This window comes from Stenotrophomonas sp. GSD10 (assembly GCF_056172695.1).
Window position 1 is genome coordinate 3,545,914 of the sequence record NZ_JAOCMC010000002.1, and the last position, 56,372, is coordinate 3,602,285.

Sequence of the window (56,372 nt, forward strand, 5' to 3'; positions counted from 1 at the left end):
CCCTGCACGCAGTCAGCGGGCGTGGACGCAACGCCCAGCGCGGGCACCAGCAACAGCGCCACCCCCATCAGCCTGCCACGCACGCTCAACCCTGGTCCGTGGCCGCCGGTGCGGGTTCAGGGGCCGGCGGTGGTGGTGGTGGTGGTGGTTTGCCGGATTCTGCTGGCAGGTACTGTTGCAGGCGCTGGAAGAAGCGTCGATAGAACTCGGCATCGGTGACCGTGCTGCTGGCCACCTTCACCAGCGAGTCGTCATTGCTGCCGAACGGCAGCGATACCGAGCCCAGCGCACCGACGCCGACACTGGCCGAGGTCGGGCTCTTCTTCAGCGCATAGCGGTCCTGCACGGCACTGACGAACACCAGCGCCTGGCTGCCGCGCGGCGCGCAGGAGATGCGCAGCACCAGCTGCTCGTGATCATCTTCGCGTGGCTGGAAATTCTTGTTCCCTTCCACCTGGGTGTCGTCAGCGCGGGCGATGGCATAGCCCTGGCTGAGCAGGGTACGGCGTGCCGCCTCGCAGGCCTCGCCGGGGCGACCCTCGACCGTGCGCGAGAAGGTATCGCCCGAATCAAAGGACTCGCGCAGTACGGTGCTGTCGGCGGCACGACCACCACAGGCCGACAGGATCAAGGCGCTGGACAGCGCCACGACAACGCTGGAAAGACGGGAGGCCCGCATGGGTACTCCTGCGAGGACGGTACCCCCAAGCGTAGCCCTGCCCCCGTGTGCGGCAGGTCGAAACCGGCGCCCACGTTGGTCCCGGTTCATCCGCCGGGCACGGCCCGCCGCTACCGGGATGGAGCCCCCAGACGACGAAGGGCCGGCAATGCCGGCCCTTCGGGTCCCTCACCCGCTGAGCCGCTCAGTCGGCCCAGCGACCCGCACCGGTGGACTGCGGCAGCACCTGTGCCGACAGCGGGCGATCAGCTTCCAGCAGGTTCACTGCATCGGCCAGGATCGAGGCCGATTCACGCAGCAGCGGGTCCGGACGCTTCTCGGCGGCCTTCTCGCGCGCGGCATCCTTGACGATGTCGCGCTCGTTGCCGGTCAGGCCGTCATCGCTGCTGTCATCGGCCAGCGGGTCCAGGGCCAGGCCCAGTTCCTTGCGCTGCAGCTGGCGCTCCTTGCGCTGGGTGTCCTGGCGCTCACGCTCGGCGCGGCGGGTGGCTTCGTTCAACGAGATGTACTTCTTCGCCGCTTCAGTGCGGAACTGCTCCACGTCCTCGTTCCACCACTGGAATTCCTTGTCGGTGGCGATACGCGCGTCGTGGCGGGTTTCCAGCTTCGGCAGCAGCGGTGCGAAGTTGCCGTACTGGGTATGCGGCACGGCGGCGATGCGGGTCCACGGCAGCGCGTTGTCGTAGGTGCTTTCGCCGAACTCGGTGGCATCGACGCTGGCCGGGAAGGCCAGGTCCGGCACCACGCCCTTGTGCTGGGTGCTGCTGCCGCTGATACGGAAGAACTGGGCGATGGTCAGCTTCACCTGCCCAAAGCGCTGGGTCTCGCCACTCGGCCAACGGTCGAGGTCGACGATGTTCTGCACGGTGCCCTTGCCGAAGCTGGTCTCACCGATCACCAGGCCACGGCCGTAGTCCTGGATGGCGCCGGCGAAGATTTCCGAGGCCGAGGCCGAACCCCGGTTGATCAGCACGGCCAGCGGGCCGTCCCACGCCACGCCCTGGTTGCGGTCGCTGTTGACGGTGACGCGGCCACCGGACTCGCGCACCTGCACCACCGGGCCCTGCTCGATGAACAGGCCGGTCAGTTCGATCGCCTCATCCAGCGAACCGCCGCCGTTGTTGCGCAGGTCCAGCACCACGCCATCCAGCTTGTCGTTCTTGAAGCCGGCCAGCAGCTTGGCCACGTCGCGGGTGGCCGAGGCGTAGTCGGCGGCATTGCGGCGACGGCCTTCGAAGTCCTGGTAGAAGGTCGGCAGCTTGATCACGCCGACCTTGCGCGCCGGTTCGCCATTGGCGGCCGGAATGGTCATGGTCTCGCCCTTGGCGGCCTGTTCGGCCAGGCGCACCTTCTGCCGGGTCAGCACCAGCGTGTGGTGCTTGCCGTCGGCGCCTTCGGCGGCCGGAATGAATTCCAGCTTGACCTGGGTGTCCTTGGCGCCGCGGATCTTGGCCACGACGTCATCGATGCGCCAGCCGATCACATCCTCGACCTGGCCGGACTTGCCCTGGCCGACGCCGACGATGCGGTCACCCGGCTTCAGCGTGCCGTCCACCGCGGCCGGGCCGCCGGCGATGATCTCGCGGATCACCACCACATCGTCCTGGCGCTGCAGCTGCGCACCGATGCCTTCCAGCGACAGCGACATCGCCTGGTTGAAGTTCTCGGCGGTACGCGGGGTGAAGTAATCGGTGTGCGGGTCGACCGCGCTGGTATAGGCGTTCATGAAGAACTGGAAGACGTCCTCGCCCTTCAGTTCATTGACCGACTTCTCCAGCGTCGCGTAGCGCTTGTCCAGCGTCTTGCGGATATCATCGGGCTTCTTGCCGGCCAGCTTCAGGCGCAGCCAATCGTTCTTGACCGACTTGCGCCACAGCTCGTCCAGCTCGGCACTGCTGGCCGCCCACGGCACCTTCTTGCGGTCGTACTCGAAGCGCTCGTCGGTGGTGAAGTCCGGCTCCTGCTTGAGCAGCTTGCGCGCATAGGCCACACGCTCGCCGACGCGCTGCTTGTAGACGGCAAACACCTGGAACGACGGTTCCAGCTCGCCACCGCGGATGGCCGAGGCGATGTTGGCTTCAAACGGTGCGAAACGGGCCACGTCGGCCTGGGTGAAGTACTGCTTGCCACCGTCCAGCGTCTCCAGGTAGCGCTTGAACACGTCCTTGGAGGTGGCCTCGTCCAGCGCGCGCGGGCGGTAGGCGTAGCGGCTGTCGGACAGCAGGCCGTACACCAGCTTGGAGGTGGTGACCTGATCGGCGGTCGCCGCCGCAGGCAACGCGGGCGAGTCGGCCTTGGCCGCCAACGCCAGCGGCGCAACCAGCGCCAGGGCCAACAGGAATGCGGGGGCTTTGAATTTCATTGACGTGCTCGAAGGCGCCTTGCCAAGGGGGAGACTGCAGGGTGTTCAGACACCACGACAGTGCCGAAAGTTGCCGGGTTTGTCATCCGGCCACGATCGGTGGAAAACCAGCCTAGCCGGGCCGGTGTAGCAAATTGTGAATGCAGGCGGTAGCGCCGGGCCGTGCCCGGCGAGCGTGTGCGGACCAACGGTCCGCACCCACCGGTTCCGCACCTACCCTCAGGAAACGCCGGCGCCCTTGGCCTGCACGTCGGCGTGGTACGACGAGCGCACCATCGGGCCGGAGGCCACGTGGCTGAAGCCCAGCTCGTAGCCGTAGTCTTCCAGCGCCTTGTAGTCGTCCGGGGTCCAGTACTTCAGCACCGGGTGGTGGTGCGCGGTCGGCTGCAGGTACTGGCCAATGGTGATCATGTCCACGTCATGCGCGCGCAGATCACGCATGGTGGCCTTGATCTGTTCGAAGTCTTCGCCCAGGCCCAGCATGATGCCGCTCTTGGTCGGTACCTCCGGGTGCTGCGCCTTGAAGTTCTTCAGCAGGTTCAGCGACCACTGGTAGTCCGCGCCCGGGCGCACGTTGCGGTACAGGTCCGGTACGGTTTCGATGTTGTGGTTGAACACATCCGGCGGGTTCTGCGCCAGGATCTCCAGCGCGCGCTCCATGCGGCCCTTGCCGCGGAAGTCCGGGGTCAGCACTTCGATGCGGGTGCCCGGCGACTTCTCGCGGATGGCGGTGATGCAGTCGACGAAGTGCTGGGCACCGCCGTCGCGCAGGTCATCGCGGTCGACGCTGGTCACCACCACGTACTTCAGGCCCATGTCGGCCACGGTCTGGCCGAGGCTGGCCGGCTCGTTGGCATCGGGCGGCTTCGGGCGGCCGTGGGCCACGTCGCAGAACGAGCAGCGGCGGGTGCAGACTTCGCCCAGGATCATGAAAGTGGCGGTGCCGTGGCCGAAGCACTCGTGGATGTTCGGGCAGCTGGCTTCCTCGCACACGGTCACCAGGCGGTTCTCGCGCAGCTTGGCCTTCAGGTTCTGCACCGCATTGCCGGAGGGAATGCGCACGCGGATCCAGGACGGCTTGCGCAGCACCGGCGCGTCGGCGAACTGCACCGGCGAGCGGTTGATCTTGTCACCGCCCAGCTGCTTGACCCCGGCCTGCAACGGCGCGGCGGACGGAGAGTCGCCCTGCACGATCTGCAGGGGAATGGAACGGGCGGTGGTTTCAGTCATGGCAGTTCCGGGGGCGGTCAGGCGGCCGCAGAAAGATCAGGCAGTTCCGGCGTGTGCTGCAGCAGCAGGCCGAACTGGCGGGCCAGGTGGTCCAGCAGCACCGGCTTGACGGCATCCATCCCGGAGGGGCCGCCCAAGTCTACCACCGAGGTCACCTGCAACCCCTGGTAGCCACAGGGATTGATGCGGTGGAAGGGTTCCAGGTCCATCGACACATTGAAGGCCAGGCCGTGGAAGGTGCAGCCGCGGCGCACGCGGATGCCGAGCGCAGCGATCTTGGCGCCACCGACATAGACGCCCGGGGCGCCCTCGCGGCGTTCGGCGCCGATGTTCCACTCGCCCAGGGTATCGATGAGGGCCTGTTCGATGCGGCACACGTAGTCGCGCACACCGATGCCCAGTCGCGGCAGGCGCAGCAGCGGGTAGACCACGAGCTGGCCGGGGCCGTGATAGGTCACCTGGCCACCCCGGTCCACATGCAGCACCGGGATATCGCCCGGCGCCAGCACGTGTTCGTCCTTGCCGGCCTGGCCCAGGGTGAACACCGGGTCGTGCTCGACCACCCACAGCTCGTCGGCATCGGCGTCGCTGCGCTGGTCGGTGAAGCGCTGCATGGCGCGCCACACCGGCTCGTACGGCTGGCGGCCGAGGTCGCGGGCCACCGCCGGTCGCGGCGCGCGGTCTTCCGGGGCGGCGGCGGCCGGGCAGCTGTCGGCTACAGCGTCCACTTCACTTCCGGGTGGTCGCGCAGCGCCTGGTGGGCCAGGTCGTACTGTTCGCGGCTCTCGGCCTTGAACACGATGCGGACGGACACGTACTTGCCGTTGGACGAATGCTTCCAGCTGATGCGTTCATTGACGACATCAATGCCGGCGGCCAGCAGCAGGCGGGGAGCTCATGTTCCAGGCCGCGGTTGGCCGGGCCCATGGCGCTGAGCTCGAACTGGCCGGGGAACTGGAAGCCGTGGTCGGGGTTGTCGGACTTGATTTCCATGGCCCCATTATCGGGCCGCAGGGCAACAAACCCAAGAGTATTCATCAAAGTCAAAGGCGGCACCTGCGGGCTGCTGCGTTGCAGGCAGCGGCGGCGCCCGCCGGCCACCCCAACGCCAGCTGACTGGCACCGGCATGGCGCAGGGCGGCCCGGCCCGTGGCTTGGCCGGGCACCTGTAACGGATTGTGTCGTCCGGACAATGTTGTTTTCGGAACAGACAAGTGAGCGGAAAGCGCTCGTTCCGTCACAGGCGCACGAGTACCGTGTCGTTGCAGAAAACGACAAACCCGTGCCCCCTTCCCCATGAGCATTCCATCCATGCGTAGCGTCGCAGCCCTCGGGCTGTCCGGCCTGTTGGCCGCCGCCCTCCCCTTGCCGCCCAGGCCGCTGAACAATGCGGCCCGGACGCGATGCGCGACCACCCGCCCCAGGTCAACTTCCGCGTCGACAACGACCTGTTCGGTGGCCGCCACCAGGACCAGGGCTATACCAACGGCGCGCAGCTGACCCTGGTTTCGCCCAATCTGGTCGACTACACCGATGACCCCTGCCTGCCGCGCATGGCGCGCTGGGTGAACCAGTACCTGGAAGGGCTGCATCCGGGCAGGTTCGAACAGCAGAACATGATCTTCAGCATCGGCCAGGGCATCTTCACCCCGACCGACCCGGCCCGGCGCGATCTGATCGAGGAAGATCGCCCGTACGCCGGCGTGCTGCTGGCCAGCTTCGGTTTCAACGCGCGCAGCGGCGACCGCCTGCAGACCACCCAGCTGGCGCTGGGCGTGGTCGGGCCGTGGGCGCAGGGCAAGCAGGTGCAGGATGCGGTGCACAGCCTGCTGGGTGACAAGAAGTTCGAGGGCTGGGACAACCAGCTGCACAACGAACCGGTGTTCATGCTGACCCACGAGCGCATGCGGCGCTGGCCGGCCGATGCCAGCATCAACGCCGGCGGCTGGGGCTGGGATGCGATCAGCCACTACGGCGGCTCGATCGGCAACCTGGAAACCAAGGCCAATGCCGGCGGCGAAGTGCGCTTCGGCTGGAAGCTGCCCGACGACTTCGGCAGCACGCCGCTGCGCCCGGCCGGTGAGAACACCGCGCCCACGCGCGGTGGCCGTCCCAGCGGCTGGTCCTGGCACCTGTTCGCCACCACCGATGCGGCGTGGGTGATCCGCGATATCACGCTGGACGGCAACACCTTCCGCAGCAGCCACAGCGTGGACAAGCGCCACGTGGTCGCCCAGGCCGGCTACGGCATCGCCGTGATGCGTGGACGCTGGAAGTTCGCGATGGCGCGCTACCACAGCACCCGCGAGTTCAACGGCCAGCGCCAGTCACCGGTGTTCGGCAGCTTCACCATCAGCCGCTCGCTGTAGGTGAGCGGCTGATGGTGAAGTGGTAGGTGCCGACCGTTGGTCGGCACACCGGTTTGAATCGCTCGCTGTAGGCGAGCGGCTGATGGGTAGTGCCGGCCGCTGGCCGGCTGTGGCACATCCGGATGGGTTCATGAGGAGCCGGCCAGCGGCCGGCACTACCCGCATCCGCCACCGCCACCGCCATTCCGAAACGAAAAAGGCCGGCATTCGCCGGCCTTTTCCTTCACCACGCCGGGGCGTGGATCATTCTGATTCCCACCACATCCAGAAGCTGTCCCACAGGCGCTTGAAGAAGCCGGCCTGCTCGACGGCAGCCACCGCCACCAGCGGTGCTTCGGCAACGACCTTGCCATCCAGGGTCACCTTCACGGTGCCGATCTGCTGGCCGGCGGTGAACGGCGCTTCCAGCGTCTTGGGCACGTCGATGCTCGGCTTCAGGTCGTTGTAGCGGCCGCGCGGCACGCTCACCAGCATCGGCTGGGCCACGCCCAGCTGCACCTTGTCGGTGGTGCCCTTCCAGACCTTGTGCTCGGCCACGGCCTTGCCCGGCTCATACAGGCGGTGGGTCTCGAAGAAGCGGAAGCCCCAGTTCAGCAGGGCCAGGCTGTCATCGGCACGCTGCTTCTCCGACGCCCCCCAGCACCACCGCGATCAGGCGCTGATCGCCGCGCTGGGCCGAGCTCATCAGGCAGTAGCCCGCCTCGGAGGTGTGGCCGGTCTTGATGCCGTCCACGCTGCCATCGCGCCACAGCAGCAGGTTGCGGTTGGGCTGCTTGATGTTGCCGACCTGGAATTCCTTGATCTTGTTGTACGCGTAGGTTTCCGGGTAGTCGCGCACCATCGCCCGGCCCAGCAGCGCCAGGTCGTAGGCGGTGCTGTGGTGGCCTTGCGCGGTCAGACCATGGGCGTTGACGAAGTGCGAATCCTTCATGCCGATCTTGGCCGCGTAGCTGTTCATCAGCGAGGCGAAGGCCTCTTCGCTGCCGGCCACGTGTTCGGCCAGGGCGATCGCGGCATCGTTGCCGGACTGGATCGCCATGCCCTTTTCCATGTCTTCCAGGCGCGCGGTCTGGTTGACCGGGAAGCCGCTGTAGCTGCCGTCGGTGCCGGCGCCGCCTTCGCGCCAGGCGCGCTCGCTCATCATCACCTGGTCATCCGCACGGACCTTGCCGTTCTTGACCTCGGCGGCGATCACGTAGGACGTCATCACCTTGGTGATGCTGGCCGGGGCCAGCTGCTCGTGGACGTTTTCGCCGGCCAGTACCTGGCCGGTGGCGTAATCCATCAGCACCCAGGCCTTGGACACGCTCGGCGCCGGGGCCGGCGGAGTGGCAACGGTGGCCGGGGCGGCAGCGGCAGCGGCGGGCGCCGGCGTGGCCGGAGTCGGCAGCGGCGTCTGGGCGGAAGCCAGGCCCACCACCAGGGTGGCGGCCAGGGCGGTGGCGGCGGAACGGAAATTCATTGGACAGCAGGCTCCAGGGGACGGCCGGGAATGGAGGGTGGAACGTAACGGCCATTGTAAGGCCGGGGAGCGTGGGCCGGCAGCACCGGCCCGGGCGGATCAATCCTTGACGATCTGCGGCGAACCCAGGCCCAGACCGGCGATGCGGCCGACAAGTTCCGCGGCACTGGCATGGTCGTTGGCGGGAACACGCAGACGGAACAGGGTACGGCCACCGGCGGCGATGTCGCTGATGGTCGCACCGACGATGCCGGCAGCGTTGAGCTGGCCCATCGCGCGGTTGGCGTTGTCGCGGCTGGAGAAGCTGGCGACCTGCACCATCACCGCGCCGACCACCTGTTGCGACAGGCTGGGCGTGGCCGGAGTGGTACGCACCGGTGCCGGTGCCACCGTACGCGGCGCAGTGCTGGCCACGACGGCCGGCGCAGGTACCGTGCTGCGCACCGGCGGTGCGCTCGGCGGCAGGCTGCTGACCGCCACGTCCGGCGCGGTACTGGCCACGCCCTGGGTGGTGGCCGGCTGGCCGCGCGACGGTGCACCGTCGGTCGGCAGGCGGTTGACCAGGCGGTCGATGTCGCTGTCGGCGGGCGCACGTGCGGCCGGTGCCGAGCGCGTGCTGGCCATGGCGGTGGCCGCAGCTGCTTCGGCGGCACGACGCTCACGGCGCGAGGGTTTCTGCGCCAGCAGGTTGCTCTCGCCCGGCTGCAGCGCACGCACTTCCACATTGCCGGTGCCGCGTTGGGTGATCCCCAGGCGCACCGCGGCGGCGTAGCTGAGATCGACCACGCGGCCATCGTGGAACGGGCCACGGTCGTTGACGCGCACGATCACCGATTCGCCGTTGTCCAGGTTGGTCACGCGGGCGAAGCTGGGCAGCGGCAGCGTCTTGTGCGCGGCGGTGAACTGGTACATGTCGTAGACCTCGCGGTTGGAGGTCAGGCGGCCATGGAACTTGGCGCCGTAGTAGGAGGCGGTGCCGCGCTCGACGTAATCATGGGTGTCGTCGAGCACCTTGTACGACTTGCCCAGCACCACGTACGGCGACTTGTTGCCGATCGCCGAGCGCTCTTCGGCGGTCACTTCCGGCTCGGGAATGCAGGCCACGTTGGGAATGTAGGTGGGCGTGCTGTCCTTCACCCCGGGCTTGTACAGGCCACCGGCGGTGTAGTTGCCGCGGGTACTCAGGTCTTCCTTGGCCGCCGCGTAGGGCGAGCCTTCCGGGCAGTGCGCCGGACGCGAACCGCGGCCCTGCACCAGCGTTCCGCTGGACTTGCCACCATGGCCGGCGGTGGCCGGCTTCTTCGGCGCGCTGCTGCACGCTGCCAGCGCGAGGACGATCAAGCTCGGGACCAGCCATCTGATGTTCATGCCGGGGCAGCTCCTGTCCGGCGATGGCCTGGGACAACTGGAACACGGCCATCGCGTACATCTTCGAGAGGTTGTAGCGGGTGATCGCGTAGTAGTTCTGGAAGCCCAGCCAGTACTGCTTGCCGGTGCTGCCTTCCAGGGTGATCGGGGTGGCGGTGGCGCCCGGCTGCACCGGCGCGCTGGGCTGGTAGCCGCGCTGTGCCAGGTCGGCCAGCGACCAGGTGGGCATCCACTCGGTGGGGTTGAACTCCTCGCGGCCCGGCGCCAGCGTGGCCGGCACGGCCACCTGGCCACCGCGCACCCAGCCGCCCTTCTTCACGAAGTAATTGGCGATGGACGAGAACACGTCGTCGTAGCTGTTGAACAGGTCGCGGCGGCCATCGCCGTTGCCGTCCACCGCGTAATCGAGGTAGCTGGACGGCATGAACTGGCCCATGCCCATCGCGCCGGCATAGCTGCCCTTGAGCGTGGTGATGTCGAGCTTTTCTTCGCGACCCAGCTCGAACAGCTTGGCCAGCTCATCGCGGAAGAACAGCTCGCGGCGCACTTCGCGCTCCAGCTTGGCCGGATCGCCGCTGCGCGGGTAATAGAAGGCCAGCGTGTACAGCGCATCGAGCACGCGATGGCTGCCGGCATTCTTGCCGTAGCTGGTTTCCACGCCGATGATCGCCACGATCACTTCGGCCGGCACGCCGGTGCGTTGCTGCACGCGATCCAGTTCGGCGCGGTGTTCGGCCAGGAACGCGCGGCCACCGTCGATACGTGCCTTGCTGATGAACATCGGCCGGTATTCGTTCCACGGCTTGACCCGCTCGGCCGGGCGCGACATTGCGGCGATGATCGGCTGGCGCACCTGCGCCTGGTCGAGCACGCTGCGGATCTGCTCCGGCTTCAGGCCATAGCGCTTGGCGGTATCGGCAATGAAACGGGCCCGCGCAACCTCGAACGGCACCGGGGTGAGATCGACCGGCGGCGCGCTGGCGGCGGTGGCTTCGGGTGCGGCCTCGGCCGGACCGTGGGCCTTGGCGGCGGGCTGGCGCGGCGTACTGCTGGCCTGGGGCGAAGACGGTGGGGACTTCGGCTGGGTCGCGCAGGCGACCAGGCCGAGGGTGAGCATGCAGGCCAGAGTGCGTCGAATCATCGTCGCAGGTTAGCAGGTCATGGATGAATTAAAACCCCTAACACCATGAATCACAACGATTTGCCCGCGTTCAGCGGGAAATGTGAAGGCGTCGTGATCACCCTCCCCATTCAGTGAGAGGTGGCCGGTTGCGTCCCCATCCCCGCAGACGCAACCGGCGACCGGATCCGGTCGGTACCTGCGCGGCTGCCGCTCCCCAGTGGCAGTGCTCCGCGCTCCCTGTACCTGTTGGATCAGTACTGCTCCCGCCCGACGCCCCCTCGCGCTGCAACGATTGACGGCGCGCCGTGCCGAACGGGCCGCCATTGTGCAGGCCGATTACGACAAGTCCATTGATCAGGATCAACGCGGCGTAAAAATGTGAACCGCTTAACAATTTTTCTGGGCTTTGGTCAGTGGGCGGGCCTCCACGCGTTGTTGTGAGAACGATTCCACAACAGGCGTTGCGCAGGCGGTAGAGTCGACTGTCAGTCGACTGCTCCTGCTTCGGTGGTGAAAATTCCGCGCTGCGCGCGATAGTCGACTGACAGTCGACTCTACCTCCCGGCCCGCTATCCGCCGTGCACGGGACGGTGCCCCCGCACCGCCATCACCAACCCGATACCGGCCAGAAGCGACACCGCCGAGGTCCCGCCGTAGCTGATCAACGGCATTGGAATGCCTACCACCGGCAGCAGGCCGGAAATCATCCCGCCATTGACCAGTACATAGACGAAGAACGCCAAGCCCAGGCTGCCGGCCAGCAACCGCGCGTGCGTGTCGCGCGCATGCACCGCGATCCACAGGCAGCGCCCGACCACGAACAGGTACAGCGCGAACACGCTGGCCACGCCGATCCAGCCGAACTCCTCAGCCAGCACCGAGAACGCAAAGTCCGTGGTGTACTCGGGCAGGAAATCCAGGGTGGCCTGGGTGCCCTGCCCCCAGCCGCGCCCGTCCCAGCCACCGGAACCGATCGCGATGCGCGACTGCAGGATGTTCCAGCCGGTGCCGAGTGGATCGGCCGCCGGGTCGAGGAAGGTCAGCACGCGGTCCTTCTGGTATTGCCGCAACAGGCCGAACCAGGCGAGCGGTGCGGCCACGGCCAGGCCCGTCGCGCCGGTCGCCACCCAGCCCCAGTGCAACCCGGCCAGCAGCAGCGCGAACACGCCGCTGGCGGTGACCAACGTGGCGGTGCCGAGGTTGGGCTGCAGCAGGATCAACACGGCCGGTACGCCGATCAGCACGGCAGCGGTCAGCACCGTGCGCGGCGACGGGGGCAGCGGCTGGCGGTGCAGGTACCAGGCCATCATCAGCGGCAGGCTGAGCTTGAGCAGCTCGGACGGCTGCAGGTAGAACACGCCCAGGTTAAGCCAGCGCTGCCCGTACTTGCCGGTGCCGATCATGTACACCGCCATCAGCGGCAGCATCGACAGTGCGTAGATCGTCGGCGTCCACGCGCGCAGGCGCAGCAGCGGGACGCGCGACAACAGCCACATCGCGACCAGGCCAGCGGCGAAGCGCGCCGCCTGCCCGACCACCGGCCCGGACACGCTGTGCAGCACTGCCAGGCCGGCGCCCATCAGGATCAACAGCGCGGCCAGCAACGGCAGGTCTATCGTGCGCACCGCCTCACGGCAGAGGCCAAGCAGTCGTTTCCATTCCACGCGGGCACGGTAGCAATGCGTGCTTGCGTGAAGCTGTCAGGGCGGTGCCGCATTTGTAGAGTCGAGCTTGCTCGACTTGGGGCGTGCGTGCGCTTTACGAAGGGCAGCCGAGCACGGCTTGGCTCTACAAAAATCAGGAGCCGTCGAGCAAGCTCGACGCTACGGAAGCGCGGCCGCTAGCCGTAACCGCCGTGCACCGGGTTGTGGCTGCGTACCGCCATCACCAGGCCGAAGCCGGCCAAAAGCGACACAGCCGAGGTGCCGCCGTAACTGATCAGCGGCATCGGCACGCCCACCACCGGCAGCAGGCCGGAAATCATGCCGCCGTTCACCAGCACGTAGACGAAGAACGCCAGCCCGGTGGCACCGGCCAGCAGGCGCGAATAGGAATCGCGCGACTGGCTGGCGATCCACAGGCAGCGCCCGATCACCACCAGGTACAGCGCCAGCACGGTGGCCACGCCGATCCAGCCGAATTCCTCGCTCAGCACCGAGAACGCGAAGTCGGTGGTCTGCTCGGGAATGAAGTTCAGGTGTGACTGCGAGCCTTCGCCCCAGCCCTTGCCATCGAAGCCGCCGGAACCGATCGCGATCTTCGACTGGATGATGTTCCAGCCCGCACCCAGCGCGTCCATCTCCGGGTCCAGGAACATCATGATGCGGTCCTTCTGGTACGGCCGCAGCAGCCAGAACCAGGCCAACGGCGCGACCGCGGCCACGCCGCCCACGCCCAGCCCCACCCACCACCACGGCAGGCCAGCCAGCAGCAGCACGAACACGCCGCTGGCGGCAATCAACACGCCGGTGCCGAAGTCCGGTTGCAGCATCACCAGCCCGGTCGGCACGCCGATGATGACCAGCGCGGTCAACACGGTGCTCAAGCGCGGCGGAAGCGGCATCTTGTGCAGGTACCAGGCCACCATCATCGGCAGGCTGACTTTCAGCAGTTCGGCCGGCTGCAGGTAGAAGAACTTCAGGTCCAGCCACTGCCGGCCGTATTTGCCGGTGCCGAGCACGAACACCGCCAGCAGCGGGATCATCGAGATCGCATAGATCATCGGCGTGGCTGAGCGGATGCGCAGGATCGGCACGCGCGAGATGCCCCACAGCGCCGCCATGCCCACCGCGAAACGTGCGCCCTGGGCCATCACCAGGCTGTCGCCCCCGCGCTCTTCAAGGTGGCCAGGCCGATCACCATCAGCGCGCCCAAAGCAACGCACAGCACCCAGTCCAGCGTGCTGAAGAAGCGGCGCAGCATGTCGACGGCCCAGCGCAGGAACACCTTCATCGTGCGGGCTCCGTGGCGGTCGGGCGCGGCGTGGCCGGCAGTGCGGCGGCAGCCGGTGTGGTCGGCGCAGGTGCCGGTGCGGGCGTCGGCACCCCCACCTGCACCGGGTGTTCGCCCAGCTGCGCGGCGCCCAGATCTCCGGCCTGGCGCGCGCCGGCGTCTTCATTGTCGAACGCGGTGGCACCGATGGCGGTGGTGCCACGCTCGCTGTCCAGCGGCTGCATGCCCTCGGGCATCTTGCCCAGCAGGTAGGCGTCGAACACCTTGCGGGCGATCGGCGCGGCGGCCGAACCACCGTAACCGCCGCCTTCCACCGCCACCGCGATCGCGATCACCGGGTTTTCGACCGGCGCGAAGCCGACGAACAGCGCGCGGTGGCGCAGGTGCATCGGCAGGCTCTTCGGGTTCACCGCGGCAGTGCCCTTACGGCTGATGACCTGCGCGGTACCGGTCTTGCCGGCCATCACGTACGGCGCACCGACCGCCACGCGCCAGCCGCTGCCGCCGGGCCGCATGGTCGCCATCATGCCCTCGCGCACCGCCTGCACGTTGTTGGGGTTGGGGCTGACCGGCTTGCTCTGCCCCGGTGGTGTCGCCGTCCAGTCGCTGTCGAAGCCGTCGCGCTGCTGGATCACCAGGTGCGGGGTGCGCAGCTGGCCGTCGGCCAGGCCGCTGACGCCGCGCGCCAGCTGCAGCGGGGTGACCTTCCAGTCGCCCTGGCCGATGCTGATGTTGACCGTATCACCGGGGTACCAGGCTTCCTTGCGGCTCTTCCGCTTGTAGGCCGGCGACGGCAGGATGCCGCCGATCTCGCCGGTCAGGTCGATGCCGGTCGGCTGGCCGAAGCCGTAGTACTCCATGTAATGGTCGAAGCGCTCGATGCCCAGATCCAGCGCCAACCGGTAGTAATAGGTGTTGACCGACTCGGCGATGGACTTGCGCAGGTCGGTCCAGCCGTGGCCGCCGCGATGCGCATCACCCCAGCCACGGCTGGTGCCGGGCAGGTAGAACATGCCGGTGGACAGCACCTTGTCTTCCGGGCGGCGCACGCCCGAATCCAGGCCGGCCAGGCCGATCAGCGGCTTCAACGTGGAACCCGGGGCGACACCACCGAGCACCAGACGGTTGAACTGCGGCCGCGACGGGTTTTCATTCAGCGCCTTGAAGTCGGCATGGGAAATGCCGTTGACGAACAGATTGGGGTCATAGGACGGCAGGCTGACCATCGCCAGCACCTCGCCGGTACGCGGGTCCATCGCCACCGCCGAGCCTTCCTGGTCGCCGAAGGCGGCCACCATGGCGCGCTGCAGATCGGCATCGATCGACAGCCGCAGGTCGGCGCCGGACTGCGCAGCGACACGGCCGATGGTACGGATCGCACGGCCCTGCACATTGGTCTCGACCTGCTCGTAGCCGACCTTGCCGCGCAGCTGCTGCTCGTAATAGCGTTCCAGGCCGGACTTGCCGATGTGGGTCAGTGCGGCATTGCCTTCGCCGAGGATCTCCAGATCCTTGTCGTCGACGCGGCCGACGTAGCCGATGATGTGCGCGAACAGATCGCCGTACGGGTAGCGCCGGGTCAGGTAAGGCTCCAGCTCGACGCCGGGGAAGCGCCAACGGTCGACAGCGAAGCGGGCCATCTCCTCGTCGCTCATGCGCAGCTTCAGCGTAACCGGCAGGAACTTGCGGCGCGCCTTGCGCGACTTGTTGAACGCTTCCAGCTCTTCCGGGCTGATGCTGATGATCTTCGCCAGCCCTTCCAGGGTGGCATCCATGTCCTTGACCTTGTCCGGGGTCACGTCCAGGCGGAACGCCGGCACGTTCTCGGCCAGCAGGCGGCCGTTGCGGTCGTAGATCATGCCGCGCCCGGGCACCACCGGCCGCGGCTTGATGCGGTTGGCTTCCGAGCGCGTGGCGTAGACATCGTGGTCCAGCACCTGCAGCTTGAAGTACCAGCCGCCCAGGCCCAGCAGGCAGACCAGCACGCCCAGGAACCCCAGCGCCGCACGGCGGCGGAACTGTTCGGCTTCGGCGTGCGGGTTCTTGACCTGGCGGCGCGGGATCATGGCTCAGCGCCCGCGCTTGCCGAAGCGCACCGCGTCCAGCAGCACGAACACCAGCGGCCACAGGCCCATGCCCAGCAGCGGCGCCCACCAGTACGACCAGGGCAGGGTCGGCTCATCCACCACGATGTGGACCAGCGCGCTGACGATGCGGTCGTTGAACAGCAGGCCGCCGATGGCCAGCATCTGCTGCGACATCGGGAAGAAGCGGATGCGCGCGCGGAAACGCTGCAGGATGAAAGCCAGCATCACCAGCCGCAGCGCCTGTTCACCGAGCACGCCGCCGTACAGCAGGTCGGCTACCACGCCACTGGCGAAGGCGATGCCGAGGCCGACGCGTTCGGGCGTCTCGATGACCCAGTAGGCCAGCACCAGCGCCAGCCAGTACGGGCGCAGCGGTTGCAGCAGCGCAGGCAGCGGCAGCAGGCCCAGCAGCAGCGCGATCACCAGGCTGGCCGGCAGCACCCACGGGTTGTCACGCAGGCGGCTCATCGCTGGGCCTCCGGAATGACCGGGGTCGGTTCCACCGGTTGTGGTGCGTGCGGTTCCGCCGACGGATCCGGCGCCGCTGGCGTTGCCGCCGGTGCGGTCGCCGCCGGCCGGCGCAGAGGAGCCGCTGCCGGGGTTGCAGGAGCCGTTGCCGGGGAGGTGGATGCAGCCGGGGCCGGGGCCGAGGCCGCCGGCGCAGTGGCGGACTGCGCCGGCAGCGTCGCGCCATCGGCGGGCCCACCTGGAGCGGGCGCTTCCAGCTGCAGGCGCAGCTCCGGCGGAATCCGGATCGCCGCACCCGGGCGCAGCAGCAGCACGTCGCGGCCGCGGTCGAGCTGGGCCGCCGGCTTCAGTTCGCCGACCAGGAAGGCATGGGTATCGTCCGGGCGCAGGCCGGTGATGGTGCCGACCGGGAAGCCGGCCGGGAAGCGGCCGCCGAGGCCGGAGGTGACGATCTCATCGCCCACTTCCACCCCCGCGCTGAGCGGGATGTCGCGCAGCTCCAGCGTATCGCCGCGGCCATAGACGATCAGGCGCACGCCGTTGCGGGCCACGGTCACCGGCACGGCGTGGTCGGGGTCGGTCAGCAGCAGCACGGTGGAGGTGCCGCCGGTGACGCTGATCACCTGGCCCATCAGGCCACCGGCATCGATCACCGCCTGGCCGACGTGCACGCCTTCGCGGCTGCCGGCGTCGAGCACCAGGCGCTGCTTCACCGGGTCCAGGTCGATGTCCAGGATCGGTGCCAACTGCACGTCCAGGCCACTGCGCTCGGCCACGTTCAGCAGTTCGCGCAGCTGGGCGTTGTCCAGCGCAGCGGTCTGCAGGCGGGTCAGGCGGGCGTTGGCCAGCAGCAGCTGGTTGCGCAGTTCACGGTTCTCGGTGACCAGCTGGGTGTGGCTGGCGGCGGAATCCTTGACCTGGTTACCGAGCTTGCCGGGCAGGCCGGCCAGCGCCCATACCGGCTGCACCAGGCTGTTGGCCTGCTCGCGCAGGCGCGCCAGCCAGCCGGCCTGGTCATCGAGCACGATCAGGGTGATGGCCAGCGCGAGGTAGGCCAGCAAGCGCAGGGGGCTGGCGGCATCACCGGATCGGGAGGCAACGGGAGGACCGGCGTAGGGCGGCACGGCAACGATTCAACTGGCAGGAGGCGGAGGGGAAACACGCGGACGCCCCGCCGGTGCCGGCCCGCCATGACGGCGGGCCGCACCCCGGAAGGGCGCGGCGGGCAGGAACGGCCGGGACGGCTTATTCCGGCGCAAAGAACTCGTTGCCGTGCATGTCCACCAGTTCCAGCGCACGACCGCCACCGCGGGCCACGCAGGTCAGCGGATCGTCGGCCACCTGCACGTGCAGGCCGGTTTCCTCGGAGATCAGGCGGTCCAGGTCACGCAGCAGGGCGCCGCCACCGGTCAGCACGATGCCGCGCTCGGCGACGTCGGCGCACAGTTCCGGCGGGGTCTGCTCCAGCGCCAGCTTGACCGCGCTGACGATGCCCGACAGCGGTTCGTGCAGGGCTTCGAGCACCTCGTTGGAGCTGATCTTGATCATCTTCGGCACGCCCTCGGCGAGGTTGCGGCCAGAGATTTCCAGTTCCTGCACTTCGGCCTGCGGGTAGGCACAGCCCAGTTCGACCTTGATGCGCTCGGCGGTGGCTTCACCGATCAGCATGCCGTGGTTGCGGCGCACGTAGTTGGTGATCGACTCGTCGAAGCGGTCGCCGCCGATGCGGACCGAGGCCGAATAGACGATGCCGTTGAGCGAGATCACCGCCACTTCGGTGGTGCCGCCGCCGATGTCGATGACCATCGAACCGCGGGCTTCGGTGACCGGCATGCCGGCGCCGATCGCGGCGGCCATCGGCTCTTCGATCAGGTACACGTCACGGGCACCGGCTTCCTCGGCCGATTCCTTGATCGCGCGGCGCTCGACCTGGGTCGAACCGGCCGGCACGCAGACCAGCACGCGCGGGCTCGGGCGCAGCACGCGCGACTTGTGCACCTTCTTGATGAAGTGCTTGAGCATCGCCTCGGTGTAGGTGAAGTCGGCGATGACGCCGTCCTTCATCGGGCGGATGGTGGTGATGTGGCCCGGGGTACGGCCGAGCATCTGCTTGGCTTCGGCGCCTACGGCTGCCACCGAGCGGGTGCCACCGATGGCACGGTCCTGGCGCACGGCCACGACCGACGGCTCGTTCAGCACGATCCCCTGCCCGCGCACGTAGATGAGGGTGTTGGCCGTGCCCAGGTCGATGGACAGGTCGTTGGAGAACATGCCACGGAGTTTCTTGAACATCTGAGGAAGGAGTCCTGAGGGGTGTCGTGCCCGCCGCGGGATGGCGAAAAAATGGGCAGAATTCGAGGCCGACAAGCCTAGCAACCCGCCTGCCGCCGAGCAAGGAAAAACTAGCTGAACCCGCGTCTTGACAGGCTTTCGGCCGGATCGGGCATCACCCGGTTCTGGCCCTGAGCGGCACCAGCGGGTAACCTTTGCGCCGTCGGGCGCCCAAGGGCGCCGTTTGCTTGCCTGCTGAACCGGGCCGGCCCACCCCAAAATTCACCGCATAGGCTTACATCGATGTCCGCTCTGATCTGTGGTTCTCTTGCCTTCGACACCATCATGGTGTTCCCGGACCAGTTCAAGAATCACATCCTGCCGGACAAGGTGCACATCCTGAACGTGTCCTTCCTGGTCCCGCGCATGCGCCGCGAGTTTGGCGGCTGCGCCGGCAACATCGCCTACAACCTGCACCTGCTGGGCGGCCAGCCGATCCCGATGGGCACCGTGGGTTCGGACTTCGGCCCGTACCGCGAGTACTTCGAAGGCCTGGGCATCGACCTGTCGCGCGTGCGCGTGATCGATGAGCTGTTCACCCCGCAGGCGTTCATCACCACCGACCACGACAACAACCAGATCACCGCCTTCCACCCGGGCGCGATGATGCGTTCCTACGAGAACCACGTGCGCGGCGTGCCGGGCGTGACCCTGGGCCTGGTCGGCCCGGACGGCCGCGAGGGCATGATCCAGAACGCGCTGGAATTCCACGAGGACGGCATTCCGTTCATCTTCGACCCGGGCCAGGCCATGCCGCTGTTCAACGGCCCGGAGCTGCGCGCCTTCATCGAACAGGCCGACTACGTGGTGGTCAACGACTACGAGTCGAACCTGCTGCAGGAGCGCACCGGCTGGGACGAACAGGAAATCGTCAGCCGGGTGAAGGCCTACATCACCACCCGCGGCCCGAAGGGTGCGGTCATCCACACCCCGGAAAAGAGCTACGACATCCCGCCGGCGCACGAGCGCCGCGTGGTCGACCCGACCGGTTGTGGCGACGCCTTCCGCGCCGGCCTGATCTACGGCATCCAGAAGGGCTACGACTGGCTGACCATCGGCCGCATGGGCAACCTGATGGGCGCGCTGAAGGTCGAACACCCGGGTACCCAGAACCAGCGCTTCACCTTCGATGAGTTCAACGAGCAGTTCAAGCAGCAGTTCGGTTACGCGCTGAGCGCGTAACCCGAACTGCCCGCGCATCTGCCTGGTGGGTGTCGACCTTGGTCGACACTGCCGGCCAGCGGCCGGCACTACCGGAACCTCCGGCCGGCACGCTGCCTGCGCTCGGCTCTACACGGTCATGCGGCAATGGGAATGCGGTTGGTAGGTGTCGACCTGGGTCGACACTGCCGGCCAGCGGCCGGCACTACCGGAACCTCCGGCCGGCGCGCTGCCTGCGCTCGGCTCTACACGGTCATGCGGCAATGGGAATGCTGTTGGTAGGTGTCGACCTTGGTCGACACTGCCGGCCAGCGGCCGGCACTACCAGAACCTTCGGCCGGCTCGCTACACGGTCATGCGACCTGCCAGGCCGCCTGCAGCGCGCGGCAATCGGCGAAATGCCAGTCGGCGCGACCCGGCCACGGGTTCTCCGGCAGGTTGACCAGCACGGTGTGCGTTCCCGCCGCACGGCCGCACTCCAGGTCGTAGGCGTGGTCACCGACCATCACCGCCTGCGCAGGCGCGATGCCCCAGCGCAGCAGGTGCTGCTGCAGGCCATCCGGTGAAGGCTTGGGTACCGCTTCGTCGCGGCCGATGATGTCGGCGTCGTCGAACAGCGCGCCGACCCCGATCGCCTCCAGCGTCAGCTTCGCCAGCGCGTGGTCATTGCGGGTGAGGATGCCCAGCCGGCAGCCCGCAGCCGCCAGCGCGCGCAGCAGCTTCACCGCGCCCGGGGCCGGCAGCGCGTCCTCGGCCAGCGCGCGTTCGTGATCCAGCAGCCACGCGCGCTTGGCCTGTGCCGGTGCCTCCGGCAACGCCGCGATATGGTCGAGGATGTCTTCCTCGGCGGCGATCTGCAGCGCACGGCGGATCGCGGCGAAATCATGCACGGCCACGGTCAGCGTGCCATCCATGTCGAACACCCAGTGGCGGATCGCGGACAACGCCTGCACGGCACTGCCCGCCGCCGCCATTACTGCCACCACTGCGGCATGCGACTGGCGTCGACGCCGCCGGTCTCGAACACCGCCGTGCGGGTACCACCGGCCTTGACCGGGAATTCGATGCTGATCGACTTGCCCTTGCGCGCCAGCTTCCACAGCGCCTTCTGGTCGGTGATGAACAGCGCGATGGCTTCATCGGTCTTCGGGCGCCAGGCTGCCATCGACACCGGCTTGCCATCGTCCACGGTCACCTTGACCGTGCACTGCGGGCAGCGGAAATCCCCGGCCTGCAGCACCAGGTAAGCGTGCCGCTTCCATTCCGGATGATCGCGGAACACCAGCTGCACCGGTTTGGCACCGCTGCCATCCACATCCACGCGCTCCTTGCTGAAAATCTGCGCCGAGACCTGACTGCCCTTGCTGCCGACCGGAATCTGGTTGTACTGCCACAGGCCCTGCATGCGGCGCAGATCGCGCGCAGCATCGCCCTTGGCCTTCACTTCATCGAAACCGGCGGCGATGCGCTCGGCGGCGGCGGTGTCCTTGTACTGGTCCAGCAGCGAGGCGCCATGCAGGCGCGCGCGCTCCCAGTCCTGCGCGGCCACGGCTGCGTCGTACTGCTTGGCGACGTCCTCGGCCTTGGCTTCCTTCTGCGCCTGGGCGGCGGCCGCGGCGGCTTCCTGCGCCTTGCGCTCTTCCTCGGGGTTGCTGCAGGCGGCCAGGGCCAGGGTACAGGCGGTGAGCAGGATCAGTCGTTTCATGGCGGAGGCCCTTCGTGTTTTCGCATATCTGTAGCGTCGAGCTTGCTCGACTGCTGTTGAAAAGCCAGTCGAGCAAGCTCGACTCTACAAAAAGCGCCGGGCGATGCCCGGCGCTTTCTCTTACTTGGCTTCAGCCTTGGCCAGCATGTCCTGCACCGAGGCGGTCGTGATCGGGTGGTAACCCGGCTTGGCCTTCTCGAAGGCCTGCTTGGCCAGCTCCAGACCCTTCGGGGTCTTCACCAGTTCGGCGTAGATCGGCATGATCAGCTTGCGACGGCCGACGCGCTCGATGAATTCAGCCGCGCCTTCATTGGCCTGCTCGTAGCCGCTGCGGATCGCCAGCGGGTACCAGCGCATGGCGATCTCGCCATTCGGGGTGCCGGTGAAGTGGAAGGCCTTGTCCAGCGTGGCCAGCTTGTCCAGCGGCTGGGTCGCGCCCAGGCCGTCGATGAAGCGTACCCATTCCTGCGTGCTCCAGTCGGCGATGACCTGGCTGCTGGGCACGGTGCCGGCGCTGGCGAAGGCGATGCGCGCGGTATCGACGCTGCTGAAATTGCGCGACTGCGCCTTGGCCGCGAACGCCGGGATGCCCGGCTCGTCCAGCCATGCCTTCAGCTCGGCCTCGGTCACTGCCGACGGATTCTTCGGCAGCAGGTTCTTCTTCATGTACTCGACGAACTGGTCGGTGTTCGCGCTCTGGAAGGCGTGGTCATCGAACCAGCCACGCAGGAACGGATCGAAGGTCTCGCGGCCGAAGCGCTGTTCCAGGAATTCCAGGAACCAGGAACCCTTGACGTAGGCGACCTGGCTGAGGGCTTCGTCCGGGTCACGTTCGTTCAGCGGCGGCAGCGCCAGCGCCTGGTCGGCCGGGCTCATGTCCTTCACTTCGGCCAGCAGGTCGGTCTGGTCGATCTGCTTCTCCATCTCGGCCATTTCCTTGCCGTACAGGGCTTCGGTGATGCGGCCCTGGACGTAGGTGGTGAAGCCTTCGTTCAACCAGATGTCCTTCCAGCTGGCATTGGTCACCAGGTTGCCCGACCAGCTGTGCGCCAGTTCGTGGGCGACCAGCGAGACCAGCGACTTGTCGCCGACGATCACGGTCGGGGTGGCGAAGGTCAGGCGCGGGTTCTCCATGCCACCGAACGGGAACGACGGCGGCAGCACCAGCATGTCGTAGCGGCCCCAGCGGTATTCGCCGTACAGCTTCTCGGCAGCACCGATCATCTTCTCGGTGTCTTCGAATTCCTTGGCGGCCTTGTTGACCATGGTCGGCTCGGCCCAGACGCCGGAGCGGCCGGAGATCGGCTCGAACACCAGGTCACCGGCGGCGATAGCCAGCAGGTAGGACGGAATCGGCTGCGGCATCTTGAAGGTGTAGTCACCGTCACGCGCGGCCTTGGGATCGTTGTCGGCACTCATCAGCACCATCACGTCCGGGCGCGACACCACGTGCGCGCTGTAGGTGAAGCGCACGCTCGGGGTGTCCTGCAGCGGCACCCACGAACGGGCGTGGATGGCCTGCGACTGGCTGAACATGAAGGGCAGCTTCTTGCCCTCGGTCATCGACGGCGCCAGCCACTGCAGGCCCGAGGCGGTCGGCGCGGTGTGGTAGGTCACTTCCACCTTGGCCGGCTGTTCCGGGGCCTCGATGGTCAGCTTGCTGCCGAACACCTTGTCGACCGGGGCCAGCTCGAACTTCAGCGGGCTGCGCGCGCCATCGGCGGCGACGGCCTCGACCTTGGACACGGTCAGCTCGCGGGTGTCGAGCACCAGCTGCTTGGCGTCCTTCTGCTTCCATTCCAGGGTGTAGGTGGCGGTGCCGCCGATCTGCTTCTGGTCGAAGTCCAGCTTCAGATCCAGTGCGATGTCCTTGATGACGACCTTGTCCGGCTCGGCGTACGAGCTTTCGTCGTGGCTGCGGTTCTCGGCGTTCACGGGGGCGGCGGGGGCCTTTTCGGCAGTCGGAGCGGCGGCGGGCGCGGCCGCCTCCTGGGAGCAGCCGGCGGCCAGGGCCACGGCCAGCGGAAGGAGGATCAGCGGATTACGCATGAATCGGGACCGTTACGGGGATCAAACCCCAATGGTACCTCCGTCCGGCCCCGCAGGCGTTGCGCGGTGCGGGGTAATGGCGGCGGGAGCGAAGGCGCCGCGCCCTGGTGGGTGCCAACCTTGGTTGGCACGGATCCTTCATCGCTCGCGGCAGGCCGGTGCCGACCAAGGTCGGCACCCACCAGAGCAGATACCGGCCAAGGTGGGCCAACCACGGTCGGCCTCTACCGGTAGGTGCCAACCTTGGTTGGCACGGATCCATCAACGCTCGCGGCAGCTTCTGTGCCGACCAAGGTCGGCACCCACCAGAGCAGATTCCGGCAGCTGCTGTGCCAACCAAGGTTGGCACCTACCAACACCGGGATTACAGCTTGTAGCCGGAATGGATCGAAACGATGCCGCCGGTCAGGTTCTTGTAGTGGCAGCGCTCGAACCCGGCCTGCCCCATCATTGCCTTCAGTTCGTCCTGCGGCGGGTGCTTGCGGATGCTCTCGGCCAGGTACTGGTAGCTGTCCGCATCGTTGGCAAACAGCTTGCCCAGCTTCGGCAGGATCCTGAACGAGTGGAAGTCGTAGATCGGCTTGAACCAGTCGGCGGTGACCTCGGAGAACTCCAGCACGCGGGCCTGGCCGCCCACCTTCAGCACGCGGTACATCTCGCGCAGGCCGGCGTCCTTGTCGGTCACGTTGCGCAGGCCGAAGGCGATGGTGACCAGATCGAAGCTGTTGTCCGGGAACGGCAGGGCTTCGGCATTGCACTGCACGTAGTCCAGGCCGAGCACCAGGCCGCGGTTGGTCAGGCGGTCGCGGCCGACCGACAGCATGCCGGCGTTGATGTCGCCCAGCACCACCGAGCCCTCGGCGCCGACGCGCTCCTTCAGCAGCGCGGCGATGTCGCCGGTGCCGCCGGCCAGGTCGAGCACGCGGTCACCCGGCTTCACCTGCGCGGTGGCCACGTAATAGCGCTTCCACGCCCGGTGCACGCCCAGGCTCATCAGGTCGTTCATCAGGTCGTAGTTGCGCGCGACCGAGGTGAACACCTGCCCGACCAGCTTCTGCTTGTCCTTGGCGGCGACGTCGCGGAACCCGAAATGGGTGGTACCGGCTTTGTAGGGGGATTCGCTCATGGACCGATTATCGCACCGCCGGGAGCCAGCGGCACCCCTGCCCGTATCATGGCCAGCCACGACTTACCGGAGCCCCGCATGATCACCACGCCCGACTACCAGGCCCTGCTGCAGACCGCCATTGCCGAAGCCCGCCAGGGCCTGGCCGAAGGCGGCGTGCCGATCGGCGCGGCGCTGTACCACAACGACGGCCGCCTGCTCGGCTGCGGCCACAACCGCCGCGTGCAGGAAGGCGACCCGTCGGTGCACGGCGAGACCGACGCGTTCCGCAAGGCCGGCCGCCAGCGCCGCTACCAGGACACCATCATGGTCACCACGCTGGCGCCGTGCTGGTACTGCTCGGGCCTGGTGCGCCAGTTCAACATCGGCACCGTGGTGGTGGGCGAATCGCGCACTTTCCAGGGCGGCATCGACTGGCTGCGCGGCAACGGTGTCAACGTGATCGACCTGGACAGCCAGGAATGCGTCGATCTGCTCGGCGGTTTCATTGCGCGGCATCCGGAGATCTGGAACGAAGACATCGGCGAATGAGCACCGCGCAGTGTGCTGTTGAATCCGCTTAATGAACCCTTCAGCGCCGGCACAGCCTTGTGCCGGCAGCGTCTTCGCCCGATGATGTGCGCCAGCGCACAGTCATCTGCAGGCGTTGCACACGCACCGCTAACATGCCGCCCACCGGTGACGCCTACGGTGGGGTGACCGGGGCCCCTGTCCCGGCGGAGCCAGCCCATGTGCGCGCACGCCGTCTGTCCCCTGCCCGAGCCGGCCCTGGCCGGCATCCGCGAACGATTGATGCAGCAGTTCGTCCTGTATCGCAGCAGCGCCGCCTTCTGGAGCGCGTTCCAGGGCATGCAGGAGGAAGTCACCCGCGATCACCCGCGCGATCACGTGCGGCTGTGCAACGCGATGGCCGACATGGCCCAGGAGCTCGGCGCGGTGCCGCAGGCCCAGCTGATCGATGGCAACACCGGCTGCACGCCGCGCTGACGCGGCATGCACCGGTGCCTACGCCACACTGCGATCACCCCCACTCCCATCCACCTCAACCGATTGGATCGTCATGCACGCTGAAGTCCCCGCCATTCCCCCGGTCATCAATGTCGACGCCGAACTTGACCACTGGCGCCGCCAGCATGCCGACGGCGCGCTGCCGCACAACTCGTTCGGCTCCTACGTGCCGTGGATCAAGTTCGCCTGCGATTCGCTGATTACCCAGCCACGCGCCAGCAATGCCCAGCGCGATGAGATGTTCCAGACCCAGTACGCGCTGCAGATCATGCCGCGGCTGAGCGAAGCCCAGGCACGCGAGTTTGTCGACCGCTGCTGGCAGCATGTGTACCAGACCAGCCGCGTGCGCCTGCAGGACGCGCCGCGCCTGCGCGCCTGAGTCTCGCCTGAGACTGCACGGCTTCTGCACGAGGCACTGCCGATCATCCTCGTCACCTGAGTGGGACGACGACGATGAAAGCAAGGAACCTGTTCAATACGATCGCCAAGAAGGCGGCAAGCGCTACCGGTTCGCCATGGACCTTCCTGGCGGCGGTGGCGATCGTGGTGGTGTGGGGCGTGACCGGCCCGCTGTTCCACTTCAACGACACCTGGCAGCTGGTGATCAATACCGGCACCACCATCATCACCTTCCTGATGGTGTTCCTGATCCAGCACACGCAGAACGCCGATACCGCGGCGATGCAGATCAAGCTGGACGAGTTGATCCGGGCCACTGCCGAGGCCAACAACGAACTGCTGGACCTGGAAGAGATGGACGAGGAGCGGCTGGAGGAGATCCGCGCCGAGTACGAGCGCATGGCGCGCGAAGCCGGCGACGCACTGCTGCGCGTGCGCGCCTGCCGGGCGGCCCCGCGCGATGATGAAGCGGTGTAGCGCCAACGCCGCAACACTTCCCTGTGGAGCCGAGCCCATGCTCGGCTGCTCAAAAGCCAGTCGAGCAAGCTCGACTCTACGTCATGGGCAGCCGAGCATGGGCTCGGCTCTACAGAAGTACGCTTCCGTCACCCGCGTTCGTGCCAGCCGCCGCCCAGCACCTTGTACAGGGTGATGCGGTTGGCCTGCTGCGCCAGCTTCGCCTGCAGCTGCGTCTGCTGCGCGCTGTAGGCAGTACGCCGTGCATCGAGCAGGGTCACGAAGCTGTCCAGACCGGCGTCGTAACGCGCCTGCGACAGACGGTTGGCCTGCTCGGCCGCGTCGACCAGACGCGCCTGCGCCCCCACCTGCTCGTCCAGGCTGACGTTCAACGCGAGTGCATCGGCGGTCTCGCGGAAGCCAACCTGGATCGCCTTCTCATACTGTGCCAGCGCGATATCACGATCGGCGTTGGCGATGGCCAGGTTGGCGCGCAGCTTGCCGCCCTGGAAGATCGGCAACGTGATCTTCGGCAGGAAACTCCACACGCGCGTGCCGCTGTCGAACAGGTTGGACAGTTCATTGGAGCCGCTGCCGATGCTGCCGGTCAGCGAGATGCTCGGGAAGAACGCCGCGCGTGCCGCACCGATGTTGGCGTTGGCCGCCAGCAGCTGATGTTCGGCGGCCATGATGTCCGGGCGCTGCAGCAGCACGTCGCTGGGCAGGCCGGCCGGCGGCGGTGCCAACGCCAGCAGTTGCGGCTCGATGCTGGCCGGCAGCAGTGCCGGGTCGAGCTGGCCGCCGGCCAGCAGGGCCAGCGCGTTGCGGTCCTGGGCCAGCTGGCCGCGCAGGCGTGCGGCATCGGTGCGCGCGGTTTCCACCAGCGTGCGGGTCTGGGTCAACTCCAGCGCTGAACTGCCACCGCGTTGGTGGCGGGCTTCGGCCAGGCGCAGCGAGTCCTCGTAGGTCTTCAGCGTGGCCTCGGCGATCTTCAGCTGCTGCGCGTCGGCCCCGTAGGTTAGCCACGCGGTGGCCGTCTCGGCCACCAGGCTCAGCTGCGCGTTACGGCGGTTGGCGGCCACGGCGAAATACTGCTGCAGTGCGGCCTCGCTGAGGTTGCGCACGCGACCGAACAGGTCCAGCTCGAAGTCGGCCACGCCGACACCGGCGCTGAACTGCTCGGTGACACCGGCATCGGTGCCGCGGCGGTCCATCTGGCCGGTAACGGCCACACCGGGCACACGGTCGGCGCGCTGCACGCGGTACTGGCCACGCGCGCGTTCGACATTGAGCACGGCCACGCGCAGATCACGATTGTTCTGCAGCGACTGGTCGATCACCTGCTGCAGGCGCGCATCGGTGAAGAAGTCGCGCCAGCCGACGGTGGCGACATCGGCCACCTGGCCCTGCGCCGCTTCAGCCGGCCACTGCGCCGGAATCGCCGGGGCGACGGCGGTGTCCTTCGGGACCAGGGTGGAGCAGCCGGCCAGCGCAAGCGCGGCGGTGATGGAAAGGAACAGGGATGCACTTTTCATGGGAATGACTTCCATCGGTACTGCCGGAAGGCAGGAGGCGGTGCCGGCCAGCGGCCGGCACTACCGTTTCGATAACGCCAGCCTGGGGCCGGAGTGACCGTTTCGATTACGTCGTGGATTTGCGCTTGAACACGCGTTGCACCACCACGAAGAACAGCGGCACGAAGAACACGCCGAGCACGGTGCCGACGATCATGCCGCCGAGCACGCCGGTGCCGATCGCCTGCTTGGCGCCGGAGCCGGCACCGGTGGAGATCGCCAGCGGAACCACGCCCATGCCGAAGGCCAGCGAAGTCATCACGATCGGGCGCAAACGGTCGCGCACGGCATGCATGATCGATTCGATCAGGCCAGCGCCCTTCTCCAGGTTTTCCTTGGCGAACTCGACGATCAGGATCGCGTTCTTGCTGGTCAGACCCACCGTGGTCAGCATCGCCACCTGGAAGTAGATGTCGCGTTCCAGGCCCTTGAAGGTGTTGGCCAGCACCGCACCGAGAATACCCAGCGGAGCAGCCAGCAGCACCGCGGTCGGCACGCTCCAGCTCTCGTACATCGCGGCCAGGCACAGGAACACGATCATCAGCGACAGCGTGTACAGCAGCGGCGTCTGCGAGCCGGCCTGGCGCTCCTGGTAGGACATCGCTGTCCACTCGATGCCGAAGCCCGCCGGCAGCTGCTTGGCCAGCTGTTCGATCTCGGCCATGGCATCACCGGAGGCGACACCCGGGGCCGGTTCGCCCTGGATTTCCATCGCCGACACACCGTTGTAGCGTTCCAGGCGCGGCGAACCGTAGTCCCAGCGCTTGCTGGCGAACGCACTGAACGGCACCATCTCGCCCTTGTCGTTCTTCACCGACCAGAGATCGAAGTCCTCCGGCACCATGCGGAACGGCTGGTCGGCCTGCACGAACACGCGCTTGACGCGGCCGCGATCGACGAAGTCATCGATGTACGAGCTGCCCCATGCGGCGGCCAGGGTGCCGTTGATCTGGTCGATCGACAGCCCCAGCGAGGTCGCCTTGGCCGCATCGATATCAATACGGAACTGCGGCGTGTCTTCCTGGCCATTCGGACGCACGTTGGCCAGCTTCTTGCTGCCGGCGGCGAGGCCGAGCAGCTGGTTGCGCGCAGCCACCAGCGCCTCGTGGCCCTGGCCGCTGTTGTCCTTCAGGAAGAAGGTGTAACCCGAAGCGGTACCCAGCTCCGGAATGGCCGGCGGCGGGAAGGCGAAGATGAAGGCATCCTTGATCTGGCCCAGTGCCGCCATCGCGCGACCGGTGATCGGCATCACGCCGTTGTCGGCGTCACGCTCGCTCCAGTCCTTGAGCTTGACGAAGGCCATGCCCGCGTTCTGGCCCATGCCGGCGAAGCTGAAGCCCTGGACCGAGAACACCGAATCCACCGCATCCTTTTCGTTCTGCAGGAAGTGGTTTTCCAGTGCCTGGATCGACTCCAGCGTGCGCTCCTGGGTGGCACCGACCGGTGCCTGCACCAACGCCATCAGCACGCCCTGGTCTTCGTTGGGCAGGAACGAGCTGGGCAGGCGCACGAACAACACGCCCATCAGCACGAACAGCGCCGCCACGATGCCCATGAACCGCCACGGACGGTGGATGATGCCGCGCACGCCGCGCTGGTAGCTTTCGCTGGTGCGGTCGAAGCCGCGGTTGAAGCCGTTGAAGAAACGGCCAGCCAGGCCACGGTGGGCAACATGGTGCTCACCCTTCTTCAGCGGCTTGAGCATGGTCGCGCACAGCGCCGGGGTCAGCACGATCGCCACCAGCACCGACAACGCCATCGCCGAGACGATCGTGGCCGAGAACTGGCGGTAGATCACGCCGGTGGAGCCGCTCATGAAGGCCATCGGCACGAACACCGCCGACAGCACCAGGCCGATGCCCACCAGCGCGCCGGTGATCTGGCCCATCGACTTGCGGGTGGCCTCCAGCGGCGACAGTCCTTCCTCGGACATGATGCGCTCGACGTTCTCCACCACCACGATGGCATCGTCCACCAGCAGGCCGATGGCCAGCACCATCGCGAACATGGTCAGCATGTTCACCGAGAAGCCGAGCATCGCCAGCACGCCGAATGTACCCAGCAGCACCACCGGTACGGCGATGGTCGGGATCAGGGTGGCGCGGAAGTTCTGCAGGAACAGGTACATCACCACGAACACCAGCACGATCGCTTCGATCAGGGTCTGCACCACGCCCTTGATCGACACGCGCACGAACGGCGTGGTGTCGTACGGAATCTCCGCCTTCAGCCCGGCCGGGAAGAAGCTCTTCATGTCTTCCAGCGCGGCGTCCACGCCGGCGGCGGTATCCAGCGCGTTGGCGCCGGTGGCCAGGGTGACGGCCAGGCCGCTGGCCGGCTGGCCGTTGTAGCGGGTGACGAAGTCGTAGGATTCGGCACCCAGCTCGACGCGGGCCACGTCGCCCAGGCGCAGCTCGGCACCGTCCTGCGCGCCGCGCAGGATGATGTTGCGGAACTGTTCGGGGTCTGCAGGCGCGACTGCGCGTTGATGGTGGCATTGAGCTGTTGGCCCTTCACCGACGGCGCACCGCCGAGCTGGCCGATCGCCACCTGGGCGTTCTGCGCCTGCACTGCGGCGGTCACTTCGGCAACGGACAGGCCGTAGGTGTGCAGCTTGTTCGGGTCCAGCCAGATGCGCATGGCGTATTTGCCACCGAACACCTGGATGTTGCCCACGCCCGGCACGCGGCTCAGACGATCAACGACATTGGAACCGACATAGTCGGCGATGTCGTTGGCGTCCATGCTGCCGTCCTCGGACACGAACGCGATGACGTTCAGGAAGCCCGAGCTGGACTTGGCCACGTTGATGCCCTGCCGCTGCACTTCCTGCGGCAGCAGCGGCATGGCCAGCTGCAGCTTGTTCTGCACCTGCACCTGGGCGATGTCCGGGTTGGTGCCGCTCTCGAAGGTCAGGGTGATGGTGGCCTGGCCGTTGGACGAGCTGTTGGAGGAGAAGTAGATCAGGCCATCAAGGCCCTTCATGTTCTGCTCGATGATCTGCGTCACCGAGTCCTCGACCACCTTGGCCGATGCACCCGGGTAGGTGGCGCTGATTTCCACCGCCGGCGGTGCGACGTTGGGGTACATCGAGACCGGCAGCTTGAACAGGGCCAAGCCGCCGGCGAGCATGATGATGATGGCGATGACCCACGCGAAGATGGGTCGATCGATGAAAAAGCGTGCCATGGGGTTCTCCGCTTACTTCGCGTCGCCGGCCGGGGCGGCAGGCTGGGCGGCGGCAGCCGGCTTGGCCGGTGCTGCGCCCTTCTCGGTGGCCTTGACCGGCATGCCGGGGCCGATCTTCTGCAGGCCTTCGACGATGACCTTGTCGCCGGCCTTCAGGCCGTCCTCGACCAGCCACTTGTCGCCGACCGTGCGGCTGACCTTGACCGGGCGCACTTCGACCTTGTTGTCCTTGCCGACCACCATCGCGGTGGTGTCGCCCTTCGGATCGCGCGCGATGCCCTGCATCGGTACCAGCACGGCGTCGCTGCGCACGCCGCCGCCGATCACTGCACGCACGTACATGCCCGGCATCAGCAGGCCGTCCGGATTGTCCACCTTCACGCGCAGCGCGAAGCTGCCGGTGGCCGGATCGACGCTGACTTCGGAGAACTCCAGCGAGCCCTTGTGCTCGAAGGTGCTGCCGTCTTCCATCAGGATGCTGACCGGCAGCGTCTGGTTGTCCTGCAGGCGACCGGCGGCCAGTTCACGGCGCAGCTGCAGCAGCTCGGCCGAGGACTGGGTCAGGTCGACATAGATCGGGTCCAGCTGCTGCACGGTGGCCAGTGCCGTGGCCTGGCCGGCGCTGACCAGCGCACCCTGGGTGACGCTGGACTTGCCGATGCGGCCGCTGATCGGGGCAGTGATGCGGGCGTAGCCGAGAGTGACGTTGGCTGCATCCAGCGAGGCCTTGGCGGCGCCGACGTCGGCCTCGGCCTGCTTCTGCGCGGCCACGGCGTTTTCCAGATCCTGCTGGCTGACCGCATCGACCTTGGCCAGCTCGGTGATGCGCTTGGCGCTCAGGCGGGCGGCGTTGGCGGTGGCTTCGGCGCGGGCCAGCTGGGCACGGGCGCTGTTGGCCTGGGCGCGGTAGCTGGCGTCCTCGATCTGGTAAAGCGGCTCGCCGGCCTTGACCATGCCACCTTCGGTGAACAGGCGCTTGGCGACGATGCCATTGACCTGCGGGCGCACTTCGGCAACCAGGAAGGCGTTGGTACGGCCTGGCAGTTCGCGGGTCAGGCCCACGGTCTCGGACTTCAGCGTGACCACGGTGACGTCGCCCGGGCCCTGCTCGGGGGCCTGGGGTTGGCCGCCGCAGGCAGCCACGGCCGCGGCGATGGCCAGCGACAGCGCGATGGGTCGGATTCGGCTCAGCAACATGACGGAAAGGCTCTCAGGGGAAGGAATCTCAAAACACGCTGATACAGGCCGAAAGCGCCAGCAGGCAACGCTCACCGGCGGGGAGCAGCAGCCGGCAACGGCCTGCCACGCACACGGCGGGAATGATGGGACGGAAATATACATACATGCGTGTTTGTTTGTAAACCGGTACAATTCAGCCACGTTTCACCCGCACTCGTACCCACCCATGGCCCGCAAGACCAAAGAGGACACCCAGGCAACCCGGGAAGGCATCCTTGACGCCGCCGAAGCCTGCTTCCATGAACACGGCGTGGCCCGTACCACGCTGGAGATGATCGGTGCCCGCGCCGGCTATACCCGTGGCGCGGTCTACTGGCACTTCAAAAACAAGGGCGAGGTGCTGGCCGCGATCGTCGAGCGCGTGCACCTGCCCTTCATGCAGGAACTGGAGCGCACCTCCAGCGACCAGCGCGACACCCCCGTGCATGACCTGCGCGCGGTGATGATCCACTCGTTCATCGAGCTGTCCGAAGATGAGCGCCTGCGCAAGACCATGGAGATCATGCTGCGCAGCGATGCCTCGGCCGATACCAAGGTGCTGACCGAACTGCAGCAGGCCGGCTTCCGCGATGCGCTGGAGCGGATGGAGCGCGCCCTGCGCCGTGCGGGTGATCTGGGCCAACTGCGCGACGGTGCCGACCCGAAGATCGCTGCGCGCATGCTGCACGCGACGATCCTGGGCGTGCTGCATGGCGCGATGGTCGAGCCGGACCTGATGGACCTCAAGCGCGACGGCATGCTCGCGCTGGACATGACCCTGGCCGCCTACGTGAAGGACGGCGTGTTCGTGCCGGGCACGGTGCCCGAGCCACTGCCGGAAGCGTGAGCGTCGCCGGGCCTGGCCCGGCGTTCCCGTGGTAGATCCACGCCATGCGTGGATGCGGACGGCCAAACAAAAAGGCCGCCTTTCGGCGGCCTTCTGCATTACAGGATGTAGCGGCTCAGGTCCGGGTCCTGCACCAGCTCACCCAGGTGCGCATCGACGTAGGCGCTGTCGATGGCCAGGGTTTCACCATCGCGATCCGGCGCCTCATAGCTGAGCGAATCCAGCAGGCGCTCCAGCACGGTGTGCAGGCGGCGCGCACCGATGTTTTCCTGGCGCTCGTTCACCTGGAAGGCGATCTCGGCCAGGCGCTCGATGGCATCGGTGGTGAAGCTGACCTTGACGCCTTCGGTGGCCAGCAGCGCTTCGTACTGCTTGGTCAGCGCGGCCTTCGGTTCGGTCAGGATGCGCACGAAGTCGCCCTTGCTCAACGCGCCCAGCTCCACGCGGATCGGGAAACGACCCTGCAGTTCCGGAATCAGGTCGCTGGGCTTGGCCAGGTGGAACGCACCGGAGGCGATGAACAGGATGTGGTCGGTCTTGATGGTGCCGTACTTGGTGGACACGTTGGAGCCTTCCACCAGCGGCAGCAGGTCGCGCTGCACGCCTTCGCGCGACACGTCGCCACCACCCACGTTGTCACCGCGCTTGGCGACCTTGTCGATCTCGTCGATGAACACGATGCCGTGCTGCTCGCAGGCTTCGATCGCCGCAGTGCGGATGTCGTCCTCGTTGACCAGCTTGCCGGCCTCTTCCTCGATCAGCAGCGGGCGCGCGGCCTTGATGGTCAGCGTGCGCTTGTGCGCCTTGGCGCCGCCACCGAGGTTGGCGAACATCGACTTCAGCTGCTGGCCCATTTCCTCCATGCCCGGCGGGGTCATGATGTCCATGCTCACGTTCGCGGCCAGGTCGAGCTCGATCTCGCGCTCGTCCAGTTCGCCGTTGCGCAGCATCTTGCGGAACTTGATGCGGGTCTCGTTGTCCTGCGCCGACGGCTCGTTGCGCGCCACTTCCGGATCGAAGCCGATGCCACCGCTGCGACGCGGCAGCAGCGCATCGAGGATGCGGTCTTCGGCGCGTTCTTCGGCCTGGGTACGCACGCGCACCTTGGCCTGCTCGCGGTACAGCTTCACTGCGGTATCGGCCAGATCACGGATGATCTGCTCGACGTCCTTGCCGACATAGCCCACTTCGGTGAAGCGGGTCGCTTCGACCTTCACGAACGGCGCGTTGGCCAGCGTGGCCAGGCGACGCGCGATCTCGGTCTTGCCGACGCCGGTCGGACCGATCATCAGGATGTTCTTCGGCATCACTTCATTGCGCAGTTCGGCCGGCAGCTGCATGCGGCGCCAGCGGTTGCGCAGGGCAATGGCCACCGCACGCTTGGCGTCGTGCTGGCCGACGATGTGCCGGTCCAGTTCCTGCACGATCTCGCGCGGGGTCATGGTGGCGGAGGAAACTTCGATCTTCGACATGGATGTGCTCACGGATGCGTTGTCGGTAGTGCCGGCCGCTGGCCAGCAACCAGGCACGGGTGCGGGGGCTCACGAGGTTGCCGGCCAGCGGCCGGCACTCCCTCAGAGCTCTTCGACCACCACGTTGCGGTTGGTGTAGATGCAGATGTCGCCGGCGATGCCGATCGCTTCGCTGGCGATGGTGCGTGCATCCAGTTCGGTGTGCGCCATCAGCGCGCGGGCGGCCGACAGGGCATACGAACCACCGGAACCGATGGCGATGATGCCGTCCTCCGGCTCGATCACATCGCCGGTGCCGCTGATGATCAGCGAGGTTTCCTTGTCGGCTACTGCCAGCAGGGCTTCGAGCTTGCCCAGGCGGCGCTCGGTGCGCCAATCCTTGGCCAGTTCGACCGCGGCACGCTGCAGCTGGCCGTGCTTTTCCAGCTTGGCCTCGAACAGCTCGAACAGGGTGAAGGCATCGGCGGCGGCACCGGCAAAGCCGGCCAGCACCTGGCCGTCACGGCCAAGGCGGCGCACCTTGCGCGCATTGCCCTTCATCACGGTGTGGCCCAGCGTGACCTGGCCGTCGCCGGCAATGGCCACGTGCTCGCCGCGACGGACGCAGACGATGGTGGTGGCGTGGAAAACGTTGGGGTTCTGACTGGGGTCCATGATGCCTCCGGGGTGACAGAACCAGAGGTGGGGACTGCCCTGCGCCCTTCAAGCCACCCGCGACCGGCTGCCGCAGGGGCAACGTTCAGCTTTCTCCGCTGCCCTCGTTGCTTTTGCGGCGCTTGGCGCGCGGGTGCGCCGCGTCGTAGACCTTGGCCAGGTGCTGGAAATCGAGATGGGTGTAGATCTGGGTGGTGGCGATGTCGGCGTGGCCGAGCAGCTCCTGCACGCCGCGCAGATCGCCCGACGATTCCAGGATATGGCTGGCAAAACTGTGCCGCAGCATGTGCGGGTGCACGTGCTTGAACAGGCCCTGGCGCTGCGCCAGCTGGCGGATGCGGATCTGCACCGCGCGCTGGCTGATCGGCCCGTTGCGGCCGGGGAACACCGGCGAGGCCGGGCCACCGCCACTTTCCGCACGCCACGCCTGCAGCGCTTCGCGCGCCGGCCGCCCAAACGGTACGCGGCGCTGGCGGTTGCCCTTGCCCATCACGTTGACCAGGCCGCTGGCGAAATCCAGGTCGCGCCAGGTCAGTGCGCAGACTTCGCTCAGACGCAGGCCCGAGGAATAGAACAATTCCAGCAGCGCGCGGTCACGGCGGCCGAGTTCACCTTCCGGTTCCAGCTCGACCAGCTGCACGGCTTCGTCGGCATCGAGCACCTGCGGCAAACGGCGCGGTGCGCGCGGTGCCTTCAGCGTCGCGGCCGGACTCACTTCAATGCGGCCATGCTTGAGCAGCCACGCGTAGAAGCTGCGGCAGGCCGACAAGCGGCGTTGCAGGCTCTTGGCCGACAGACCGCGCCGGTGTTCATCGGCCACGAACTGGCGCAACGCGTCGGAATCCAGTGCCTCCACCGCCACGCCACGCGGCTCGGACCACAGCGACAGCGCCTCCAGGTCGCGGCGGTACGCGTCGAGCGTATGTGCCGACATCCGCCGTTCCACCTGCAGGTGCTGCAGGAAGGCCTGTACCGCGCTCATCGCCGTCGGGTCCTGCTCAGCCCGCGAAGCGCTTCAGGCCGGTGGCCAGGGCATCGCCCATCATGCGCAGGAACAAGGTGCCCATGCCCGGATAGAAGCGGTTCGGGTCGTGGCTGCCGACCGCGATCAGGCCGACGCCCGGCAGCGGCAGCAGTGCGGTGGTCTGCACTTCCTCGCTGCGCACGCCGTACAGCACCGTGTTCTTTTCCGCCTGCAGGCGGCCGCAGATCGGCTCGCCGTCCTTCAGGCAATCGCGGAACGGCGCCAGCTGCGGATCATCGGCGGCAATCACCTGCAGCCAATCAGCCTGTTCCAGCCCGGCCACCGGCGCGTGCACCACCAGCCGCACCAGGTCGCCGGCGAAGTCTTCCTGCAGCGAGGCGGCCATCGCGCGCAGGGTGTCGGCGGCGTTGTCCTGCTTCATCAGCGCCAGGGTCAGCTGGTGGGTACGCACCGCCAGCCGCTCGTTGACCTGGGCGGTCGCGCCCAGGTCGGCCAACCGTCGCGCCAGCTCGCGGTTCTTCTCGCGCAGCACTTCCAGCTGGTAGCTGGCCAGCGACGCGGTCGGGCCGTCATCGCGCGGCACCACCAGGGTCAATGCCAGGTCCGGGAACTGCTTGAGGAACCCCGGATGACGCCGCAACCAGGCAGCGACTTCGTGGGCACCAAGCTTGTCGACGGTTTCGGTCATGCGATCCACTCCCCTTCGAAGACGAATGCGGTCGGGCCGGCCATCACCACCGGCAGGCCATCGCCCGGCCACTGGATACGCAGGTCGCCACCGGGCAGGCTGATGCGTGCATCGCGCTGCAAGCGGCCGCGCTGCATCAGGGTCACCGCAGCGGCGCAGGCGCCACTGCCGCAGGCCAGGGTTTCGCCGACACCGCGCTCGAACACGCGCAGGCGCGCATGTTCCGGGCCCATCACCTGGGCGAAGCCCACATTCACCGAGCGCGGGAACGACGCATGCTGCTGCAGCAGCGCGCCGACGCGCTCGACCGGTGCAGCGTCGATCAGGCCCACCTCGATCACCGCATGCGGGTTGCCCATCGACACTGCGGCGAAGCGCACGCTCTCGCCCTGCAACGGCAGCAGATACTCCTCGCGCGCGTGGGCAAAACCCATCAACGGCACATTGGCCGGCTCGAACGCGGGCACGCCCATGGTCACCGCAAACTGCCCCCGCCCAGCACCTTCACTTCATGGCTGGCCAGCGGGCTGTCGATGACGAAGGCATCGCCCTGTGCGCTGCCTTCGCGCACCAGCCAGGCGGCAATGCAGCGCGCGCCGTTGCCGCACTGTTCGGAATTGGAGCCATCGGCATTCCAGATGCGGTAGGAGGCGACCGAGCCTTCCGCACGCGGCGCCTCGATGGTCAGGATCTGGTCGCAGCCCACGCCGGTATGGCGGTCGGCCAGGCGTGCGGCCAGTTCCGGCGTCGGCGGCGGGGTGCCATCGCGCAGGTCGATCACCACGAAATCGTTGCCTGCGCCGTGCATCTTGCTGAAGCGCAGGGCCGTGGAACCGCTCTTACTCATTCCCGCCGCCCGCCTTCTTCGCCGGCATCGGCGTCGGCTGCGGTGCCGGCTCCGCGGTCGTAGCCGGGGTGCCGGTGCCTTCGGTCTGCGCCGGGGTCGCCTCGGTGGCGGGCTCGGCCGCCGGTTCAACGGCTTCTTCCACCGGTACCGGCTTCTGCGGCAGTACCAGCGGGCCCTTGTTGCCGCAGGCGGCAAGGAACAGCAGCGAGGCCGCTGCCAGCGGAATCAGGAGGACATTTCGATGGGGGATCTTCATGCCCCGAGTATAGCCATTGGTGGCTGAGCGGTAGGTAGAGTCGACCGCTGGTCGACTATCGCGCGCAGCGCGGGGTTTCGCGGCCGTTGCAAGAGCAGTCGACCAACAGTCGACTCTACCCCTCCGTCCGGTCCCTGTCGGGCGGCGGCAGCGGCCGGGTCCACAGCCAGATCGCCACCACCGTCATGCTGCTGATGGAGAACCACTTCACCCAGGCAATCGGCACGCACCACAGCATGATGCCGGCGCACACGGCCATGGTGATCGTGGCCATCCACTTGCCGTAGCGGCTGACCGCGCCGTGCGCCTGCCAGTTGGCGATGGCCGGACCGAAGCGCGGATGCTGCAGCAGCCAGTTGTGCAGGCGTTCGGAGCCGCGTGAGGCGGCCCAGGCCGAGATCAGGATGAATACGGTGGTCGGCAGGCCCGGCACGAAGATGCCGACGATGCCGGTGCCCAGGCTGACGTAGGCCAGCAGCCACCAGACCCAGCGGAAACGCACCACGCGCGGCGGCGTGGCGGCATCGCGGGTGACGGGATCAGGTGGGCTCATGGCCGCAAGGATACCGGTTCAGGGTGCCAGGCAGTGCCCGGCACCCTGTCGCCGTCACGGCTGGGCGATGCCCAGCTGCTGCAGCACGAACGCATACGACTCGGACAGTTCGCGGTAACGCTGGAAGCGCCCGGACTTGCCGCCGTGGCCGGCTTCCATGTTGGTGCGGAACAGGATCGGGTAATGGCCGGTGTTGTCGTCACGCAGCTTGGCCACCCACTTGGCCGGCTCCCAGTACTGCACCTGCGAATCCCACAGGCCGGTGCCCACGAACAGCGCCGGGTAAGCCTGCTTCCTTACATTGTCGTAGGGCGAGTAGGACAGCATGTAGTCGTAGTACGGCTTCTGTTCCGGGTTGCCCCACTCGTCGTACTCGTTGGTGGTCAGCGGAATGGTGGGGTCGAGCATGGTGGTGACCACATCGACGAACGGCACCTGCGCCACCATCACCCGGTAATCCTGCGGCGCCTGGTTGGCCACCGCGCCCATCAGCAGGCCACCGGCGCTGCCACCGGAGGCCGCGACGCGGTCCTTCGCCGCCCAACCCTGCGCCACCAGCCCACGGGTGACGTCGATGAAGTCGTTGAAGGTGTTCTGCTTGTGCAGCAGCTTGCCGTTCTCGTACCAGTCACGGCCCATCTCCTGGCCGCCGCGGATATGCGCGATGGCATACACCACGCCACGATCAAGCAGGCTCACCGCGGTCTGGTTGAAATACGGGTCCATCGACATGCCGTAGCTGCCGTAGGCGTACTGGAACAGCGCGCCCTTGCCATCCTTCTCGTAGCCCTTGCGGTAGACCAGCGACACCGGCACCTTCACGCCATCGCGCGCGGTGATCCAGACGCGGTCGGTTTCGTACTTGCTGGCGTCATAGCCGATCACCGGCTGCACCTTCAGCTGGCGGCGCTCGCCGGTGGCGGTATTCAGTTCGAACACCGTGGTCGGGGTTGTCATCGAGGTATAGACGTAGCGCAGCCACGGCGTGTCGGCCTCGGTGTTGTCGCCCAGGCCCATCGAGTACGCCGGCTCATCGGCTTTCACGTAGTCGCTGCGGCCGTCCTTGAACAGCAGGCGGATGCGTTCCAGGCCTTCGGAACGTTCGGCGATGGCGGTGTAGTTGTCGAACAGTTCGAAGCCTTCGATGAACACCGCATTGTCGTGCGCGATCCAGTCCTTCCATTGCGCGCGCGAGGTGGCGTCGGTCGGTGCGGTGACCAGCTTGAAGTTCTTCGCACCGTCGTTGGTACGGATCACCCAGCGGCCATCGTAGTGGTCGGCGTCGTACTCCACATCGCGCTGGCGCGGCGCCAGCACGGTGAACGTGGTCGGGTCGCTGGCCGGCGCATAGCGTTCTTCCGAAGACACCGTGCTGTGCACGCCGATGGTGATGAAGCGATCGTCGCGGGTGCGGCCGATGCCCATGTAGAAGCTGTCGTCCTTCTCTTCGTAGACGACGGTGTCAGCGCTGGCCGGGGTGCCCAGCACGTGCTTCTTCACGCGCACGGTCAACAGTGTTTCCGGGTCGTTTTCCACGTACAGCACGGTGCGGTTGTCGTCGGCCCAGACCAGGTCGCCGGAACTGCCGGTGATCACATCGGGCAGCACCTTGCCGGTGGCCAGATCCTTGAAGCGGATCGTGTACTGGCGGCGGCCGACGTCATCATCGGCCCAGGCCAGCAGCTGGTTGTCCTGGCTGACTTCCATCGAGCCGACGCTGAAATAGCCCTTGCCGGCGGCCATCGCGTTGACGTCCAGCAGGATCTCTTCGGCCGCGTCCATGCTGCCCTTGCGGCGCGCGTGGATCGGGTAGTCCTGGCCGGTTTCGAAGCGGCTGTAGTACCAGTAACCGCGCTCACGCGCCGGCACGCTGGAATCGTCCTGCTTGATGCGGCCGACGATTTCCTTGTACAGGGTGTCTTCGAGCGGCTTCAGCGGCGCCAGCAGCTGGTCGGCGTAGGCATTCTCGGCCTGCAGGTAGGCCAGCATGTCCTTGTTCTCGCGCTTGTCGTCGCGCAGCCAGTAGTAGTCGTCGTTACGGGTCGCACCGAACGGCGCCTTGACCACATGCGGATGCTTGGCGGCATCCGGCGGAACGGGCGGCGTGGCGGCGGTAGCGGTCGTGGTCATCAGGCTCGCGAGCAACAGGCAGAGGGTGGATTTCATGAGATAGGGCTCCTTGTGCGGTTACGCAATGGCGTCCGTGGCGCAGGTAGAGTCGAGCTTGCTCGACTGACCGCAACCGCAGTCGAGCAAGCTCGACTCTACCACCGCTGCGGCAGCCCCTGCCGGCGGCGTACCATGGCGGCATGAGCACCCTGCCCCACACGCCGGGCTACAGCCGGCGCAGCCATGAAATCGCCCCGTTCCACGTGATGTCGCTGCTGGCCCGCGCGCAGGCGCTGGAACAGGCCGGCCACGATGTGATCCACCTGGAAATCGGTGAACCGGACTTCACCACCGCCGAGCCCATCGTGCGCGCCGGCCAGGCCGCACTGGCCGCCGGCCATACCCGCTACACCGCCGCACGCGGGCTGCCGGCCCTGCGCCAGGCCATCAGCGGCTTCTATCGCAGCCACTACGGGCTGGACATCGACCCCGAACGCATCCTGGTGACCCCCGGCGGCTCCGGCGCGCTGCTGCTGGCCAGCAGCCTGCTGGTCGATCCAGGCCGCCACTGGCTGCTGGCCGACCCCGGCTACCCCTGCAACCGCCACTTCCTGCGACTGGTGGAAGGAGGCGCGCAGCTGGTACCGGTCGGGCCGGAGACCGCCTATCAACTCACTCCGTCGCTGCTCGAACAGCACTGGAACGCGGACAGCGTCGGCGCGCTGGTGGCCTCACCGGCCAACCCGACCGGCACCGTGCTGTCGGCCGACGAACTGGCGGCCTTGTCGAAGACCCTGCACGCGCGCGGCGGCCACCTGGTGGTGGACGAGATCTATCACGGCCTGACCTACGGCCTGGACGCGCCCAGCGTGCTGCAGGTGGATGACAGCGCGTTCGTGTTGAACAGCTTCTCCAAGTACTTCGGCATGACCGGCTGGCGGCTGGGCTGGCTGGTGGCGCCCCCGGCCGCAGTACCGGACCTGGAGAAGCTGGCGCAGAACCTGTACATCAGCGCATCGAGCATTGCCCAGCATGCGGCGTTGGCGTGTTTCAGCGAAGAAGCGATGGCGATCTTCGAACAGCGCCGCGAAGCGTTCCGGCAACGCCGCGATTTCCTGCTGCCCGCGTTGCGCGAGCTGGGATTCCGCATCGAGGTGGAACCGCAGGGTGCGTTCTATCTTTACGCCGATGTCAGCGCCTTCACCGACGACGCGCAGGCGTTCTGCGCGCACTTCCTGGAAACCGAGCACGTGGCGTTCACCCCGGGCCTGGATTTCGGCTTCCATCGTGCCAACCAGCATGTGCGGTTGGCCTATACACAGGAAGTGCCGCGGTTGCAGGAGGCGGTGGCGCGGATCGCGCGCGGGTTGAAGCATTTCCGGTAGTGCCGGCAACGAAAAACGCCGCCCTGGGGCGGCGTTTTCCGTTCTGCTTACTTACCGCCGAGGCGTTCCCACAGGAAGCTGTAGGCCAGCGCCGACATGTGTGCGGCCTGCGCGTTGTTGGCTGCACCGCCGTGGCCACCTTCGATGTTCTCGTAGTAGGTCACGTCCTTGCCGGCGTCGATCATCTTCGCCGCCATCTTGCGGGCATGGCCCGGGTGCACGCGGTCATCGCGGGTGGAGGTGGTGAACAGCACCGGCGGGTAGTTCTTCTTCGCATCGAACAGGTGGTACGGCGAGAAGGTCTTGATGAAGTTCCAGTCGCTGGTGTCCGGGTTGCCGTACTCGGCCATCCACGAGGCGCCGGCCAGCAGGTGGCTGTAGCGCTTCATGTCCAGCAGCGGCACCTGTACCACCACCGCACCGAACAGTTCCGGGTATTGGGTGAGCATGTTGCCGGTCAGCAGGCCACCGTTGCTGCCGCCCTGCACGCCCAGGTGCTTGGCGGTGGTGATCTTGCGCTTGACCAGATCGCGCGCCACCGCGGCCATGTCTTCATAGGCCTTGTGGCGGTTCTGCTTCAGCGCCGCCTGGTGCCAGCGCGGGCCATACTCGCCACCGCCGCGGATGTTGGCGACCACGTACACGCCGCCCTTGTCCAGCCAGGCGCGGCCCATGCCACCGGAATAGCTCGGGGTCAACGAGATCTCGAAGCCACCGTAGCCGTACAGCAGGGTCGGGTTGGAACCATCGAGCTTCATCGCCTTGTCGTGCACCACGAAGTACGGCACGCGGGTGCCGTCCTTGCTGGTGGCGAAGTGCTGCTCGATCACCTTGCCCTTGGCATCGAAGAAGGCCGGCATGGTCTTCAGCGTTTCCGGTGCCTGGCCGATTTCAGCCAGCGCCAGCGTGGTCGGGGTCAGGTAGTCGGTGGCGGTCAGCCACACCGCGTCGCTGTCATTGCTGTCCACTGCGGCCACGCCCAGCGTGCCGAAGGCCGGCGCGCCGACGAAGCGGCTGGTCTGCCAGCCATTGGCGCCCGGGGTCAGCACCGACAGGCGGTTCTTGACGTCATCCAGCACGTTCAGCACCAGATGGCTTTTGGTCCAGGTGGCGCTGGCCAGCGAGGTGGTCGCGGTCGGGGTGAACAGCACCTCGAAGTCGCGCTTGCCGGCCAGGAAGTCGTCCAGCCGGGTCGCCAGCAGCGAACCGGACGCATAGGTCTTGCCACCGACGGTCCACGGATCACGCAGCTCCAGAGTCAGCCACTGCTTGTGCAGGCCCTTCTCGGCCGAGTTCGGCGCGTCGATCTTGGTCAGCGTGCCGTCGTCGCCACGCAGGTAGAGCTCGTTGTTGTAGAACGCCAGCGTGCGGCTGACCAGGTTGCGCTCGAAGCCCGGGGTGTCATCGTGCATCGCCGCGATGTACATGTCTTCCGGCTTGCCTTCATAGACCACGCTGGCCGAGGCCATCGGCGTCCCGCGCTTCCACAGCTTGGCCACGCGCGGGTAGCCGGAGGTGGTCATCGAGCCGGCACCGAAATCGGTGTAGACGAACACCGTGTCGCGATCGATCCAGTTCAGGCCACCCTTCGATTCCGGACGGAAGAAGCCATCCTTGATCCAGGTCTTGTTGGCCAGATCGAATTCGCGGGTGACGTCGGCATCGGCACCACCGCGCGACAGCGCGATCAGGCAGCGGTTGTAGTCCGGGCGCAGGCAGTCGGCACCGTGCCAGACCCAGTTCTCACCCTCGGCCTTGTTCAGTGCATCCAGGTCGAGCACGGTTTCCCACTGCGGCGAGGCCTTGCGGTACTCGGCCAGGGTGGTGCGCCGCCACAGGCCGCGCTCGTGCTGCTGGTCCTTCCAGAAGTTGTAGTAGTAGTCGCCGATCTTCTGCACGCCGGGAATCTTGGCGTCGGAGTCGAGCACCTCGCGGATGCTGGTCTCCATCTGCTTGAAGGCCGGGGTCTGCGCCAGGCGCGCCTCGGACTTGGCGTTCTGCTCCTTGACCCAGGACAGCGGCTTGTCGCCGGTGACGTCCTCCAGCCAGGCGTAGCGATCGGTGTCTTCAGCGGCCACGGCGGTTCCCACCGAGGCAGCGGTCATCATGCCGGCCAGCAGGCAGGCGGAAGCGAGTCGTGACATTGCAGCTCCAGGCAGTCATAAGCCGTGGAACGCTAGCACGGAACGTCGCCGCATCCCCTGTGTCGAAGGTCAGGCCGTGGCCGTCGAGCCACGGCGGCCACGGGTCGCGCCGCGGCCAGGCCGACGCGCCTGTCCACCGGTACGCCGCGCCAGCCGCAGCCACCCCGGGCGCGGCAATGGAAGGCGCAACAGCGCCCACCACGCCACCAGCGGCATGCCCACCAGCCACATCGGCAGCCAGCCGAGCCAGTCGCTGCTGCCACGCGCGGCCGGCCAGACCAGTACCAGGGCCACGCCGGCCAGGGCCACCTGCTGCACGCTGCGCAGCAGGCGTGGGTCGGCGCGCTGGCTGACGCGTTCAGATGCAGGGCGACGAGCGGAACGTGCGGTCATGAGCCTTCTCCGGTAGACAATGCAACACAGCTTGGGCATGTCCCTTCTCACAGGTTGCGACACCATTGACGGATCCCGCACGCACAGTCGACCATGCTCGGGCAAAGCCCATCCGAGCCCGCTCCCGCATGACTTCGATCCGCCCGTTCTGCGCCGTGTTGCTGGCCCTGTCCCTGGCGGCACCCGCCATGGCCGCCAGTGAGCCGCCGTCGCCCCGTACCAGCACCCCGGGTGCGGCTGCCCTGGATGCGCCGATCGACCTCAAGCGGTTCATGGGCACCTGGTATGTGATCGGCCGCGTGCCCAACTTCATCGAACGTGGCCATGTGGCCAGCGTCAACGAGTACGAACTGCGCGACACCCACAAGGTCGGCATCACCTACCGCTACCGCGATGGCTTCGGTGAACCCCTGCAGGAAGTGCGCGCCCGCGCCAGCGTCGATCCGGACAGCGGCAACCACGGCTGGCGCACCTGGTTCTACCGCGTCGTGCCGACCCATTCGCGGGTGCTGGAAGTCGCGCCGGACTATTCCTGGGCGCTGATCGGCTACCCGGGCCGTGAGATGGCCTGGATCTTCTCGCGCACCCCGGACATGGACAAGACGCTGTACAAGGAGCTGGCCGAACGCCTGCGCGACGAGTACGGTGTGAACACCGACAAGCTCAAGCGCGTGCCGCAGCACCCGGAGCAGGTCGGCAAGCTGGGCTACGAAGTGCCGAACGTGCGTTGATCGCATGTGGAATTGCCGGCCAGCGGCCGGCACTACCGTTTCCAGGCAATGGGGTAGAGCCGGCCGCTGGCCGGCAAACCCAATGCGGCCAGGGCGCCCGGACCTCAGGCCGCCCGCGGCTGCACCCTGCGTTCAATCTCGTTGCGCGTTGGCAATGTCTTGAGATCGTAGGCCGCCTGCATCGCAAGCCAGGACGCGGCATCCCCACCGAAATGCCGCGCCAGCCGTGCGGCGGTATCCGCCGAAATGCCGCGTTCGCCATGCACGATGGCATGCAGCCGCGTTGCGGGAACATCCAGGGCCCTCGCCAGCGCATTCACGCTCAGCCCCAGCGGTACCAGGAACTCTTCGCGCAGGACCTCGCCAGGGTGGATGGCGCGCATGCCGTTGTGGGGACGCTTCATGGCGGGCACCTCAGTGATAGTCAACAATTTCCACGGCATCCGCACCGTTGTCGGTCCAGGTGAAGCAGAGCCGCCACTGATCGTTGATGCGAAGGCTGTACTGGCCTCTCCGATCACCTGACAGCGCCTCCAGCCGGTTCCCGGGCGGACTGCGCAGGAAAGACAACGTCTGTGCCGAATCGAGCAGCTGCAGCTTGCGTTCGGCCGCCCGCCGTATGGGTCGCCAGGCGTGCGGACAGCGTCCTTCAAACAGGGCACGGGTCTGCTTGCAGCGGAATGAACGGATCATTCCGTAAAACGTATTACGTTGAACGGAACATACCAAGGACGGCGATGTGCTGCCAGTCCCAGTCTGGCGATATCGATTCCCGATCAACCCAGTCGGGTTCAGAGCCCCGCGCTATGAGGCCGCCGGGCGAACATCCCGGTAGTGCCGGCCGCTGGCCGGCAACCCTGTCACATCCGCCGGCCAGCGGCCGGCACTACCCAATGTGGCCGGGGCGCCTCGTTACTTGCGGCTGTAATGTGCGACCAGGCGGTCGCCGAGCATCTGCAGCAGCTGCACCAGCACCAGCAGCAGCACCACGGTGACCAGCGCCACGTCGGTATGCGAACGCTGGTAGCCATCGCGGAAGGCCAGATCGCCCAGACCACCGGAACCGATCGCACCGCCCATCGCGGTGAAGCCGATCAGCGCCACGGTGGTAACCGTCGCACCGGCAATCAGGCCCGGACGCGCTTCCGGCAACAGCACGCGGGTGACCAGCTGCCAGGTGGTGGCGCCCATTGCCTGGGTGGCTTCGATCACGCCACGGTCCACTTCGCGCAGCGCGGTCTCCACCAGCCGCGCGTAGAACGGAGCGGCACCAATGACCAGCGGCACGATCGCGCCGCGAACACCCAGCGAAGTTCCCATCAGCAACAGGGTGACCGGGATCAGCACGATCATCAGGATGATGAAGGGCACCGAGCGCAGCAGGTTCACCACCAGCGCCAGTACGCCATAGGCGAACGGCCGGCGCTTCATCTGCGGCGCGCCGAACAGGTACAGCAGCACGCCCAGCGGCAGGCCGATGGCCAGGGTCAGCGGCAGTGAACCGAGCAGCATCAGCAGGGTGTCGATGGTGGCCTGGCCGATGTCGGCCCACTTGCCCGCATCCAGATGGCGGAAGAAACCACCGGCAGTGGCGATGATCATCGACGCAGTTCCTCAACGTGCACGCCGGCAGCCACGAACGCGGCCTGCGCGGCGGACTGGTCACCGCCCACCAGGGCGACCACCAGCTGGCCATACGGGGTGTCCTTGATCCGGTCGATACGGCCGGACAGGATGTTGTAGTCGACGCCGGTCTGCCGCGCGACGCTGCCGAGCAACGGCTCGTAGGTGTCGGAGCCGAGGAAGGTCAGGCGCACGATGCGCCCGCCCACGACGTCGAAATCACGGTGCAGCGCACCTTCGTCGACATGCTCCGATTCGCTGACGAAACGGCGCGTGGTCGCATGCTGCGGATGCAGGAACACCCGGGTGACCGGCCCGGTCTCGACCATCTGCCCCGCGTCGAGCACGGCCACACGGTCGCAGACACGGCGGATCACATCCATCTCGTGGGTGATCAGCACGATGGTCAGGCCCAGCTCGCGGTTGATCTTCGACAGCAGCGACAGCACCGAGGCAGTGGTCTGCGGATCGAGCGCGCTGGTGGCCTCATCGCACAGCAGGATCTGCGGGCGCGTGGCCAGTGCGCGGGCGATGCCGACGCGCTGCTTCTGGCCGCCGGACAGCTGCGCCGGGTACTTCTGCGCGTGCGCTTCCAGGCCGACGGTCTGCAGCAGCTCGGCCACGCGCGCGTCGATCTCCGCCTTCGGCGTGCCGGCCAGTTCCAGCGGGAAGGCCACGTTGCCGGCCACCGTGCGCGAGGACAGCAGGTTGAAATGCTGGAAGATCATGCCGATGCGCCGGCGCAGCGCGCGCAGGCCATCGGCGTCCAGTGCGGTGACATCCTCGCCGCCGATCAGCAGCCGGCCGCCGCTGGGTTCTTCCAGGCGGTTGATCATGCGGATCAGGGTCGACTTGCCCGCGCCGGAATGGCCGATGATGCCGAACACCTCGCCGGCCTCGATGGTCAGGTCCAGCGGTTGCAGCGCGCTGACTGCGCGGCCGGCAACGGCATAGGATTTGTGCAGGCGCTGGAACTCGATCACGGGCGTGGCTCACCGGCTGGGTGACGGAAGGGGGCGTGCAGCCTACCAGCGCCGACGCTCGCGCGCCCGCGCCATGGGCCAGAATGTTATTCCTTTTGGTTCTAAGAGAACCATTTCGGTAGAGTCGAGCTTGCTCGACTGCTTTCCGTTCAGCAGCCCGTGCAGTCGAGCAAGCTCGACTCTACCGGGTTGCCCCCGGCCCGCCACGATCAGGGGTGGTCCAGTGGTTTCGGCGGCTGCACCCGGTTCAGGCGTTCCCGGTGCAGCAGGTACAGCCCTGAAGCCACGATGATCGCCGCACCCACCCAGGTGTAGCCATCCGGCAGCTGGCCCCAGAAGGCCAGATCCCAGCCGATCACCCAGACCAGGCCGCTGTACTCCAGCGGCGCGATCATCGACGCCTCGCCCAGCTGGAAGGCCTTGGTCAGGGCGATCTGGCCCAATGCCCCGGCCAGACCCATGCCGGCGATCAGCGGCGCGTGTGCAAGCTGCAGCGGCACCCAGCCAGGAAGGGCCAGCAGACCGGCACCCATGGCCATGATCACCAGGAACCAGACCACCATCGACTGCGAGGTATCGGTGCGGGTCAGCAGGCTGACCGTGATCGCGGCCACGGCGTAGGCGGTGGCCGCGGCCAGCACCATCAGGCCCGGCACCGAGATGAAACCGTCCACACCCGGCCGCAGCACCACCAGCACGCCGATCAGGCCGATACCGATGGCCACCCAGCGCCGCGGCCCGACCCGCTCACCCAGCAGCGGCACCGACAGCGCGGCGATCAGCAGTGGGGCGACGAAATAGATGGTGTAGGCGGTGGACAGCGGCAGGTCGCGCAGGGCGAACACGAAGCAGCCGATCATCGCCATGCCCAGCGCGCCACGCAGCAGGTGCAGGCCCCAGCGGCGCGGCACCAGCGAGCGCGGCCCGGCACTGGCCAGCACCCAGACCAGTACGAACGGCAGCGAGGCCGCACCACGCAGGAAGGTCACTTCCAGGGTGGGATAACTGGCCGACAGCTGCTTCATGCCGGCGTCCATCAGTGAGAAGCAGGCGACCGCCGCGACCATCCAGGCCACCGCGCGCGAAGGGGAGCGTTGCACGTTCATGGCCCATTATCGCCCGCCGCTACCCATCTGTAGAGTCGAGCTTGCTCGACTGCCCGCCTCGGTAGAGTCGAGCTTGCTCGACTGCCCCGTGAAAGCCAGTCGAGCAAGCTCGACTCTACAGAATGCCGGCGGGCCCACGCGATAGAATGGCCACCACTGAATCCAGCGGAGCCGCGCCCATGCCTTCCTTCGACGTCGTGTCTGAAGTCGACACCCACGAGCTGACCAACGCCATCGACCAGGCCAACCGCGAACTGGCCACCCGCTTCGACTTCAAGGGCGTGGACGCCAAGTTCGAGCGCGACGGTGATGTCATCAACCAGACCGCGCCGACCGAGTTCCAGCTCAAGCAGATGAACGACATCCTGCGCGCGCGCCTGGCCGCACGCGGCATCGACGTGCTCAGCCTGGAGTTCGGCGATATCGAGACCAACCTGGCCCAGGCCCGGCAGAAGATCACCGTCAAGCAGGGCATCGAGCAGAAGATCGCCAAGAAGATCGCCGCCGCGCTGAAGGACGCCAAGCTGAAGGTGGAAAGCCAGATCAACGGCGACAAGCTGCGCGTGCAGGGCAAGAAGCGCGACGATCTGCAGGATGCCATCGCCGTGCTCAAGGCCGGCAAGTTCGAGCTGCCGCTGCAGTTCAACAATTTCCGCGACTGAGGCGTCCGCCGGGCCTGACCCGGCGCCGCCAGTGGCAGGCACGACGGCGCGTTGCCGGTCACGCGCCTACAATGGCGCCCCCGCCAGCCGACGTGCCCGCCATGACCGATTCCCAGCTGCCCACCGATGACCCGATCGCCGCCACCCGCCTGTGGCTGGAGCGGATCGTGATCGGCCTGAACCTGTGCCCGTTCGCCAAGGCGGTGTACGTGAAGGACCAGGTCCGCTTCGTGCTCAGCGATGCGACCACGCCCGAAGCGCTGGTCGAACAGCTGGCCGAGGAACTGGTGCTGCTGCGCGACACACCGGCCGAGCAGATCGACACCACCTTGATCGTGCACCCGCAGGTGCTGGCTGACTTCCTCGACTACAACGACTTCCTCGACAACGCCGACGCGGCGATCGAGGCGCTGGACCTGCAGGGCATCCTGCAGGTGGCCAGCTTCCATCCGGATTACCAATTCGAAGGCGTGGCCGCCGACGATGCCAGCAACTACACCAACCGCGCGCCCTTCCCCACCCTGCACCTGCTGCGCGAAGACAGCGTGGCGCGCGCGGTGGACGCGTTCCCCGATCCGGACGTGATCGTGGAGCGCAACATCCAGACCCTGGACCGCATCGGCGTGGACGGCTGGTATCGGCGCCTGCGCGGCGAAGACCTGTCATGAGCGGCGTGCCGCCGATTGCCGCGTGGCCGGCCGCGCCGCTGGCAGGCAAGGTGGTGCTGGTGACCGGTGGCGCCAACGGCATCGGCCGTGGCATCGCCCAGGCTGTGCTCAGTGCCGGTGGACGCGTACTGATCGGCGACCTCGACGACGCGGCCGGGCAGGCCTGCCTGGACGAATGGCAGCGCGATGAGGATGCCGCGTTCCAGCACCTGGACATCACCGACGAAGCCAGCGTCAGCACGTTCATCGCGGTGGCGCAGCAGCGCTTCGGCCGCATCGACGGGCTGGTCAACAATGCCGGCATCGCCGGCCCGCACGGCACGCGGCTGCAGGACATGGCGTGGGACGAATGGCAGCGCCGCCTGTCCTCGCTGCATGGCGCCTTCCTGTGCTGCAAGCATGCGCTGCCGGCACTATCGGCCAGCGCGGCGGGCGCGATCATCAACATCGCCTCCACCCGTGCCTGGCAGTCGGAAGCCCACAGCGAAGCCTATGCCGCGGCCAAGGGCGGGCTGGTGGCCTTCACCCATGCACTGGCGATCAGCGCCGGCCCGGCGGTGCGGGTGAACAGCATCAGCCCTGGCTGGATCAGTACCACAGCCTGGCAGGCGCCCGCGCGCCGCCACGAACCTGATTACTCGGCCATCGACCACGCCCAGCATCCGGTCGGCCGCGTCGGCCAGCCCGAGGACATCGGCGCGCTGGCGGTGTACCTGCTGTCATCGCTGTCCGGGTTCAGCACCGGCCAGGATTTCATCGTCGACGGCGGCATGACCCGGAAGATGATCTACGCCGAATGACCCGCCTCATCCACTCCATGCGTGGATAGCGGTAATGTGCCAACCAGGGTTGGCACCCACCACCGCGGCTTACGCCATGCCCGAGTGGCGCAGCAGCGCGTCGATCTGCGGGGCGCGACCACGGAAGGCCTTGAAGTTTTCCGCCGCCGGACGGCTGCCACCCCGCGACAGGATCTCATCGCGGAACCGCGCACCGGTCTGCGCCAGCGCCTGCGGCGCTTCCTCGAATGCGGCGTAGGCATCGGCGCTGAGCACCTCGGCCCACTTGTAGCTGTAATAGCCGGCCGCATAGCCGCCAGCGAAGATGTGGCTGAACTGATGCGGGAAGCGGTTCCAGACCGGCGGATGGTTCACCGCCACTTCGCCGCGCACGCGATCGAGCAGCGCCAGCACGCTGTCCTGGGCCGGCTCGTACTGGCTGTGCAGCAGCATGTCGAACAGACCGAATTCCAGCTGGCGCACGGTGGCCATGCCACTGTGGAAATTGCGCGCGGCCAGCATGCGCTCATACAGCGCGCGCGGCAGCGGCTCACTGGTTTCCACATGCGCCGTCATGCCCTGCAGGTGGTCCCACTCCCAGCAGAAGTTCTCCATGAACTGGCTGGGCAGTTCCACCGCATCCCATTCCACGCCGTTGATGCCGGCCACGCCCAGCTCGCCGATGCGGGTCAGCAGCTGATGCAGGCCATGGCCCATTTCATGGAACAGCGTGGTCACCTCGTTGTGGCTGAAGGTGGCCGGCTTGCCGTTCGCGCCGCGGCCGAAGTTGCACACCAGGTAGACCAGCGGCGTCTGCACGCTGCCATCGGTGCGCATGCGGCGGTTGCGGCAATCATCCATCCAGGCGCCGCCGCGCTTGCCCTCGCGTGCGTACAGGTCCAGGTAGAACTGGCCGACCAGCGCGCCCTGCGCATCGACCAGGCGGAAGAAACGCACGTCCTCGTGCCAGACCGGTGCGCTGTCTTCCTGCACGCGCAGGCCGTACAGCTGCTCGATCACCGAGAACAGACCACCGAGCACCTTCGGCTCGGTGAAGTACTGCTTCACCTCCTGCTCGGAATAGCTGTAACGCGCCTGCTTCAGGCGGTCGGCGGCGAAGGCCAGGTCCCAGGCCTGCAGCTGCTCGATACCGAGCTGCTCGCGTGCGAACTGCTCCAGCTCGGCGCGGTCCTTGGCCGCGAACGGCTTGGCACGTGCAGCCAGGTCGCGCAGGAAGCCGAGCACTTCGGCCGGGTCCTGCGCCATCTTGGTCGCCACCGAATAGTCACCATACGAACCGAACCCCAGCAGCGCGGCCAACTCTGCGCGCAGGGCCAGGATGCGGTCGATGTTGCCGCTGTTGTCCAGCGCGTCGTCGCCGAATTCGGAGGCGCGCTGTGCACTGGCGCGGTACAGGATCTCGCGCAGGTCGCGGTCTTCGGCCCAGGTCTGCACCGGCAGGTAGCACGGCATCTGCAGGGTCAGTTTCCAGCCCTTGTTGCCATCTTTTTCCGCCGCCGCATGCGCGGCGGCCTTCACGTCGTCCGGCACGCCAGCCAGGCGTGCCTCATCCTCGATGATCAACGACCACGCGTCGGTGGCATCCAGCACGTTCTGCGAAAACTTCGCCGACAGCGCCGACAGCTCTTCCTTGATCGCCGCGAAGCGCTGCTGCGCCTCCGGCGCCAGTTCGGCACCGCCCAGGCGGAAATCGCGCAGGGTGTTGTCCAGCACCTTGCGCTGGGCGTCGTCGAAGGTCGCGGCCTCCGCGCTGGCAGCCAGTGCCTGGTACTGGCGATACAGCGCCAGGTTCTGGCCCAGCGCGCTGGCAAAGCGGGTCACCCGCGGCAGGTTGCTGTTGTAGGCCTCGCGCAGCTCGGGGGTGTTGACCACGCCCTGCAGATGGCCGACCAGGCCCCAGGCACGCCACAGGCGCTCGGTGGCGTCATCCAGCGGGGCCACGAAGGTCTGCCAGGCAACCGGCTGCACCTGCTCGGCCGTGCTGACGGCCGCTTCGGCCTCGGCCAGCAGCACATCCAGCGCCGGTGCCACATGCTCGGGGCGGATCGCCTCGAAGCGCGGCAGGCCGGAAAAATCGAGCAGGGGGTTGGCAACGGTCACGGCAGATCTCCAGGGTACGGGCCCGGCAGGCGGGCAGCCCGGTAGATATGGCGCTGCCAGGCAGGACTGACAAGGGGGCACGGCCCGGCATTCACGTCGGCCTTACGGTTCGGCGCCGAAGCTCTGGCTGCGGGGGAGTCCGCAGCGGTAGGTACCGAACGAGGCCCCACATGGAAGGTCTGGCTGCAGTTGCATCCGCCCCAACGGCCCGGTCACTGGCGTTGTCTGCCAGCGCGGCCGAGCTGACCTGGATCGCCGCACTGTGCGATGCCGGCGACGACGCCCCGCGCCACCTGCAGCAGTTGCAGGCCGTGCTACAGCAGGGCGGTACCTTCAACGATACGCAGGAGTGGTATCCGTTCGAGGTGATCGAACGCGGTGCCAGCCAGCTGCAGCTGGGCCATGAGCGCGAGTTCGTGATCTGCGTGCTGCTGTGGCTGCAGGCGCTGGCCCAGGGGCGCGCCAGCGTGCTGGACCCGAGCCTGCACCTGGATGACCGCGCCATGGACATCGAGGCCCTGCCCGATGCCCTGCGTGATGCGGTGCTGGATGCGTTCACCGCAGCGGGGTATTGAGACGCCCTGGTGACCGGTGACCGGTAGAGTCGACTGTTAGTCGACTATCGCGCGCAGCGCGGGATTTTCGCGACCTGAGCGTAGAGCAGTCGACTAACAGTCGACTCTACCCAATCGACGCACGCCTCTGCGCCGCTCCCCGGCGACAACCTCGACCGGCTACAGCGCTTCCAGACTGCACCACGGCAGCTTGGGCAGCCCCTGCCCGGCCACTGCGGCGGCCAGCTGCGCGTCGGCGCCATCGACGTCGATGCCCTGGCGCACATACCACGCAGAATCGTAGTAGCTCTGCGCATAGCGCTCGCCGGCATCGCAGAGGATGCTGACGATGCTGCCCTGGTGACCGGCCTCGCGCATCCACTGTGCCGCCTGCAGCACGCCGATGAAGTTGGTACCGGTGGAGCCGCCGACGCGGCGCCCCAGCTGGCGGCTGACATGACGCATCGCGGCCAGGCTCAGTGCATCGGGCACCTTCACCATCGCATCGACGCAGGTCGGAATGAAGCTCGATTCCACCCGCGGCCGACCGATGCCTTCCACCCGTGACCCCCGCTGCAGGTCCGGCCGCGCCAGTCCTGTTCGCCCGCCACAGCGGCCTGGTAGCCCTCGAAGAACACCGACACTTCCGGGTCCGCGCAGAGGATGCGGGTATCGTGCCGGCGGTAGCTGACGTAGCGGCCCAGCGTGGCCGCCGTGCCGCCGGTGCCCGGGCTGCACACGATCCACTCCGGAATCGGGCTGGGCTCTTCGGCCATCTGTTTGAAGATGGATTCGGCGATGTTGTTGTTGGCGCGCCAGTCGGTGGCGCGCTCGGCATAGGTGAACTGGTCCATGAAGTGGCCGCCGGTTTCACGGGCCAGCCTTTCCGATTCGCAGTTGAGGTCGCACGCACGCTCGACCAGATGGCAGCGACCGCCATGGAATTCGATGGCCGCAATCTTCTCCGGCGAGGTCGTGGCCGGAATCACCGCGATGAACGGCAAACCGAGCAGGCGCGCGAAATAGGCTTCGGAGACGGCCGTCGATCCGCTGGACGCCTCGATCACCGGGCGCCCCTCGCGCAGCCAGCCGTTGGTCAGCGCATACAGGAACAGCGAGCGCGCCAACCGGTGCTTGAGGCTGCCGGTGGGATGGCTCGATTCATCCTTCAGGTACAGCTCGATGCCCTCGAACCCGGGCAGTGCCAGCGGAATCAGGTGGGTATCGGCGGAACGGTTGAAATCGGCTTCGATCTTGCGGATGGCGGCGGCCACCCATTCACGCTGCGACATGGCGGGCAATCGTTGTCAGGACGGAACGGTGCGATCCGTCCATTGTACGTCGCGGTGCCGTCAGGTGGCGGCCGCTAGAATGAACGCATCCGGCCGGCAACGGCCCTGTCTGAAGGACTCCCCCATGACCATTTCCGCCCTGCGCGATGTTCCCGGCGTCGCCGCCCAGGCCCCGGCCGAGACCACCGGCTTCGTGTTCAACCACACCATGCTGCGGGTCAAGGACATCACCGCCTCGCTGGACTTCTACACCCGCGTGCTGGGCTACCAGCTGATCGACAAGCGCGATTTCCCGGAAGCCCAGTTCAGCCTGTACTTCCTGGCCTACGTGCCGGCCGGCGCAATGGTGCCGGAAGACGACGCCCAGCGCCGCCTGTGGATGGCCGGCCTGCCGGGCGTGCTGGAACTGACCCACAACCACGGCACCGAGACCCAGGACGGCGCGGTCTACCACGACGGCAACAGCGACCCGCGCGGCTTCGGCCACATCTGCGTGTCGGTGCCGGACATCGAAGCCGCCTGCCAGCGCTTCGAAGACCTGGGCGTGACCTTCCAGAAGCGCCTGACCGACGGCCGCATGAAGAACCTGGCCTTCATCAAGGACCCGGACGGCTACTGGGTCGAGATCATCGCCAACGCCTGACCCAGAAAGGGGCACAATTCCGGTAGCGCCGGGCCATGCCCGGCGGCCTTGAGCAGGCCGCGCTGCGCGCTCGCCGGGCACGGCCCGGCGCTACCGACTCCGCCCCCTTTTTGCGAGGTTCGTATGGAAACGATGGAACTGCACCGTGGCCGCCTGATCGACCACATCCAGCTGGTGGTGCGTGATCTGGCCGCCAGCCGCCGCTTCTATCAAGCGGTGTTCGACACCATCGGCATCCCGATCGCCGGCGAAGGCGATGATTACTTCTGGGCCGACGAGCTGTTCATTTCCAGCGCCAGCAGCGAGGCTGCGGCCGGCAAGCTGACCGGTCGCCACCACCTGGCCTTCCAGGCCCGCGATGCCGCCACCGTGGATGCCTTCCACACCGCCGCGATCGCCGCCGGCGGCACCGACAACGGCGCGCCGGGCGAGCGTCCCTACCATCCGGGCTACTACGGGGCATTCGTGCTGGACCCGGATGGCAACAACATCGAGGTGGTGTACCACGGCCCGGCGAACTACAGCGCGGATTCGGTCAAGGTGACGTTCTAGACCGCTGAT

Annotated in this window: 47 protein-coding genes and 8 pseudogenes (1 of these 55 running past the window's edge); 16 read left to right on the plus strand and 39 right to left on the minus strand. The window is 67.2% G+C overall.

Annotated features, from left to right (window positions below; genetic code table 11):
- From N4G47_RS16545 to N4G47_RS16570, 6 genes and pseudogenes are all read right to left on the minus strand, one after another.
- Positions 1 to 68: the 5' portion of a hypothetical protein gene (locus tag N4G47_RS16545; RefSeq protein WP_475289965.1), read on the minus strand. Its footprint begins 1,171 nt before the window's first position; only the first 68 of its 1,239 coding nucleotides appear in the window; the start codon lies at positions 66 to 68; its stop codon lies beyond the left edge, outside the window.
- Positions 69 to 85: 17 nt separating this feature from the next.
- Positions 86 to 679, minus strand: coding sequence for a DUF2242 domain-containing protein (locus N4G47_RS16550; RefSeq protein WP_475288840.1), 594 nt, complete (start codon positions 677 to 679; stop codon positions 86 to 88).
- Between the two features lie 184 nt (positions 680 to 863).
- Positions 864 to 3,041, minus strand: a complete 2,178-nt coding sequence (locus N4G47_RS16555) for a carboxy terminal-processing peptidase (RefSeq protein ID WP_107231991.1) — start codon at positions 3,039 to 3,041, stop codon at positions 864 to 866.
- 219 nt (positions 3,042 to 3,260) lie between these two features.
- Positions 3,261 to 4,271, minus strand: coding sequence for a lipoyl synthase (gene lipA / locus N4G47_RS16560; RefSeq protein ID WP_107231990.1), 1,011 nt, complete (start codon positions 4,269 to 4,271; stop codon positions 3,261 to 3,263).
- 17 nt (positions 4,272 to 4,288) lie between these two features.
- Positions 4,289 to 4,999 (minus strand): lipoyl(octanoyl) transferase LipB, encoded by a 711-nt coding sequence (gene lipB, locus N4G47_RS16565; protein WP_475288845.1) that lies wholly within the window; start codon positions 4,997 to 4,999, stop codon positions 4,289 to 4,291.
- Positions 4,987 to 5,264: pseudogene (locus N4G47_RS16570) on the minus strand (YbeD family protein). Before N4G47_RS16570 ends, lipB begins: the two are co-directional and overlap by 13 nt.
- On the opposite strand from N4G47_RS16570, the gene N4G47_RS16575 reads away from it, so the two are divergent.
- Together N4G47_RS16575 and N4G47_RS16580 are read left to right on the plus strand one after the other, a co-directional pair.
- Positions 5,169 to 5,387, plus strand: coding sequence for a hypothetical protein (locus N4G47_RS16575; RefSeq protein WP_475289995.1), 219 nt, complete (start codon positions 5,169 to 5,171; stop codon positions 5,385 to 5,387). The pseudogene N4G47_RS16570 and the gene N4G47_RS16575 sit on opposite strands and share 96 nt — an antisense overlap.
- Positions 5,388 to 5,582: 195 nt before the next feature.
- Positions 5,583 to 6,640: pseudogene (locus tag N4G47_RS16580) on the plus strand (lipid A deacylase LpxR family protein).
- A gap of 243 nt (positions 6,641 to 6,883) precedes the next feature.
- Here the strand turns inward: N4G47_RS16580 and N4G47_RS16585 are convergent.
- The 9 genes and pseudogenes from N4G47_RS16585 to N4G47_RS16625 all read right to left on the minus strand — a co-directional run bounded on the left by N4G47_RS16585 (position 6,884) and on the right by N4G47_RS16625 (position 18,392).
- Positions 6,884 to 8,102, minus strand: a pseudogene (locus N4G47_RS16585) (D-alanyl-D-alanine carboxypeptidase family protein).
- A 99-nt stretch (positions 8,103 to 8,201) separates the two neighbouring features.
- On the minus strand, positions 8,202 to 9,470 hold the full coding sequence (locus tag N4G47_RS16590; RefSeq protein WP_475288848.1) for a septal ring lytic transglycosylase RlpA family protein: 1,269 nt from the start codon (positions 9,468 to 9,470) through the stop codon (positions 8,202 to 8,204).
- Positions 9,471 to 9,474: 4 nt separating this feature from the next.
- A pseudogene (gene mltB, locus N4G47_RS16595) lies at positions 9,475 to 10,611 on the minus strand (lytic murein transglycosylase B); the annotation flags it as partial.
- A gap of 551 nt (positions 10,612 to 11,162) precedes the next feature.
- Positions 11,163 to 12,257, minus strand: coding sequence for a rod shape-determining protein RodA (gene rodA, locus N4G47_RS16600; protein WP_475288851.1), 1,095 nt, complete (start codon positions 12,255 to 12,257; stop codon positions 11,163 to 11,165).
- Positions 12,258 to 12,433: 176 nt separating this feature from the next.
- Positions 12,434 to 13,545 (minus strand): annotated as a pseudogene (gene rodA, locus N4G47_RS16605) (rod shape-determining protein RodA).
- Positions 13,542 to 15,611: a penicillin-binding protein 2 gene (mrdA, locus tag N4G47_RS16610; RefSeq protein ID WP_475288853.1), complete on the minus strand. Its 2,070-nt coding sequence runs from the start codon at positions 15,609 to 15,611 to the stop codon at positions 13,542 to 13,544. Before mrdA ends, rodA (N4G47_RS16605) begins: the two are co-directional and overlap by 4 nt.
- 3 nt (positions 15,612 to 15,614) lie before the next feature.
- Positions 15,615 to 16,100 carry a rod shape-determining protein MreD gene (gene mreD / locus N4G47_RS16615; protein WP_107231981.1) on the minus strand — a complete coding sequence of 162 codons (486 nt, stop codon included), beginning with the start codon at positions 16,098 to 16,100 and terminating at the stop codon, positions 15,615 to 15,617.
- Positions 16,097 to 17,224, minus strand: coding sequence for a rod shape-determining protein MreC (mreC, locus tag N4G47_RS16620; protein ID WP_475288855.1), 1,128 nt, complete (start codon positions 17,222 to 17,224; stop codon positions 16,097 to 16,099). The genes mreD and mreC overlap by 4 nt, the downstream gene beginning before the upstream one ends.
- Before the next feature lie 121 nt (positions 17,225 to 17,345).
- Complete coding sequence (locus N4G47_RS16625; RefSeq protein WP_005411077.1) at positions 17,346 to 18,392, minus strand: rod shape-determining protein; 1,047 nt, start codon at positions 18,390 to 18,392, stop codon at positions 17,346 to 17,348.
- A 282-nt stretch (positions 18,393 to 18,674) separates the two neighbouring features.
- Here N4G47_RS16625 and N4G47_RS16630 point away from each other — a divergent pair, with 282 nt between their 5' ends.
- Positions 18,675 to 19,613 (plus strand): carbohydrate kinase family protein, encoded by a 939-nt coding sequence (locus N4G47_RS16630; protein ID WP_295572152.1) that lies wholly within the window; start codon positions 18,675 to 18,677, stop codon positions 19,611 to 19,613.
- Between the two features lie 332 nt (positions 19,614 to 19,945).
- Here N4G47_RS16630 and N4G47_RS16635 read toward each other — a convergent pair whose 3' ends face one another.
- The 4 genes from N4G47_RS16635 to ubiE form a co-directional block, all read right to left on the minus strand.
- Positions 19,946 to 20,566 (minus strand): HAD family hydrolase, encoded by a 621-nt coding sequence (locus tag N4G47_RS16635; RefSeq protein ID WP_475288858.1) that lies wholly within the window; start codon positions 20,564 to 20,566, stop codon positions 19,946 to 19,948.
- The gene (locus N4G47_RS16640; protein WP_475288860.1) at positions 20,566 to 21,297 is read right to left on the minus strand and encodes a hypothetical protein; all 732 of its coding nucleotides are present in this window, start codon (positions 21,295 to 21,297) and stop codon (positions 20,566 to 20,568) included. The genes N4G47_RS16635 and N4G47_RS16640 overlap by 1 nt, the downstream gene beginning before the upstream one ends.
- 120 nt (positions 21,298 to 21,417) lie before the next feature.
- Positions 21,418 to 23,346 carry a M1 family metallopeptidase gene (locus N4G47_RS16645; RefSeq protein WP_475288862.1) on the minus strand — a complete coding sequence of 643 codons (1,929 nt, stop codon included), beginning with the start codon at positions 23,344 to 23,346 and terminating at the stop codon, positions 21,418 to 21,420.
- 364 nt (positions 23,347 to 23,710) lie between these two features.
- The gene (ubiE, locus tag N4G47_RS16650) at positions 23,711 to 24,472 is read right to left on the minus strand and encodes a bifunctional demethylmenaquinone methyltransferase/2-methoxy-6-polyprenyl-1,4-benzoquinol methylase UbiE (protein WP_107231975.1); all 762 of its coding nucleotides are present in this window, start codon (positions 24,470 to 24,472) and stop codon (positions 23,711 to 23,713) included.
- Positions 24,473 to 24,550: 78 nt separating this feature from the next.
- Here ubiE and N4G47_RS16655 point away from each other — a divergent pair, with 78 nt between their 5' ends.
- From N4G47_RS16655 to N4G47_RS16670, 4 genes are all read left to right on the plus strand, one after another.
- Positions 24,551 to 25,003, plus strand: coding sequence for a nucleoside deaminase (locus N4G47_RS16655; protein WP_475288865.1), 453 nt, complete (start codon positions 24,551 to 24,553; stop codon positions 25,001 to 25,003).
- Positions 25,004 to 25,201: 198 nt separating this feature from the next.
- On the plus strand, positions 25,202 to 25,459 hold the full coding sequence (locus tag N4G47_RS16660) for a hypothetical protein (protein ID WP_475288867.1): 258 nt from the start codon (positions 25,202 to 25,204) through the stop codon (positions 25,457 to 25,459).
- Positions 25,460 to 25,532: 73 nt separating this feature from the next.
- Positions 25,533 to 25,859, plus strand: coding sequence for a hypothetical protein (locus tag N4G47_RS16665; protein ID WP_107231972.1), 327 nt, complete (start codon positions 25,533 to 25,535; stop codon positions 25,857 to 25,859).
- 74 nt (positions 25,860 to 25,933) lie between these two features.
- Positions 25,934 to 26,356, plus strand: a complete 423-nt coding sequence (locus tag N4G47_RS16670; RefSeq protein ID WP_475288869.1) for a low affinity iron permease family protein — start codon at positions 25,934 to 25,936, stop codon at positions 26,354 to 26,356.
- Between the two features lie 128 nt (positions 26,357 to 26,484).
- Here N4G47_RS16670 and smeF read toward each other — a convergent pair whose 3' ends face one another.
- The 3 genes and pseudogenes from smeF to smeD form a co-directional block, all read right to left on the minus strand.
- A complete protein-coding gene (gene smeF / locus N4G47_RS16675; RefSeq protein ID WP_475288871.1) occupies positions 26,485 to 27,885 on the minus strand; it encodes a multidrug efflux RND transporter outer membrane subunit SmeF in 1,401 nt (466 codons plus the stop codon).
- Between the two features lie 91 nt (positions 27,886 to 27,976).
- A pseudogene (gene smeE, locus N4G47_RS16680) lies at positions 27,977 to 31,098 on the minus strand (multidrug efflux RND transporter permease subunit SmeE).
- A gap of 12 nt (positions 31,099 to 31,110) precedes the next feature.
- Positions 31,111 to 32,295 (minus strand): multidrug efflux RND transporter periplasmic adaptor subunit SmeD, encoded by a 1,185-nt coding sequence (smeD, locus tag N4G47_RS16685; protein WP_107231968.1) that lies wholly within the window; start codon positions 32,293 to 32,295, stop codon positions 31,111 to 31,113.
- Between the two features lie 208 nt (positions 32,296 to 32,503).
- Between smeD and smeT the strand changes: the two genes are divergently transcribed.
- Positions 32,504 to 33,163 carry an efflux transporter SmeDEF transcriptional repressor SmeT gene (gene smeT / locus N4G47_RS16690; protein ID WP_107231967.1) on the plus strand — a complete coding sequence of 220 codons (660 nt, stop codon included), beginning with the start codon at positions 32,504 to 32,506 and terminating at the stop codon, positions 33,161 to 33,163.
- Positions 33,164 to 33,261: 98 nt separating this feature from the next.
- Here smeT and hslU read toward each other — a convergent pair whose 3' ends face one another.
- From hslU to N4G47_RS16730, 8 genes and pseudogenes are all read right to left on the minus strand, one after another.
- Positions 33,262 to 34,635 carry an ATP-dependent protease ATPase subunit HslU gene (gene hslU / locus N4G47_RS16695; RefSeq protein ID WP_475288874.1) on the minus strand — a complete coding sequence of 458 codons (1,374 nt, stop codon included), beginning with the start codon at positions 34,633 to 34,635 and terminating at the stop codon, positions 33,262 to 33,264.
- Positions 34,636 to 34,737: 102 nt separating this feature from the next.
- Positions 34,738 to 35,289, minus strand: a complete 552-nt coding sequence (gene hslV / locus N4G47_RS16700) for an ATP-dependent protease subunit HslV (RefSeq protein WP_005411093.1) — start codon at positions 35,287 to 35,289, stop codon at positions 34,738 to 34,740.
- 85 nt (positions 35,290 to 35,374) lie between these two features.
- Entirely contained in the window at positions 35,375 to 36,271 is an 897-nt protein-coding gene (gene xerC / locus N4G47_RS16705) for a tyrosine recombinase XerC (RefSeq protein WP_475288876.1), read from the minus strand.
- 16 nt (positions 36,272 to 36,287) lie between these two features.
- Positions 36,288 to 36,962, minus strand: coding sequence for a DUF484 family protein (locus N4G47_RS16710; protein WP_309340021.1), 675 nt, complete (start codon positions 36,960 to 36,962; stop codon positions 36,288 to 36,290).
- Positions 36,959 to 37,809, minus strand: a pseudogene (gene dapF, locus N4G47_RS16715) (diaminopimelate epimerase). Before dapF ends, N4G47_RS16710 begins: the two are co-directional and overlap by 4 nt.
- Positions 37,802 to 38,065, minus strand: coding sequence for an LPS translocon maturation chaperone LptM (lptM, locus tag N4G47_RS16720; protein WP_475288878.1), 264 nt, complete (start codon positions 38,063 to 38,065; stop codon positions 37,802 to 37,804). The pseudogene dapF and the gene lptM overlap by 8 nt, the downstream one beginning before the upstream one ends.
- Before the next feature lie 115 nt (positions 38,066 to 38,180).
- Entirely contained in the window at positions 38,181 to 38,618 is a 438-nt protein-coding gene (locus N4G47_RS16725) for a YbaN family protein (protein ID WP_475288880.1), read from the minus strand.
- Positions 38,619 to 38,672: 54 nt separating this feature from the next.
- Entirely contained in the window at positions 38,673 to 40,784 is a 2,112-nt protein-coding gene (locus N4G47_RS16730) for a S9 family peptidase (RefSeq protein WP_475288882.1), read from the minus strand.
- Between the two features lie 143 nt (positions 40,785 to 40,927).
- Here N4G47_RS16730 and N4G47_RS16735 point away from each other — a divergent pair, with 143 nt between their 5' ends.
- Entirely contained in the window at positions 40,928 to 42,112 is a 1,185-nt protein-coding gene (locus N4G47_RS16735) for a pyridoxal phosphate-dependent aminotransferase (protein WP_475288884.1), read from the plus strand.
- 47 nt (positions 42,113 to 42,159) lie between these two features.
- Here N4G47_RS16735 and N4G47_RS16740 read toward each other — a convergent pair whose 3' ends face one another.
- Together N4G47_RS16740 and N4G47_RS16745 are read right to left on the minus strand one after the other, a co-directional pair.
- Positions 42,160 to 44,256: a prolyl oligopeptidase family serine peptidase gene (locus tag N4G47_RS16740; protein WP_475288887.1), complete on the minus strand. Its 2,097-nt coding sequence runs from the start codon at positions 44,254 to 44,256 to the stop codon at positions 42,160 to 42,162.
- A gap of 69 nt (positions 44,257 to 44,325) precedes the next feature.
- Positions 44,326 to 44,649 carry a hypothetical protein gene (locus tag N4G47_RS16745; protein ID WP_475288889.1) on the minus strand — a complete coding sequence of 108 codons (324 nt, stop codon included), beginning with the start codon at positions 44,647 to 44,649 and terminating at the stop codon, positions 44,326 to 44,328.
- Between the two features lie 128 nt (positions 44,650 to 44,777).
- On the opposite strand from N4G47_RS16745, the gene N4G47_RS16750 reads away from it, so the two are divergent.
- Positions 44,778 to 45,380 (plus strand): lipocalin family protein, encoded by a 603-nt coding sequence (locus tag N4G47_RS16750; protein WP_475288891.1) that lies wholly within the window; start codon positions 44,778 to 44,780, stop codon positions 45,378 to 45,380.
- 104 nt (positions 45,381 to 45,484) lie between these two features.
- On the opposite strand, the gene N4G47_RS16755 is transcribed toward N4G47_RS16750, so the two are convergent.
- From N4G47_RS16755 to N4G47_RS16775, 5 genes are all read right to left on the minus strand, one after another.
- Complete coding sequence (locus tag N4G47_RS16755; RefSeq protein ID WP_475288893.1) at positions 45,485 to 45,784, minus strand: HigA family addiction module antitoxin; 300 nt, start codon at positions 45,782 to 45,784, stop codon at positions 45,485 to 45,487.
- A 10-nt stretch (positions 45,785 to 45,794) separates the two neighbouring features.
- Positions 45,795 to 46,073, minus strand: coding sequence for a type II toxin-antitoxin system RelE/ParE family toxin (locus N4G47_RS16760; RefSeq protein ID WP_475288895.1), 279 nt, complete (start codon positions 46,071 to 46,073; stop codon positions 45,795 to 45,797).
- Between the two features lie 219 nt (positions 46,074 to 46,292).
- The gene (locus N4G47_RS16765) at positions 46,293 to 46,982 is read right to left on the minus strand and encodes a methionine ABC transporter permease (protein ID WP_249842800.1); all 690 of its coding nucleotides are present in this window, start codon (positions 46,980 to 46,982) and stop codon (positions 46,293 to 46,295) included.
- Complete coding sequence (locus N4G47_RS16770) at positions 46,979 to 47,986, minus strand: methionine ABC transporter ATP-binding protein (protein ID WP_249842799.1); 1,008 nt, start codon at positions 47,984 to 47,986, stop codon at positions 46,979 to 46,981. The genes N4G47_RS16765 and N4G47_RS16770 overlap by 4 nt, the downstream gene beginning before the upstream one ends.
- 209 nt (positions 47,987 to 48,195) lie before the next feature.
- Positions 48,196 to 49,092 (minus strand): DMT family transporter, encoded by an 897-nt coding sequence (locus N4G47_RS16775; protein WP_475288898.1) that lies wholly within the window; start codon positions 49,090 to 49,092, stop codon positions 48,196 to 48,198.
- 179 nt (positions 49,093 to 49,271) lie between these two features.
- Here N4G47_RS16775 and N4G47_RS16780 point away from each other — a divergent pair, with 179 nt between their 5' ends.
- The 3 genes from N4G47_RS16780 to N4G47_RS16790 all read left to right on the plus strand — a co-directional run bounded on the left by N4G47_RS16780 (position 49,272) and on the right by N4G47_RS16790 (position 51,222).
- Positions 49,272 to 49,754: a YajQ family cyclic di-GMP-binding protein gene (locus tag N4G47_RS16780; RefSeq protein WP_006471121.1), complete on the plus strand. Its 483-nt coding sequence runs from the start codon at positions 49,272 to 49,274 to the stop codon at positions 49,752 to 49,754.
- Positions 49,755 to 49,855: 101 nt separating this feature from the next.
- The gene (locus N4G47_RS16785; RefSeq protein WP_475288900.1) at positions 49,856 to 50,422 is read left to right on the plus strand and encodes a DUF1415 domain-containing protein; all 567 of its coding nucleotides are present in this window, start codon (positions 49,856 to 49,858) and stop codon (positions 50,420 to 50,422) included.
- A complete protein-coding gene (locus N4G47_RS16790; RefSeq protein WP_475288902.1) occupies positions 50,419 to 51,222 on the plus strand; it encodes an SDR family oxidoreductase in 804 nt (267 codons plus the stop codon). The genes N4G47_RS16785 and N4G47_RS16790 overlap by 4 nt, the downstream gene beginning before the upstream one ends.
- 69 nt (positions 51,223 to 51,291) lie before the next feature.
- On the opposite strand, the gene N4G47_RS16795 is transcribed toward N4G47_RS16790, so the two are convergent.
- On the minus strand, positions 51,292 to 53,322 hold the full coding sequence (locus N4G47_RS16795; RefSeq protein WP_475288904.1) for a M3 family metallopeptidase: 2,031 nt from the start codon (positions 53,320 to 53,322) through the stop codon (positions 51,292 to 51,294).
- A gap of 170 nt (positions 53,323 to 53,492) precedes the next feature.
- On the opposite strand from N4G47_RS16795, the gene N4G47_RS16800 reads away from it, so the two are divergent.
- Positions 53,493 to 53,897, plus strand: coding sequence for a hypothetical protein (locus tag N4G47_RS16800; RefSeq protein ID WP_475288906.1), 405 nt, complete (start codon positions 53,493 to 53,495; stop codon positions 53,895 to 53,897).
- 159 nt (positions 53,898 to 54,056) lie between these two features.
- On the opposite strand, the pseudogene N4G47_RS16805 reads toward N4G47_RS16800, so the two are convergent.
- Positions 54,057 to 55,168, minus strand: a pseudogene (locus N4G47_RS16805) (PLP-dependent cysteine synthase family protein).
- A 124-nt stretch (positions 55,169 to 55,292) separates the two neighbouring features.
- On the opposite strand from N4G47_RS16805, the gene gloA reads away from it, so the two are divergent.
- On the plus strand, positions 55,293 to 55,811 hold the full coding sequence (gloA, locus tag N4G47_RS16810) for a lactoylglutathione lyase (protein ID WP_475288908.1): 519 nt from the start codon (positions 55,293 to 55,295) through the stop codon (positions 55,809 to 55,811).
- Positions 55,812 to 55,934: 123 nt separating this feature from the next.
- Positions 55,935 to 56,363 carry a VOC family protein gene (locus N4G47_RS16815; protein ID WP_475288910.1) on the plus strand — a complete coding sequence of 143 codons (429 nt, stop codon included), beginning with the start codon at positions 55,935 to 55,937 and terminating at the stop codon, positions 56,361 to 56,363.
- Positions 56,364 to 56,372 lie beyond the last annotated feature (9 nt).

What these genes read in the sequence shown, in the direction of transcription:
- N4G47_RS16550 (WP_475288840.1), bottom strand. Translation starts at nt 679, where the DNA reads ATGCGGGCCTCCCGTCTTTCCAGCGTTGTCGTGGCGCTGTCCAGCGCC.
- N4G47_RS16555 (WP_107231991.1), bottom strand. Translation starts at nt 3,041, where the DNA reads ATGAAATTCAAAGCCCCCGCATTCCTGTTGGCCCTGGCGCTGGTTGCG.
- lipA (WP_107231990.1), bottom strand. Translation starts at nt 4,271, where the DNA reads ATGACTGAAACCACCGCCCGTTCCATTCCCCTGCAGATCGTGCAGGGC.
- N4G47_RS16575 (WP_475289995.1), top strand. Translation starts at nt 5,169, where the DNA reads ATGTTCCAGGCCGCGGTTGGCCGGGCCCATGGCGCTGAGCTCGAACTG.
- N4G47_RS16590 (WP_475288848.1), bottom strand. Translation starts at nt 9,470, where the DNA reads ATGAACATCAGATGGCTGGTCCCGAGCTTGATCGTCCTCGCGCTGGCA.
- mrdA (WP_475288853.1), bottom strand. Translation starts at nt 15,611, where the DNA reads ATGATCCCGCGCCGCCAGGTCAAGAACCCGCACGCCGAAGCCGAACAG.
- mreD (WP_107231981.1), bottom strand. Translation starts at nt 16,100, where the DNA reads ATGAGCCGCCTGCGTGACAACCCGTGGGTGCTGCCGGCCAGCCTGGTG.
- N4G47_RS16625 (WP_005411077.1), bottom strand. Translation starts at nt 18,392, where the DNA reads ATGTTCAAGAAACTCCGTGGCATGTTCTCCAACGACCTGTCCATCGAC.
- N4G47_RS16630 (WP_295572152.1), top strand. Translation starts at nt 18,675, where the DNA reads ATGTCCGCTCTGATCTGTGGTTCTCTTGCCTTCGACACCATCATGGTG.
- N4G47_RS16635 (WP_475288858.1), bottom strand. Translation starts at nt 20,566, where the DNA reads ATGGCGGCGGCGGGCAGTGCCGTGCAGGCGTTGTCCGCGATCCGCCAC.
- N4G47_RS16640 (WP_475288860.1), bottom strand. Translation starts at nt 21,297, where the DNA reads ATGAAACGACTGATCCTGCTCACCGCCTGTACCCTGGCCCTGGCCGCC.
- N4G47_RS16645 (WP_475288862.1), bottom strand. Translation starts at nt 23,346, where the DNA reads ATGCGTAATCCGCTGATCCTCCTTCCGCTGGCCGTGGCCCTGGCCGCC.
- ubiE (WP_107231975.1), bottom strand. Translation starts at nt 24,472, where the DNA reads ATGAGCGAATCCCCCTACAAAGCCGGTACCACCCATTTCGGGTTCCGC.
- N4G47_RS16655 (WP_475288865.1), top strand. Translation starts at nt 24,551, where the DNA reads ATGATCACCACGCCCGACTACCAGGCCCTGCTGCAGACCGCCATTGCC.
- N4G47_RS16660 (WP_475288867.1), top strand. Translation starts at nt 25,202, where the DNA reads ATGTGCGCGCACGCCGTCTGTCCCCTGCCCGAGCCGGCCCTGGCCGGC.
- N4G47_RS16665 (WP_107231972.1), top strand. Translation starts at nt 25,533, where the DNA reads ATGCACGCTGAAGTCCCCGCCATTCCCCCGGTCATCAATGTCGACGCC.
- N4G47_RS16670 (WP_475288869.1), top strand. Translation starts at nt 25,934, where the DNA reads ATGAAAGCAAGGAACCTGTTCAATACGATCGCCAAGAAGGCGGCAAGC.
- smeF (WP_475288871.1), bottom strand. Translation starts at nt 27,885, where the DNA reads ATGGAAGTCATTCCCATGAAAAGTGCATCCCTGTTCCTTTCCATCACC.
- smeD (WP_107231968.1), bottom strand. Translation starts at nt 32,295, where the DNA reads ATGTTGCTGAGCCGAATCCGACCCATCGCGCTGTCGCTGGCCATCGCC.
- smeT (WP_107231967.1), top strand. Translation starts at nt 32,504, where the DNA reads ATGGCCCGCAAGACCAAAGAGGACACCCAGGCAACCCGGGAAGGCATC.
- hslU (WP_475288874.1), bottom strand. Translation starts at nt 34,635, where the DNA reads ATGTCGAAGATCGAAGTTTCCTCCGCCACCATGACCCCGCGCGAGATC.
- hslV (WP_005411093.1), bottom strand. Translation starts at nt 35,289, where the DNA reads ATGGACCCCAGTCAGAACCCCAACGTTTTCCACGCCACCACCATCGTC.
- xerC (WP_475288876.1), bottom strand. Translation starts at nt 36,271, where the DNA reads ATGAGCGCGGTACAGGCCTTCCTGCAGCACCTGCAGGTGGAACGGCGG.
- N4G47_RS16710 (WP_309340021.1), bottom strand. Translation starts at nt 36,962, where the DNA reads ATGACCGAAACCGTCGACAAGCTTGGTGCCCACGAAGTCGCTGCCTGG.
- lptM (WP_475288878.1), bottom strand. Translation starts at nt 38,065, where the DNA reads ATGAAGATCCCCCATCGAAATGTCCTCCTGATTCCGCTGGCAGCGGCC.
- N4G47_RS16725 (WP_475288880.1), bottom strand. Translation starts at nt 38,618, where the DNA reads ATGAGCCCACCTGATCCCGTCACCCGCGATGCCGCCACGCCGCCGCGC.
- N4G47_RS16730 (WP_475288882.1), bottom strand. Translation starts at nt 40,784, where the DNA reads ATGAAATCCACCCTCTGCCTGTTGCTCGCGAGCCTGATGACCACGACC.
- N4G47_RS16735 (WP_475288884.1), top strand. Translation starts at nt 40,928, where the DNA reads ATGAGCACCCTGCCCCACACGCCGGGCTACAGCCGGCGCAGCCATGAA.
- N4G47_RS16740 (WP_475288887.1), bottom strand. Translation starts at nt 44,256, where the DNA reads ATGTCACGACTCGCTTCCGCCTGCCTGCTGGCCGGCATGATGACCGCT.
- N4G47_RS16745 (WP_475288889.1), bottom strand. Translation starts at nt 44,649, where the DNA reads ATGACCGCACGTTCCGCTCGTCGCCCTGCATCTGAACGCGTCAGCCAG.
- N4G47_RS16750 (WP_475288891.1), top strand. Translation starts at nt 44,778, where the DNA reads ATGACTTCGATCCGCCCGTTCTGCGCCGTGTTGCTGGCCCTGTCCCTG.
- N4G47_RS16755 (WP_475288893.1), bottom strand. Translation starts at nt 45,784, where the DNA reads ATGAAGCGTCCCCACAACGGCATGCGCGCCATCCACCCTGGCGAGGTC.
- N4G47_RS16760 (WP_475288895.1), bottom strand. Translation starts at nt 46,073, where the DNA reads ATGATCCGTTCATTCCGCTGCAAGCAGACCCGTGCCCTGTTTGAAGGA.
- N4G47_RS16765 (WP_249842800.1), bottom strand. Translation starts at nt 46,982, where the DNA reads ATGATCATCGCCACTGCCGGTGGTTTCTTCCGCCATCTGGATGCGGGC.
- N4G47_RS16775 (WP_475288898.1), bottom strand. Translation starts at nt 49,092, where the DNA reads ATGAACGTGCAACGCTCCCCTTCGCGCGCGGTGGCCTGGATGGTCGCG.
- N4G47_RS16780 (WP_006471121.1), top strand. Translation starts at nt 49,272, where the DNA reads ATGCCTTCCTTCGACGTCGTGTCTGAAGTCGACACCCACGAGCTGACC.
- N4G47_RS16785 (WP_475288900.1), top strand. Translation starts at nt 49,856, where the DNA reads ATGACCGATTCCCAGCTGCCCACCGATGACCCGATCGCCGCCACCCGC.
- N4G47_RS16790 (WP_475288902.1), top strand. Translation starts at nt 50,419, where the DNA reads ATGAGCGGCGTGCCGCCGATTGCCGCGTGGCCGGCCGCGCCGCTGGCA.
- N4G47_RS16800 (WP_475288906.1), top strand. Translation starts at nt 53,493, where the DNA reads ATGGAAGGTCTGGCTGCAGTTGCATCCGCCCCAACGGCCCGGTCACTG.
- gloA (WP_475288908.1), top strand. Translation starts at nt 55,293, where the DNA reads ATGACCATTTCCGCCCTGCGCGATGTTCCCGGCGTCGCCGCCCAGGCC.
- N4G47_RS16815 (WP_475288910.1), top strand. Translation starts at nt 55,935, where the DNA reads ATGGAAACGATGGAACTGCACCGTGGCCGCCTGATCGACCACATCCAG.